The sequence below is a fragment of the Streptomyces sp. NBC_01465 genome (assembly GCF_036227325.1).
Classification (GTDB): domain Bacteria; phylum Actinomycetota; class Actinomycetes; order Streptomycetales; family Streptomycetaceae; genus Streptomyces.
This window is the reverse complement of sequence record NZ_CP109467.1, coordinates 3067702-3122363: the sequence shown is the minus strand read 5'-3', so window position 1 is coordinate 3122363 and position 54662 is coordinate 3067702. Positions and strand designations below refer to the sequence as shown.

The window sequence follows — 54662 nt, the reverse complement described above, 5'->3', positions numbered from 1 at the left end:
ACACCCGGGGCGACCGGATCCCCCTCGCCCACGACCCGGCGCCGGGCGACGCCGAGTGGGGGCGGGGGCTCGTCATCGTCGGGGTGTACGCGGACCGGTGGGGCGTTGAGCCCGGGCCCGTGCCGGGGAAGACCGTGTGGGCGGAGATCGATCCGGCACCGGGTCGTTGAGTGCCACGTTCCGGGCGGGCCCGACGCCAAAGACAAAGAACCTGGGAAAGAACCAACCCCACCCAACCCCGCCGTCCCGTCACCCACACGAGTGAATTGGTCCAAATGGGCTGGCGATCAAGGAAGTTGGTGGGGAAAGGTCAGCCGCGATCAGCAGCAACATCCCCCTGTACGCATGAGACGACCCCCGCCGGGACTGCAATCCCGAACGAGGGTCTGATCACCGAGGAAGAAGCACCTTCCTGATGACTGAGCAGCAGCTTAACGCGCCCTCGCGCGCCCGGTCCGGCCCTTCCCGATCCGGGATCGGACACGTCGACCGACCCCAGACCGAGCAGTTCACGGTGGTCGGAAACCATCTCGCCCAGCACCCGGACCTGTCGCTCACCGCGATCGGTCTCGCCACCCACATCCAGTCGCTGCCCGAGGGCGCACCGGTCGGGATCAAGGTCCTGGCCGCGAAGTTCCCCGAAGGGGAGATCCGGATCGCCTCCGCGCTACGGGAGCTGGAGGCGTACGGGTATCTGGCCCGGGTCAGAGAGCGGACGCCCTCCGGGCGGATCGTGACCCGCACGACCTCGTACAACGTGCCGCAGACCGCTGCCGCCCCGGAGCCGGAGCAGGCCCCGCCGAGTCCCGAACGGCACGTATCCGCCCAGGAGTTGCTGGCCTCCTTGCGCGCCCTCGACCCCCGCCTGCTGCTCTCCGTACGCGACACGCAACGCCTCGCCCCGGCCGTCACCGCCTGGCTGGAGCGGGGGATCGCCCCCGATGCTGTACGACGCACGCTGACCGCCGACCTGCCCGCTGAACCTCTGCGCCACCCGGCGGGGTTCCTCGCCCACCGCCTGGCCGAACTCCTGCCGCCCCCGATCCCCGCCGCACCGGAGCGACTGCGCCCCGACCCGTTCCAGACCTGTGACGGCTGCGAACGCGCCTACCGAGCCCCACTGCCGGGACGGTGCCGTGACTGCGGCCCGCTCATCGCGGTGGCGTAGGCGACAAGAGAGGAGATGAGTTTGAGATCCATCCCCGTCCGTCGCGGACACCTGCGTGAGGCCGCGGGCAAGATTGCGCAGGCCACTGGCGCGCGGGTCGAGATCATCGGGGGCAAACTCGTGGTGTCTCCGGGCCCGAGTGGGAAGCACACCGGGCTTGTCATCGACCTTCGCGATGCGATGCGCCCCGGCCTGGCAGCCGAGCACGAAGCCTTCGAGAACGTCTCTGTCCCGATGGTGGATGACCCCGATGACTACTCGACGCCGGACTTGACCATCGGCCCGCGATCCTTCAAAGAAGCGGACGGTTGGCTGCTGGACGCGGACGCGGTGGAGCTTGCGGTCGAGGTCATCTCGCCGAACGAGCGGCTGAAGGGCATCAACGAGAAGACGGAGTGGTACGCGGCGGCGGGGGTTGCCCGGTTGCTGCAGGTCGACCCGCGCACGGGGACCTGGTCGCTGTTCACGCGCCCAGCGCCTGACGGGTACCGGGGTGTGGTCCACGGCAAGTACGGGGAGACCGTTCCCCTTGAGAGCGAGCTGGGCGGGGACTTGGAGACGGGGGCGCTTCCCGTCTACGGTGCCCGGCCAGGCGCCTAGCGAGGGGAGCAGGTCATGGCGGAGCCGCTCAAGACCATGGTCGACGGGGTGGAGGTCGAAGTGCCCAACACCATCCCTGGCATCCGGGCAGCCCTGCCCGAGGAGCGCCGCGAGGAGTTCGTTCGGGCAATCAACTCGGCCGGCGTGCATGAGATCCACGCTGTGATGCGGCACTGGATGTTCGAGGTTGTGCCCGATCCTGCGGCCGATGCGTTCCTGGATCGGCTGGCCCACGAGGAACTGGAGAAGGTCGCCGTGGTGCGCGGAATTCTGCGCGAACGGTTGGGCGGCACGCTCACCGACGCGGACTTCGACAGCGGTCCTGACGTGTTGTCCAACGTGCAGAGGCTTGCTGCGGAGAAGATGCGCGGACCCGGGGGAGATCAACCCATTAGGCCGTAACACGAGCGCCTCCAGCGTCCTCAGCCCGGGAATTCCTGCCAAAGGGAGCACGGACGGGGCCGCGGTCCTTCACGTTGTGCGCTCGCGCACCCCGGGCCGCAATGACCGTACACGCGACCGCAGTTGGGTGAACCACGGCCTCGCCGCCAGCGCCAGCAGTACGACCCCCGCGGCGGTACCCGCCCCCGCCATGGCCGGCAGCGGCAGGCGGGAGGATGTTGACGGGTCCGTGGCCAGGCCCCATACGGGCCAGGCCGTCGCGGCGACCCGGCCCTCGATGGCGTCGGCGGGCAGGGTGCCCGAGCGGGTGGAGAGGTAGGCCCGGGAGTCGACCGCGATACTGCGGGCGTCCGCGAGGAGGAAGACCCGGCCGGTCGGGACCGTGATGTCGAAGGCGCCGTACGCGGAGTGATCCCCGTGGGCGTACGGCTCGTCGAGGCGCGTGCCGTTCACCGTGACCGAGCCGTCGCGCGTGCCCTGCACCCGCTCTCCGCCGAGGCCGATCACCCGCACCGTGTACCGGTACCCGTCCGGCGCCCCAGGCCAGTCGCCGCGTACGACCACGACGTCGCCGTGCCGCAGATCCGCGCCGTGCGCACCGGCGGTGTCCACCAGGACCTGGTCGTCGCCTTCGAAGGTGGGGCCCATCGCCTCCGTGCCGACGAGGTGGGTGTCGTAGCGGAGAGCGAAGAACAGGCCGGTGCCCAGCGTGAGCAGCAGTCCGGCGAGCGCCATCAGAGTGCGGCGGGAGAGATTGCGGCGGGAGGGATTACGCACGGTGGAGATCCTCGGGTCGGGGGCGGAGACCGGTGACGAACGCGCCGACCACTGCCGCGCTCAGCACGGCGATCAGCACGGCGGGCCCAGCGGCGGTGAGCGTGCCGCCGTACCAGCCGGCGGAGGCGCCCTGCAGGAGCAGTACGGCGTTGCCCGCGAGCGCCCCGGTGAGCAGGGCCAGGGCGAGCACCAGGCTGAGCGGGGCGAGGAGTTGGAGCCACTGCACGGCGCGCAGGGTGCGGACCGGCACGCCGAGCACAACGAGCGCGGTGACGTCCCTGCGCCGCTCGGACGCGCGGCCGATCGCGCTGATCAGAAACGCGGAGGCGCCGAGCAGGAAGGCGATCCACACCCCGCTGTCGATGGTGCCCCGGTGTACGCGGTAGTCCTCAAGACCGTCCAGGTCCAGGTCGCCCGCCCGCGCGGTCGCCGCGGGTGCCACCTTGGCGAGGGCGGAGGCGAACTCGTCGGCTGCGGCAAGGCTTCCGTCGATCCGGAACTGGATACGGGTGTCCTCGGTGATGCCGAGGGCCGGTACGGGGCCGGTGGACAGCAGTGCGGGACCCGACACGAAGGCTGCGGCGCGCCCGAGGTCGAGGGTGGGGCCCGAGGCCTTGAGCGTGGTCAGCGCGGAGGACTTGTCCTCTGCCTCTGCCCCGGTCCCGGTGCGGAATTTCAGCTCCAGGCCCTGCGGCAGCGTCAGTTCACCCTGTTGTGCGATCCGGTAGACGTGGCCGTCCGCGCACTCGGGCAGCGGGCGGCCGGTCTGTTCGCGGACGGTGGCGCAGTCCGCGGTGACCACGGTCGCGCCGAAGGCCCGTACCCAGTCCTGCGCAGTCTGCGGCTCGGTGGCCGGGGCCTCCTGCGGGTGCACGCTGGACTGCCAGGCCCAGCGGTGGTCCGCGGGCAGTTTCCAGAGCCCGGCCCGGTCGGCGGGCGCGGCCTCCCGCGCTTCGACGCCCACGGTCATGGGCCCCGTGCGCAGGCTGGACGCCACCTCGTTCTGGTGCAGTACGCCCGCTCCGACGCAGGCCACCAGAACCAGCAGGACCAGCCCCGACAAATGCCAGGTCAGCCCCGCGGACTCGTGCTCGACCCGGCGGGCCGCCAGCCGTACGGCCAGCGGACCGCGCCCGCCGCCGATCCAGCGGGCGGCTGCGCCGAGCAGGGGACGTACGGCGAACAGCACACCCACGGAGGCGAGGAGGATCCCGGCGATCAGCAGCACCCCTTGGGTGCCACTGGCCGGACCGCGTGGCGGGCCGTCCGCCAGGGCGTCGGACACGACGGGGAACCCGATCAGTCCGATGCCCAGCGCGAACGGCAGCGCGTGCCACCAGCCGGCTCTCCGGTCGGCGCCGTCGAACCGGGCCTCGACGGGGCGGGCCAGCGCCTTCGCGGTGTTCTTGGCGCCGATCGCCCCGGACGCCACGGTGACCAGGACGAACGCCGCCACCGCGAGCGGCACGGTCAGCCGTGACGAGGCGGCGTACCAGCTGAAGCCGATCACGCCGGAGGGCCCCACCCAGCGGTTGACCACGCCGTACAGGGCGAGCCCCGACAGCGTGCCCAGCGCTCCGGCCACCGCCGACTCCCCGGCGGCGAGCCGCAGCACCCGGCGCGGGTCCATGCCGACGAGGCGCAGCGCGGCATAGCGCCTGCGGCGGGTGGCGGCCGACAGCCGGGCGCACACATTGAGATAGATGACGCCGGGCGCCACCACGATGAGAGCCAGCTCGTACGGTACGAGCGAGAACCGGTCCCGCACGGCCACGTCCGCGCTCAGCCCGCCCCAGCCCCTGGCCTCGGCGCGGTCGCCGAGTCGGTCGGAGGTGACGCCGATGTACGCGTACAGGTCATCGGGGCCGAGCAGTCCCGCGGGCCGCACCTGTCCGATACGACGGCCGGGCACGAGCGCCGCGAACGCCCGGTCTGCGGCGGCCCGTTCGGCGGCGGGCGAGAGGATCGCCTCGCCGGGCTTCGGGAGTCGGGAGAGGCCGGGCGGCAGCGGGGAATCGGGGGCCGCGTCGGCGATCAGGACACGGGTGAAGCGCTGCCCACCCCAGGAGCTCTGCACCAGGCTGTACGAGAATTTCCGCCCGTCGGCGTCGGTGTTGGTGTTGGCGTTGGTGTTGGCGTCGGCCCGCCCGGCGGTCGAAAGGGGCATGCGGGCCGAGGAAGTGGCGGCGCGTTCGTCGAGAGTGCCCGGCATGGACGCGATGAAGGCGAGCACGAGAACGCCCACGCAGATCCCGGCGATCATGAGGAGTTGGCGCAGCAGCCCTGCGGCCCCGCCGCCGCGCAACACCCGCCACAGCAGTCGCAACCCACTCATGAGGCGTCCGCGGTAAGGGAGTTGACCACCACTGCACCGTCGAGGAGCTCGACCGTGCGGCCCGCGCGAGCGGCGAGGTCACGGTCGTGCGTGACCAGCACGATGGAGCTGCCGGACTCCTTGGCGAGGTCGAGGAGCAGGTCGGTGACGGTCGCGCCGTTGGCGGTGTCGAGCGCGCCGGTCGGTTCGTCGGCGAAGACCACGGCGGGCCGGTGGGCGACGGCCCGCGCCACGGCCGCACGCTGCGCCTGCCCGCCGGAGACCTTCGCCGGACGCTTGCCCGACTGCGCGCCGAGCCCGAGCCGCTCCAGCAGCTCGTCCGTACGCCTGCGCCGCTCCTTGCCCGCCACCCCGGTGAGTTCGAGCGGCAGTTCGATGTTCTCGCGCAGGGTGAGTTCGGGGACCAGCTCGGCCGACTGGAAGACGAACCCGAAGGACGTCCGGCGCAGCGCGGAACGCTCCTGCTCGCCGAGCCCGACGATGTCCGCGCCCCGGAAGGAGACCTTGCCCGCGTCCGGACGGAGCAGCCCGGCGAGGCAGTACAGCAGGGTGGTCTTGCCCGAGCCGCTGGGCCCGACCAGGGCCACGGTCTCACCCTCCGACACCGTCAGGTGTACGCCGTTCAGGACCTGGGTGTCCTTGAAGGCGTGGCAGAGCTTCTCCGCGACGAGCATGCGTGTCCATTTCGATGGGGTACGGTCGGCCGGGCCGGGGCGGGCCGTCTGATTCACGGCCCGCCCCGGCTTCACCGGTTGTGTCGTTGCCGCCGGGGTCAGCGACTCATGTACTCACTGGTGCACTTGTCGACGCCCCAGCTGTTGTAGCGGCAGGTCTGGACGTAGCCGTCGTTGACATACAGCGCGGCGGGGTCGTAGACGACCTTGTCGCCGTACACGTGGGTGCCGTTGCCACCGCTGGCGCGCCACAGGGTGGTGTAGCCGTAGCCCGACACCTTGCCCTCGAGCTTGGCGGAGTTGCCGTCGGCCTCGTCGTCGTAGAGGTTGCCGTACACCTCCATGCCGCCGTGGTCGGTGCCCTTCGGGTTCCAGTACACGCTGCCGCTGATGTGCGCGTAGGTGTTGCCGACCCAGATCGAGCCGTTGCCGTTACGGGCGAGCGCGGCGCTCGCACCGCCGAGGACGACCGCCGTCGTGAGCGCACCGACGGCGATGCGTCTGCGTATGGCCTGCTTCATGAAATCCCCTCCTGAAGAACCGGATGGTGAACATCGGGTGACGTTCGTCTGCAGACTTTCGGCCGCCTCGCTTCGGCCCCGCAATGGCCAGGTGGCCACAAGTCGGCCTCCCGGCAAGGTGGAGACAGCGTGATCGAGCCATGGTTCAATCTGCGTGATCGCAAGGAAGACCGCCGGACCCGACCAGTCCACAGCGGTTCACGAGGGGATTCCTTCATGCGTGTGGGTCTGGCTTGCCCTGATCAATCTGAACGCCGCCAGCTGTACAGGCTGTTGCGGCGCAGGGGATTTACGGTGTTCGCGGCGGAGAGCGCGGAGCGGGCGACGAGTACGGGCGTGGATGTGCTGGTGCTGAGCGGGACGGGGCAGGCCCCGCTGGCGCACCGGCCACCGGCATCGGTGCCGACGGTCCTGGTGACGTCCTGGGGCGAGCACAGCAGCCAGGCGCAGGTGCCGTCGCCGGCTTCCCGTCTCAGCGTCGTACCGAGGGAGTTGGTGGACGGGTGTCTCGCGGACGCCGTACGCCTGGTGGCCCTCGGCTACTGCGTGATCCCGCCGAGCGAGACCGCGGAGGCTGCCGCCACCGGTATGCGCGACGGCTTCGAGCACACAGGGAAGGAGGCGAAGAGCGCGGAGACAGCACTCGCGCAGCGTCTCGAAGCCGTACACGAGGGCATTCGCCGGGGCCTGAACAACCGCGAGATCGCCGGCGAACTGAACGTCAGCGTCTCCACGGTGAAGGCGCGGGCCGCTGCTCTCTACGCCCAGCTCGGCGTCGCCAACCGCGTGCAGGCGGCGGCCTGGCAGGTGCCGCCCGCTCCTGCGGCGGACGCGGACAGCGTCGGGCGACGTTGACATCGTCCTGCGCCGAGCCGAGAAATGCTGATCATGGCTTCGCACCTACTCGGCTGCTGTGGAGCGCTGGATATCGAGTGAACCCGGGGCTCGCGCCGCTCCGGGCGTACAACGCGGCGATGCCGAGCCCGTGCTGTACGAGGCTCGGCATCGCGGGGGTGCGGCGCTACTTCCTCTTGTGGCCCGTCACCTTGGCGATCCACGTGATGAAGTCCGCCGCGTCGTCGTTCGCGCCGTGGGCGCCGTCCCAGTACATGAGGGAGCTGACGTCGTCGCCCAGGTCGGCGGCCGCCGCCGCGAGGTTCGCGACGATCACCGGGGAGCTGTCCGTGTCGTTCGTGCCGACCCGGATCCACCAGTGCTTCGAGCGGCCCGGGTTCTTCTGGGCCAGGTGGTGCATCGGATTCATCAGACGGAGCTTCTCGGGGATGTCCGATGCGAGGCGCTTGCTGGTCAGGCCCGTGGTGTCGTTGTCCAGGGCGTACTGCGTGAAGTGCCGGGCAGAGGTGGTGCCCAGGCCGTACTCGTTGTTCTCGCCCGCCGACAGGTCGAAGGCGTCGAACGCCGGGGTCGTCTTCTTGCGGGCGCCCACGTGCGTGACGTAGTCGGACCAGGTGAACGTTGCCTTGGACCCGGACCACGTGATGAAGGTGTTCGCCGCCAGGTACGTGGTGCGGTCGGCGTCCGACAGGGCCGCCAGGTACTTCGTGGCCGCCGGCTGCATGTACGTCTTGACCAGGTACTCGTCGTAGTTGCGAGCCGTCAGCCTGCCGAAGTGGTGCAGGCCCGGCAGCTTCAGCGACGCCTGGTGCTCCGCGAACTGCGACTGCAGCGCCTTCGCCACCGTCTGGTCGACCACCGCGCCCGTCGGCTGCGTCTTGCTGTCGCCCCAGCAGAACTCGTAGGCCGCGTCGGCGTGTTCGAGGTCCGTGATCGGGCACCAGGCACCCACCGCGAAGATCGCGTCGCCGGCGTGGGCCGCGCCCGCCTCCTTGAGGTACGACTCGTAGATCTTGCTGTCGCCGGACGCGCCCAGCAGGGACGACAGGGCGCCGCCCGCGCTCACACCCGTGGAGACGATCCGGTCCGTGTTGCCGGGGATGCGGCCCTTGTTGGCGCGGACGTAGCGGACCGCCGCCTTCAGGTCGACTATCGCCGCCGGTGCCGTGCCGTAGTACACACCGGAGGAATCCGTGAGGCTGCGGCCCCGCGCTCCCGGTTCCACTACTACGTAACCCGCCGCCAGGCCCAGCTTCGGCATGCTGATCTGCTTCGCGCCTCCGCCTCCGCCTCCACCTCCGCCCGGACCCGTACCGCCGCCGGGTGCGCCGCCACCGCCCATCTCCATCGTCGACTGGCCCACGCCCGTTGCGGTCGCCACCGACGACGGGAAGTAGCCGCCGATCCCGTTGGCGAAGACGATCGGGGCGTCCGTCGCATCCACCGTCTTGCCGTCGATCTTCACCGGGACGCTGACCACCAGGGACTGGTGCGTGTCGTCCGACGGGTTCGTGACGTACGTGATCGGGCCGTAGAAGTGGTACTCCACCTCCTTGTCGCCCGCGTCCGTCGTGATCGTCTCCGTCACCGTCTTGTACGCCGTCCTGTCGAAGACCAGGGTCCCCGATGCGCCCTCTGCCGACGCCTGCCAGCCGACGCCCGTGCCAATCGCCGCCACCCCGGCGGTCGCTCCGATACCCATGACTACGGTCCTGCGCTTCATTGCTGAATTCCTTGCTGTGAGGGGGAGTTGGAGGTCTTGGTCAGCCCGATGTCGTGGACACGGGCTGTGCGAGGGCCGGGCTCAGAGCCGGCTCCTGTTGCTTGATCAAGGTGGTCAGCGCCACGAACACCGTCGCGAGCACACCCGCGATCGCGAACGACGCGAAGCCCCACCCGTTGCTGCCGCCCGCGACCAACTGGCCGCCCAACCACGGTCCGAACACCGCCCCGAAGCGGCCGATGCCCGAGACCCAGCCCACCGCCGTCGCCCGGTTGCCGTCCGTGGAGCGGGCCGCGACCGCCGCGTAGACCATCGCCTGCGCGCTGAAGAGGAACAGGCCCGTCAGGAAGACGTCCACGTACGTCAGCGCCAGCGGCATCCGCACCGCGAGCAGTGCGATGCCCGCCGCCGTCAGTGCGAACCAGACCGTGGCGACCTTCGGCGCGCCGAAACGGTCCGAGAAGCGGCCCGCGACCAGCATCCCGACGATGCCTCCGAGGTTGATGACGACCACGAAGGAGAGCGAGGAGCCGAGGTCGTAGCCCGCGCCGCGCATCATCGTCGGCAGCCACTGGCTGACTCCGTACACCAGCAGCAGACCGAAGAACGACGTCAGCCAGAACAGGCCCGTCGTACGCCACAGGCCGCCTCGGAAGAGCGCGATCACCGCGTCCCAACGCCCGCCGGAACCAAGGGCGTTCGCCTTGGGGGCCGGGAGCTCGACCTCGTACCGCGCCGCCAGCGCCCGCGCCTCCTCCGTGCGGCCCTTCGCCAGCAGGAAGCTCATCGACTCCGGCAGGAACTTGGCGATCAGCGGTACGCCGATGAAGAGCGGTGCCACGCAGATCCAGTACGCGATCCGCCAGCCGCCCGCCTGTGTCGTCCAGATCCCTACGAAGCCCGACACGATGCCTCCCGCCTGGTGCGCGGTCATCAGCGTGCCGACGATCAGCGCGGTCCGGCCGCGCGGGGCGTACTCCGAGACCATCGTGATCGTGGTGGGGAGGAGGCCGCCGAGGCCGAGGCCGGCGATGAAGCGGGCCCAGCTGAAGACGCCGAGGCTGCCTGCCACCGCGCACAGGGCGGAGGCGAGCGAGAAGACCGCGGTGCTGGCCAGGATGACCTTCTTGCGGCCGATCCAGTCGGTGACGGTGCCCGCGGACAGGGCGCCTATCAGCATCCCGAAGGTGGCGTAACTGCCCAGGTCACCGGCCTTCGCCGGGGTGAGGCCGAGCGCCTTCTCGGCCAGCATGTTGGGGAGCACGGAGCCGTACACGAACATGTCGAGGCCGTCGAAGAGGACGACCATCCAGCACAGGCCGACGACCAGCGCGGCCATTCTGGCGCCGCGCGTGAGCGGTGTGCGCGGGGCGGGGGAGGGAGACATCGTTGTGTCCTCTCGTCCGGGGGACGGGTCCCTTGGCGGGATCGGGGGAGGGGGGTCCGCTTGACGGTAGGGAGCGGTCGAGTAATCGTCAACGGTTTTGTTAACAATCTCAGAAACGAGTTGTCCCCCTGGCGTGGAGGACCCCCCCGCCCGCCGTCAGTCTTCGAGCGGAGGCGTGCCGTGCGTGTGGAACGACTCGATCGTCTTCAGGCCCCAGGCCTGGCCTTTCTTCCGCTCGTTCTCGGTCCATGTGACCAGCGGCCAGTCGGGGGCCAGGACGAGGCGGGTGAGCGGGTTGCAGAGCTCGACGCGGTTGCCGCCGGGCTCGTAGACGTAGAGGAAGAACGTCTGCTGGATCGCGTGCTTGTGCGGGCCCGTCTCGATGAACACCCCTGTGTCCAGGGCGAGATCGGCCGCGCGCAGGATGTCCTCGCGGGTGTCGGTCGCGAAGGCGATGTGGTGCAGGCGGCCCTGCGTGCCCGACCAGTCCTCGGTGTAGACGACGTCGTACGACTTGTTGCTGAAGGTCAGCCACTGGGCGGCGATGCGGCCGTCGTCGAGGCGGATCTGCTCGGTGGGGCGGGCGCCGAGTTGGTCGCGTATGAAGTCGCCGTTGGGTTCGACCGAGCGGGCAAGGAAGTTGACGTGGTCGAGGCGGCGGACCGCGACCCCGTGGCCCGGCTTGGCCTGCGGCTGGTTCTTCAGGCCCGGCCTGAGCTCGGGCGGGGCCTGGTACCACTCGCTCTCCCAGTACAGGGCGATCTCGTGCCCGTCCGGGTCGGTCGTGACGTACAGCTTGCCGATGCCCGGTTCGCCCTCGGTCCAGCGGCCGGGGCGGCCGCTCGCCTCGATCTCCTTGACCCGGCGGTGCAGCGCCTCCTCGCTGGAGGTGCGCAGGGCCGTGCGGCGGATGCCCGAGGTGGTGTGGGGGGTGAGGGTGATGCTGTGGTGCTCGTAGTCGTCCCAGGTCCGGAGGTGGATCGAGTCCCCGGTGTGGCCGTTCTCGGTCAGGCCCAGGTACTCGATGAAGAACTGGACGCTGGCTTCGAGGTCGGGGGTGAGCAGTTCGGCGTGGCCGAGGTGGGCTATGTCGCCGAGCGGCGGGGGCATGTGCGGCTCCTTCAGGGTTGGGCGGCAGGGCGTGCGAAGACCGTGCCGTCGAAGATCTTTCGTGCGGTACGGACCACGGCGGTGCGGCGCGCCGCCGGCGGGGGTCCTGGCGCGATCTCGGTCTCGATGTCCAGGTGTCCGGTGGGGTGCTCGATACGTATCAGGCCGCCCTGTGAGCCCGATGAGGACAGCTGTGCGATGCCCTCGGCGACCGAGCCGGGGATGCGCAGTCCGGCGGCGACGCTCGCCGCGCCCAGGACGCCGATGGAGGTGTGGCAGCGCACCGGGATGAAGGTGCGGGTGGTGACCGCACCGCCGTCTCTCGGCGGGGCGAGCAGAGTGAGCTTGGGCACGGTTGTCGTACCGACGTCACCCAGGCCCATCAACTTGCCTGCTGCCAGGCGGAGTTCGTAGAGGCGGGCCGCGAGGTCCTGGTTCTGTTCCAGGGCTGCGGGGTCCTCGTAGCCGGTGACCTTCAGGTCGGACGCGGCGATCAGTACGGTCGGCATCCCGTTGTCCACGCACGTCACCGGCGTACTGGCGATCACGTCACGGGCCCTGCCCGTCGGCAGCAGCGGGCCCGCACCCTGCGGGAACTCGATCACCACCGCCGCCGCGCTCCCCGGCACCCCGGAGATCGTGGCGGAGCCCTCGTACGCGACACGCCCTCCCGGCGTCGGGAAGGTCGCGGTGGCGAGGTCGCCGGTGTTGAGCATGCGGATACGGACCGAGGTCTGCGCGCCGCCGGGGGAGACCAGGCCGCGCTCCACGGCGAAGGGGCCGACCCCGGCGAGGAGGTTCCCGCAGTTCTGGCGGTCCGTCACCTCCGGTCTGTCGACGCCCACTTGGAGGAAGAGATAGTCGACGTCCGCCCCGTCGTGCGGCGACGCTGACACCACCGCCACCTTGCTGGTGAGGGGATGTGCCCCGCCGAGCCCGTCGATCTGGCGCGGGTCGGGGCTGCCCATGACGCGGAGCAGCAGGTCGTCGCGTACGGCGGGATCGGCGGGGAGGTCGCCGGCCAGGAAGTAGGCGCCCTTGGAGGTGCCGCCGCGCATCAGCATGCAGCGGACCTCATGCATGGTGCTGCCCGTTGGCGGAGTACTCCTCGTACGTCTGGTAGGTCACGCCGAGCCGTACGAGCGTCTCGCGCAGCCCGTAGCGGTCGAGCCCCAACTGGCCCTCCTGGAAGGCGTATCGGGCCGCAGCCTCCTTCGCCTCGCGCGCCTCGCAGGCCACGACCGCCTCCGCGGTGTGTTCGCGCGGGACGACCACGACCCCGTCGTCGTCGGCGACGATCGCGTCGCCGGGGCGGATGATCTGCCCGCCGATCACCACCGGCACGTTCACCGAACCGGCGGTCGCCTTGACGCTCCCCTGCGGGGAGACCGCCGCCGACCAGCCGGGGAAGCCCAGTTGGCGGAGCTCGGAAGTGTCGCGGATACCGGCGTCGATGACCACACCGCGCACCCCACGGTGCTCCAGCGCGGTGGCGAAGAGCTCGCCGAACAGGCCGTCCGTACAAGGGGATGTGGTGGTGACGACCAGGATGTCGCCCTCGCCGCACTGCTCGACGGCCGCATGGATCATGAGGTTGTCGCCGGGCCAGCACAGCACGGTCACCGCCGTGCCCGCGATCCGTACGTCCTGCTGCACCGGGCGAAGGCCGAGCCCGAAGCTGCCGGTGCGGCCGAGCGCCTCGGAGACCGTGGCGGTGCCGTACGCGGACAGCTGCGCGACGTCCTTCGCGGACGCCTTCGGGGGGTTGGTGACGATGACGCCGCTCATGCCAGTTCCCTCGCGATCTCCGGGTAGGGGCGCATGAAGGCCTCGGCCATGGTCTTGTGGGCCAGGCCCAGATTGGGTCCCGCGTTGCGCTTGAGCTGGACTCCCCTGCGGACCGCGAGATCCGTGTAGTACTCCCACAGGTGCTGCTGGGCGCCCAGGCACTCCATGGCCTTGCGCTTGGTGTCCCACACCTCGGTGATGTCGAGGAGGACCTCGGGCTTGAAGCCGCTCATCTCCGGCTGGTGCGGCTCGAAGTAGAAGACGGGCGGGGCGCCGATGATCTCGCCCTCGCCCGGGTAGCCGATGGCCTGGGCCAGGATGCGGGCCTCCAGGGCCATGCGGTTCGCGGCCGGGTGGTCGCCGTTGTACGGGTCGTCGGTCGGGTGCGTCAGTACGACGTCGGGCTGGGTGTCGCGGTAGATCTCGACGAGCCGGTCGGTCAACTCGGCGGTGGCGACCAGCGGATAGTCTCCGGCGTCGAAGAAGAGGACCTCCGCGCCCAGGGCGGCGGCGGCGCGCTCGGCCTCGTCCTTCCGTATCGCCTTGATCTCCGCCAGCTGCTTGCCCTCGCGCCACGCCTTCGCGGACTCGCCGCGCTCGCCGAACGTCAGGCACGCGATCGTGACCTTCTCACCACGGGAGGCGGCCAGCGCGATGGCTCCGCCGGCCCGCCACACGAAGTCCCCGGCGTGTGCGGTGACGACCAGCGTGGATCGTGGAGTGGTGGGCGACTTGCCGTCTGTCATGGGCTGAATCTCCTTGCTGGACAGGAAAGTTGGCCCACCGCCGGACTGCCGGAGCGCTACTCGCGCAACGCGTCGATCACACCCGAGAGGTGGGCACGGACGGCCGCCTCGGCCGCCTGCGGGTCCCTGGACGTGATCGTGTCGATCATGGCCAGGTGTTCACCCAGGGACTGCTGGGGGCGCCCCGGTCGCAGCGCGAGCTGGAAACGGTGGCGCACCAGCTGCCCGTTGAGCCGCTCCAGGAGCTCGGCGGCCACGGGCTGGCCGGAGAACTCCCGGATCAGGGAGTGGAGTTGGTGGTTGAGGTCGGAGTACGTCACCGGTTCGCCGTCGGCGACCGCCTTCTTCATCGCCCGTCCCACGTCCGCCAGTTGGGCGAGCTGCGCGTCGCTGGCCGCGACGGCCGCCTTGGCGGCGCAGAGCCCTTCGAGGGCCACACGGCACTCGGTGATGGCCACCGCTTCCTCGACGGACACCACGCGCACGCGCGATCCCCGGTTACGGATCCGCTCGACCAGACCTTCGGCCGCCAGATCGATGAGCGCCGCCCTGACACTGGCCCGTGTCACACCGAACTGCTCGGCGAGCTCGTTCTCCACCAGCCGCTGGGCCGGTGCCATGTCGCCTTGCAGGATCGCCTGTCTGAGCTGCGCCAATGCCTGCTGCTTGGCCTGCTCTCCGGTGCCTGAACGTGTCTGCTCCGGCATCGCTGCCCTCCCTGGGTGAGTGCCTGTCGAACCTAAATCTAGGGCAACAGGATTGTCAACAATTTTGTCCAAGGTGTACGCGCCGCAGGACGGAGACGGACGGCGACAGACGGCAGGGGCCGGGGAGCTGATCCGCTCCCCGGCCCCTGCCGTAACTCCCGGCGCTGCTACTTCACGTACGCGATGCCGTCCGTCGTCACCGTCGGCCGGCCTGACGTGCCGACCACGACGATCTTGACCGTGTGCTTGGCGGCCGTGGACCAGGTCTTGGTCCAGATCGCCTGGCGGTAGAGCGTCGTCGAGGACTTGAGGTCCACCGTCGACACCTTGACCCCGTCGACGTACACGTACGCCTGACCCGAGGTCGACGCCCGCGAGACCACCCAGGCCACCGAGCGTCCGGTGAACGTCCAGGTCAGCGCGGCGTTCTTGGTGCCGGACGAGTACGAGGCACCGCCCAGATAGCTGGTCGACTTCTTCGCCGCCCAGGTGCCGGAGCGCGTGGCCGAGGTCTCCTGGGTGATCACGGCCGTACGGGAGACCGAGGTGGTCAGGTAATTGCCCGCCGAGTCGGTCGCCTTCAGCGTGTACGTGACGGCCGTCGCGGGCTTGGCCGTGGTGCCCCACGAGGTCACCGTCGGGCCGAACGTCGCCGCGTGCGGGGCGGTGGCCGCCACCGACTTGAGGGACGCGTTGTCGGCGGCCTTCCAGGTCATCGCCACCGGGATCGAGGTGGAGGTGAGCGTGCCGCCCCGCAGCCGTACGTCCAGGGGCGTCGTGTACGTCGGCTTGGTCGTGTCACCCGTGACCGAGGCGGCCGCCGAGATCGACGTCTTGCCGTTGATGTGCGTCGCGCGGATCTGGACCGCGTGCTTGCCGGCGGCGACGGTGATCGGCGCCGAGCGCGTGGACCGGCTTACCGAGGCGACCGTCTTGCCGTCGACCAGGACCTCGAAGCCCTTGATCACGGCGGTCGGTGTCGCGGTCGTCCAGGTGACGGTCGAGGCGCCCTTCGTGTACGTCGGCGAGACCGTCAGCGTCGGCGCGGCGACCGGTCCTGCCGCGTAGGCGCGGATCGTGGGCAGCTTGTTGTAGAGGTTGATGCCGGGGCAGGCGGTGGCATAGCCGTCGCGGTGTCCGGAGATGGGGAAGAAGGTGTACGTCTTGCCCACGGTGAAGTTGGAGCTGCCGCCCGAGCCCGCGACCAGCGTGGCGGTCTTCGTGGACGGATTCGGGTTCACCCCGTACATCCCGAGTTTCCAGGCGGCGACCGCGGCGACCGAACCCAGCATCGAGGTGGAGATCGAGGTTGCGTTGCCCTTGTCGTCGGGGAAGGAGCCGAGGACGGCGATGCCCGTGGAGCGGGTGTTGAAGCCGCCGGTGTGGGCGCCGATGATCGGCAGGTCCATGCCGCCGTAGCGGCCCTCGAAGATCGTGCCGCACTTGTCGACCAGGAAGTTGTAGCCGACGTCGCGCCAGCCGTTGCTCTTCACGTGGTACGTGTACACCCAGCGCACGATCGACGCCGAGTCCTTGCAGTCGTACGTGGCCGCGGTGTCGGTGTGGTGGACGAACACCGCGTTGATCTTGTCCGAGTAGGCCGGGTCGCCAGCCTCGCGGATCTTCTCGTCGGCGCCCCAGCCCGCCCGCGTCACGATCGTCGGCTTGACCACCGTGGACTTCGGGGCGGTCGGACGGGTCGACGTCGGGGAGGGGCTCGTGGAGGCCGACTTGGAGGGCGTCGGGGACGCGCTGGTCGCGCTCGGCGTCGGGCTCACCGACGGCGGGGGAGAGACGTCCGACGGAGACGGGCTCGGCGAGTCCGAGGGCGTGGGGGATGCGGAGGTGTCGGTCGGGTCGGGGGTCGGGGAGTCCGTGGGGTCGGCGTCGACCGCGTACGCCGCGGGAGCCATCGCCACGTTCACCGAGGTCTTCTTCTGCGGGGCGTCGCCCACCAGGTCCAGCCGCAGGCCCGCCGGGATGCCGGTCGCGCCGCTCTTGGACGTAACCCTGGCCTGGACTCCGTCGGAGACACCGACGTACAGGGGCGCGCTGCCGCCACGGGCGTTCGGCTCGGCGCCCGCGTCGGGGATGTCGTCGTCGGCGGCCTCGACGCTGTGCCAGTCGGACCAGGCGCCGGTGGAGACGCGATGGGTCCGTACCTCTATGTCCGCATCCAGCTTGGCCTTCGGGCTGGTCCAGGTCACGCCGACCAGGCCGAACTGCTCGGTGGAGCGCTGCGGCAGCGTCAACTTGCCGTCCCTGCCGCTCAGCTGCAGCGCCTGCACGGCGCTGGACACCGGCTTCTGCGCGGCGGGTTTCCCGGCCGACGAACCACCGTCATCGGGAGCGAAGGCGGTGGCGGTCATGATCCCGGCCCCGCCGACGACCACGGCCCCCACCGCGATCCAGACCCTCTTGCGTGCCACCGGTCTTCGGACCGCACGTGTCCCCATGCCCCACCCCTGTGATTGAAGTAAACAAATGTTGCGAGCAGGGACTGTATACCGCGCGGGGGAATGGGCCAGGAACGTGGTGCAGCCATCCAGATGCACCCAACAGCCCCTGGAGCAGGGGGAGTTCGAGCAGCGCTCCGACCGGACCGGAGCGGACCGTGAAAACCTGACGGAATCCAGACCTCCGCATGACCAGGTTTTGGCCGTACGCGGCGTGCCACTGTGACGCACGTCGCTCCTCGCCTGCCCGGCGCTCCCGCGCCGGTCCCCGCCGGGTGTCGCGCCACGGACTGACCAGGGCGGGAGGACGGAGGAGCTTACCCACCACGAGGGCACTTCATACGCCCCAGAGCCAGTCGATCTTCGCCTATGCGGTTGAACTTTTGTTGATCGGGGGTGAGTTGGGGTGGACCCGGGCCTACTCTTCAGAAGGTGAACCAGTTGATGTCCCGCGACTCCGACGACCAGGCCACCACTCTCCTCGGCGCGCTGCCCGACGACCTGCGCACCGAACTGATCGCCTTCCGCCGCGACCTCCACATGCACCCCGAGCTCGGCAACCAGGAGTTCCGCACCACGGCCGCGATCAAGCAGCGGCTCGAGGCGGCCGGGCTCGCACCGCGCGTGCTCGACACCGGCACCGGCCTGATGTGCGACGTCGGCACGTGGGACGGCGTACGGCCCATGCTCGCCCTGCGCGCGGACATCGACGCACTCCCCATTCCGGACACCAAGGCCGACTGCGCCTACCGCTCCACGGTCCCGGACCGCGCCCACGCCTGCGGCCACGACATCCACACGGTCACGGTCCTCGGCGCGGCCCTCGTCCTGGCGGACCTCGACCGCCGGGGCCTGCTCCCGAACGCGGTACGCCTGATCTTCCAGCCGGCGGAGGAGGTCCTGCCCGGCGGCGCCCCCGACGCCATCGACTCCGGGGTCCTGGACGGGGTCGGCAAGATCATCGCGGTGCACTGCGACCCCAAGGTGGACGCGGGCCGCATCGGGCTGCGTACGGGACCGATCACGTCGGCCTGCGACCGGCTCGAGATCACCCTGGACGGCCCCGGCGGCCACACGGCCCGCCCCCACCTCACCACCGACCTCGTCACCGCGGCGGCGAAGGTCGTCACAGAGGTCCCCGCCCTGCTCTCCCGCCGCATCGACGCCCGCTCGGGCCTCGCGCTGACGTGGGGCCGCATCGAGGCGGGCCACGCGTGCAACGTGATCCCCCAGCACGCCGAACTCTCCGGGACCGTACGGTGCCTGGACCTCAAGGCGTGGCACGACGCCCCCGACCTGGTCCACGCGGCGATCGTCGAGATCGCGGACCTGCACCGGGCGAAGTCGGTCGTCGAGTACATCCGGGGCGTGCCCCCGGTCGTCAACGACCCGGCCGTCACTCAGCTCCTGCACGACGCGATGACGGCCCGGCGCGGGGCGTTCTCGGTGGAGGACACGGAACAGAGCCTGGGCGGCGAGGACTTCTCCTGGTACCTGGAGAAGGTCCCGGGCGCGATGGCGAGGCTCGGGGTGCGGACGCCCGGGGACGGTGCGCGGGGAGATCTGCACCGGGGGGACTTCGACGCGGACGAAAAGTCCATCACGGTCGGTGTCGAACTCTTCACGGCTGCGGCACTGTTGGACGGCGAATACTGAGGTCGGTACTGATTCGTCCGGCTGGTTCACCGGGACGTAACCGGCGGTCGGCACGAATCGGTAACGGCACCGTCAAACCACATTCCCAGGACCATCTACGCGCGTTACGCTGCGCCGAAATCAGCGCCCAGAGCGGCGCGTTGGATGAAGGAGCTTCCGTTGCGCCGTATATCCAGGCTGTCCGGAGTTGCTGTGGCGGTCGCCGCCATGGCCCTCGCAGCTTCCGCTTGTGGAAAGACCAGCACCGACGACTCGGGCTCGAAGCCGTCCAACGGCAGCACGGGCGCCTCGACCGGCTACAAGGGCAAGGGTATCGGCCTCGCCTACGACATCGGCGGCAAGGGCGACCAGTCATTCAACGACGCCGCCTACGCCGGGTTCGAGAAGGCCGAAAAAGACTTCAAGATCAAGGGACTTGACGTCGAGCCGTCCGCCAGCGAGTCGGACGCCGACAAGATCCAGCGGCTGACCACCCTCGTCCAGCAGGGCTACAACCCGGTCATCGGGGTGGGCTTCGTCTACGCCAACGCCGTGAAGGCGGTCGCGGCCAAGAACCCGAACACCACCTTCGGCATCATCGACGACTCCACCATCAAGCTCCCCAACGTCGCCGACCTGGTCTTCAGCGAGGAGCAGGGCTCCTACTTGGCGGGCGTCGCGGCCGCCAAGACCACCAAGACGAAGACGGTCGGCTTCATCGGCGGTGTCGAGACCCCGCTCATCAAGAAGTTCGAGGCGGGCTTCGCCCAGGGCGTCAACGACACGGACAAGTCGGTCAAGGTGCTCAAGCAGTACCTGACCCAGCCGCCGAACTTCGACGGGTTCTCCAAGCCGGACCTCGGAAAGGCCGCCGCCCAGGGGCAGTTGGACAAGAACGCGGACGTCGTCTACCACGCGGCCGGCCTCGCGGGCCAGGGCGCGATCGAGGCCACGGCCGCCCGTAAGAAGTGGGCGATCGGCGTCGACTCCGACCAGTACAACCAGAAGGCGCTCGCCGCCTCGAAGGACTACATCCTCACGTCCATGACGAAGGACGTCGGCGGTGCCGTCTACTCCCTCGTGAAGTCGGTCGTCGAGGGCAAGCCGCTCTCCGGCGAGCAGCGCTTCGACCTGAAGTCGGGCGGGGTCGGCCTGGCCGCCTCCAACCCGAAGTACGCGGCGATGAGCGATGTGGTCGCTGCCGTGGAGAAGGCCAAGGCGGCGATCATCGCCGGAACGATCACGGTCAAGACCGCGCCGTAACAAGATCATTGGGCGGGCGGGGCGCGGGGTCTTGGACCCCGCGCCCCGCCCTCTTTGCTGCCCGTAACAGGTGTATGCGACACGTACGCGCGGTGAGACACAGCCCGATAACGGGTGGACTTGGGGGGTTTTATGTTCTGTCTACGCGCGTTACGCTGCGGCGGAGCCAGCGCCTGTACGGCGCAGTACCGAAGGAGCACTTCCCTATGCGCCGGGTTTCTCGAATAGCGGTTGCAGGCGCTGCAACCACCGCCCTCGCCCTCGCCCTCTCTGCCTGTGGCGGTACGTCCACCGACTCGGCCGGCAGCAGCAGCAAGGCCGGGGACGCCAAGGGCGTCGCCCTCGCGTACGACGTCGGCGGCAAGGGCGACCAGTCCTTCAATGATGCCGCCTTCGCCGGCATGCAGAAGGCCGAGAAGGAGCTCAAGGTCAGCGGCAAGGACGTCGAGCCGTCGGCCGGCGAGTCCACCGCGGACAAGGTCCAGCGCCTCGAGTCCCTCGCGCAGGCCGGCTACAACCCGGTCATCGGTGTCGGCTTCGTCTACGCGGACGCCGTCAAGCAGGCCGCCGCGAAGTACAAGAACGTCACCTTCGGCATCATCGACGACGAGACGATCAAGGCCGACAACGTCGCCGACCTCGTCTTCAGCGAGCAGGAGGGCTCCTACCTCGCCGGTGTCGCCGCCGCGAAGACGACCAAGACGAACACCGTCGGCTTCATCGGTGGTGTCGAGACCCCGCTGATCAAGAAGTTCCAGGCGGGCTACGAGCAGGGCGTCAAGGACGCCTCCGGCGGCAAGGTCAAGGTCAAGTCGCAGTTCCTGACCCAGCCCCCGAACTTCGACGGCTTCTCCAAGCCCGACCTCGGCAAGGCCGCTGCTCAGGGCCAGCTCGACGCGGGCGCCGACGTGATCTACTCGGCTGCCGGTCTGGCCGGTCAGGGCTCCATCGAGGCCGCGGCGACCGCGGGCAAGTGGGCCATCGGCGTCGACTCCGACCAGTACAACCAGTCGGCCCTCGCCAAGTACAAGGACCACATCCTCACTTCTGTGACGAAGTCGGTATCCGATGCGGTGTTCAACCTCGCCAAGTCCGTGCAGGATGGCAAGCCCGAGACCGGCGTCGTCCGCGCCGACCTCGCTTCCAACGGCGTCGCGCTCGCCACTTCCAACCCGGCCTTCACCAAGATGACGGCCGTGCAGGCGGCGGTCGAGCAGGCGAAGAAGGACATCGCGAGCGGCAAGATCACGGTCAAGACCACTCCGTAACCACAGCGATACGGCCGTGGAACGGGGCACAGGAAGGATCGCCTTCCCGTGCCCCGTTCTCAACGGCCCGGCAAGAGCTCCGTTGAAGCAGGGGACCTACGCGCGTAGACAGCCCCTTTCCCGAGGAGAGTGCGCTATCAACGCGTCCACCAGCCCGCCGGCCCCGGCTTCCGGCACGGCACTCGCCGTGGAACTGACCGGCATCACCAAGCGGTTCCCCGGCGTCGTCGCCAACCACGACATCCACCTCAGCGTCCGCAAGGGCACCGTCCACGCGCTCGTCGGTGAGAACGGCGCCGGCAAGTCGACGCTGATGAAGATCCTCTACGGCATGCAGAAGCCGGACGAGGGCACCATCGCCATCGACGGCGAGCAGATAGCCCTCTCCACCCCGGCCGACGCGATCAACCGCGGCATCGGGATGGTCCACCAGCACTTCATGCTGGCGGACAACCTGACGGTCCTGGAGAACACCGTGCTCGGCAGCGAGAAGCTGCACGGCATCGGCGGGGCCGCCCGTAAGAAGATCAAGGAGATCTCCGAGCGGTACGGGCTCGGGGTCCGCCCCGACGTCCTCATCGAGGACCTCGGTGTCGCCGACCGTCAGCGCGTGGAGATCCTCAAGGTCCTCTACCGCGGCGCGACGACACTGATCCTCGACGAGCCGACCGCGGTGCTCGTGCCGCAGGAGGTCGACGCGCTCTTCGACAACCTGCGCGAGCTCAAGTCCGAGGGCCTGTCGGTCATCTTCATCTCGCACAAGCTGGGCGAGGTCCTGTCGGTCGCCGACGAGATCACGGTCATCCGGCGCGGTACGACGGTCGGCACGGCCGTCCCCGCCGAGACGACGCCGCGCCAGCTCGCGGAGCTGATGGTGGGCAGCGAGCTGCCGACGCCGGAGACGAGCGAGTCGACGGTCACGGACAAGCCGGTGATCCAGGTCGAGGGCCTGACTCTGGCCGAGGACGGCATCCGTGCGGTTCCGAAGGAGAGTTCGCTGAAGGGCATCGCGCCCCTCGACCACTACAAGCCTGCGGGCCCGGAGGTCGGCAAGCTTCTGCTCGACGACATCTCGTTCACCATCCACGCCGGCGAGGTCATGGGCGTTGCGGGCGTGGAGGGCAACGGCCAGACCGAGCTGATCGACGCGCTCATCGGCCTGAAGCACGCGGACGCGGGCACCATCCGCTTCCTCGGCGAGGACATCACCGGCCGCCCGACCCGCGCGCGCCGTGAGGCCGGCATCGGGTACATCCCCGAGGACCGCCACCGCCACGGCCTGCTCCTCGAAGCCCCGCTCTGGGAGAACCGGATCCTCGGTCACGTCACCGAGCGCCCCAACTCCAAGGGATTCTGGCTGGACCCCAAGTCCGCCCAGGAGGACACCCGCCGCATCGTCAAGGAGTACGACGTCCGTACTCCCGGCATCGACGTCACCGCGGCCTCCCTCTCCGGCGGCAACCAGCAGAAGCTGATCGTCGGCCGCGAGATGAGCCACAAGCCCCGCTTCCTGATCGCCGCCCACCCCACCCGCGGTGTGGACGTCGGCGCGCAGGCGCAGATCTGGGACCAGATCCGCGAGGCGCGCCGCGAAGGACTCGCGGTCCTGCTGATCTCGGCAGACCTGGACGAGCTCATCGGGCTCTCCGACACCCTCCGGGTGATCTACAACGGCCGCCTGGTCGCGGACGCCGACCCGGCCACCATCACCCCGGAAGAACTGGGCTCGGCGATGACCGGCGCCGCTTCCGGCCACCTTGAGCACGTCGAAGACGATGCCGAAGCTGCCGCAGAAGACGGTGAGGTCCGATGAAGAAGTTCTCCAAGGAGCGCGTGATCCTCGCGCTCGCCGGACCGGCCATGGCACTGGTGATCGCCGTCGCGCTCACCTCGGTCATCCTGCTGGTCTCGGGCAAGAGCCCGATCGAGCCGTACACCCTGATGTTCCAGCAGGCCGGGTACTCCGACGTGCAGGTGCTGATCATCAACCAGGCCGGGATGTACTACCTGGCCGCCCTCGCCGTCGCCATCGGCTTCCGGATGAACCTCTTCAACATCGGGGTCGACGGCCAGTACCGCCTCGCCGCGATGACCGCCGCCGTCGTCGGCGCCTCGGTCTCGCTGCCCAGCTTCCTGCAGATCCCGATGCTGATCGTCATCGCGATGCTCACCGGCGCCTTCTGGGCCGGCATCGCAGGCGTACTCAAGGTCACCCGCGGGGTGAGCGAGGTCGTCGCGACGATCATGCTCAACACCATCGCGTCCAGCCTCATCGCCTGGCTGACCCTCACCGACAACCTCGGTGTCGCGGTCGGCAACAACCAGACGACCGGCATCATGTCGAAGTCCAGCTGGTTCCCCGGCATCTCGATGGGCGCGGCCGGCAGCATCTACGGCTTCGTGATCGTCGCCGTCGTCATCGGCTTCCTGTACTGGCTGGTCCTCAACCGCACCCGCTTCGGCTTCGACCTCCGCGCCTCCGGCGCCTCCGAGTCGGCCGCCGCGGCGAGCGGTGTGAACTCCAAGCGCATGGTGCTCACCGCGATGCTGCTCTCCGGCGGAATGGCGGGCCTCGCGGGCATGCCGATCCTCCTCGGCGACACGCACACCTTCGACCTCACCTTCCCGAGCACCATCGGCTTCACCAGCATCGGCATCGCGCTGCTCGGCCGGAACAACCCGGTCGGCATCGCCTTCGCCGCCCTGCTCTGGGCCTTCCTCGACAAGGCGTCCCCGGCGCTCGACTTCAACGGGTACCCGAAGGAGATCGCGGTGATCATGCAGGCCCTGATCGTCATCGCGGTGGTCGTCAGTTACGAGGTCGTACGCAACTGGGGCACGCGCCGCCAGCAGCAGCGCGTCGGCGAGGAACTGGCCGCGGCCGCCCGCCGCAAGAAGAACTCCGACATCGCGAAGGAGGTGGCGGTCTGATGGCTACGGCAACCGTCGCCGGGACGCCGAAGGCGAAGCCCGGCAAGCCCGTCCGATCCAAGCTCACCCTCCCCGTTCTGATGCTGCTGATCGCGGGTGTGCTCGCGCTCACCTCGCTGGTGCGCATCATCACCGGCGCCGACGGCATCACCGACGTCGGCCAGATGTCCACCGCCCTGCAGCTCGCGGTGCCGATCGGCCTCGCCGGGCTCGGCGGTCTGTGGTCCGAGCGCGCGGGCGTCGTCAACATCGGCCTCGAAGGCATGATGATCCTGGGCAGCTGGTTCGGCGCCTGGGCCGGTTACCAGTGGGGCCCGTGGGTCGGGCTGCTCCTCGGCATCCTCGGCGGTGCGCTGGGCGGACTGCTGCACGCGGTCGTCACGGTCACCTTCAAGGTGAACCACATCGTCTCCGGTGTGGCGATCAACATCCTCGCCCTCGGCATGACCCGCTATCTCTCCAAGTTCGCCTTCGAGGGCAAGGAGGGCGGCTCCTCCAAGCAGTCGCCGCCGGTGGACGCGCTGGGTTCCTTCACGGTGCCGGGTCTTGCGGACTGGCTGTCCACCCTGAACCACAAGGGCTGGTTCCTGATCTCGGACATCGCAGGACTGCTCGGCGGTCTGGTGACCAACGTGTCCTGGCTGACGGTGATCGCGATCGCGCTGGTCCCGTTCTCCTGGTGGGCGCTGTGGCGTACGTCCTTCGGTCTGCGGCTGCGCTCCTGCGGTGAGCACCCGGTCGCGGCGGAGTCCCTGGGCGTCAACGTCTACAAGTACAAGTACCTGGCCGTGATCATCTCGGGCGGCTTCGCGGGCCTCGGCGGCGCGTTCCTCTCGATCGTCTCCGCCAACTTCTACCTGGAGGGACAGACGGGCGGCCGTGGCTACATCGGTCTCGCGTCGATGATCTTCGGCAACTGGATGCCGGGCGGACTGGCGCTCGGCGCCGGCCTCTTCGGCTACACCGACAGCCTCAACCTGCGAGGCGGCGGCACGAACGTGCACGCACTCCTCCTGCTCCTGGTGATCCTGCTCGCCTTCGCGGTGGCCTGGCTGATCTGGAAGCAGAGGTACGTCGGCGGGCTCGTCACGGCGGCGGTCGCGGCCCTGGTGCTGACCTGGTACCTGTTGACGGACGAGGTGCCGAGCCAGTTCGTGACGGCCACGCCGTACGTGGTGACCCTGCTGGTCCTCGCGCTCTCGGCGCAGCGGTTGCGGATGCCGAAGGCGGACGGGATTCCGTACTACAAGGGCCAGGGCAAGTGACGGACGAGGTCGACTGGGACGCGCTGCGGGCCGAGGCCCGCACGGCGATGTCCCGCGCCTACGCCCCGTACTCGGGCTACCCGGTCGGCGCGGCTGCGCTGGTCGACGACGGCCGTACGGTCTCGGGCTGCAACGTGGAGAACGCGTCGTACGGGCTCGGGCTGTGCGCCGAGTGCGGGCTCGTCTCCACGCTGCAGGCCACGGGCGGCGGGCGGCTGACGCACTTCACGTGCGTGGACGGCGCGGGCGCGGTGCTGATGCCGTGCGGGCGCTGTCGTCAGCTGCTGTACGAGTTCGGGGGCCCGGAGCTGCTCCTGGAGACCTCGTCCGGGGTCCGCACCCTGGCCGAGATGCTCCCGGACGCGTTCGGTCCGCAGCATTTGGTGTGAATTCCGACCAGGCACCCCTTGTACTGGGGGTGCCGGGTCTGTTCGTATAGATGATCTACGCGCATAGATGCGCGTGGACAGCTCCTCCGGAAGGAAGCCCGCTCCATGACCATGGACGCCATCTCCGTCATCCGCACCAAGCGCGACCGCGAGCGGCTCAGCGACGAGCAGATCGACTGGGTCATCGACGCCTACACGCGCGGCGAGGTCGCCGACGAGCAGATGTCCGCCCTGGCCATGGCGATCTTCCTCAACGGCATGGACCGCGCGGAGATCGCCCGCTGGACCGCCGCGATGATCAACTCCGGGGAGCGGATGGACTTCTCCGCGCTGCCCCGCGTCACCGCCGACAAGCACTCCACGGGCGGCGTCGGCGACAAGATCACGCTGCCGCTGGCCCCGCTCGTCGCGGCCTGCGGGGCGGCTGTTCCGCAGCTCAGCGGGCGTGGGCTTGGTCACACGGGCGGCACGCTCGACAAGCTGGAATCGATCCCCGGATGGCGTGCGGACATCTCCAACGAGGAGATGATGCGGGCCCTGACGGACGTCGGCGCGGTCATCTGTGCGCCCGGCAGCGGCCTCGCACCGGCGGACAAGAAGCTCTACGCGCTGCGCGACGTGACGTCGACGGTCGACTGCATTCCGCTCATCGCGTCCTCCATCATGTCGAAGAAGATCGCCGAGGGTACGGGCTCGCTCGTCCTCGACGTGAAGGTCGGCTCCGGTGCCTTCATGAAGGAGTTCGCGAAGGCGCGCGAGCTCGCCGAGACGATGGTGGGCCTCGGCAAGGACCACGGCCTGCACACGGTCGCGCTCCTCACCGACATGTCCACGCCGCTCGGCCTGACGGCCGGCAACGCGCTCGAAGTCCGGGAATCGGTCGAGGTGTTGGCGGGCGGCGGCCCGTCGGACGTCATCGAGCTGACCCTCGCCCTGGCCCGCGAAATGCTGGACGCGGCGGGCTTGAAGGACGCGGACCCGGCGAAGGCGCTCGCCGACGGCTCGGCGATGGACGCCTGGCGCCGGATGATCGCGGCGCAGGGCGGCGACCCGGACGCGGCGCTCCCGGTGGCCCGCGAGACGCACGTCGTCACGGCCCCGTCCACGGGCGTCCTGACGCGCCTGGACGCGCTGGGAGTTGGCGTCGCGGCATGGCGGCTGGGTGCGGGCCGGGCGCGCAAGGAGGACGCCGTACAGATGGGGGCGGGCGTCGAGATGCACGCCAAGCCGGGCGACGTGGTCCTGGCGGGCCAGAAGCTGCTGACCCTCCACACGGACACCCCGGAGCGCTTCCCGTACGCCCTGGAATCCCTGGAGGGCGCGTACGACATCGCCCCCGCGGGAACGGAGTTCACGGCGGCCCCGATCCTGCTCGACCGCATCGCCTGATCAGGATGTGAGACCGGGGGAGGGCGCGGCGATGAGTTCCGCGCCCGCCCCCGGTCTGCACCCATGTGAAGGCCACCGAACTGCCAGTCCTCGTCATCACCCGCCCGGTGACCCGGGAGGACGTCCCCTGCCTGTGCGAGGAGTTGAGGATCCTCCTGCACGGCACGGGGGCGCCCGAGGTGATCTGCGACGTGGGCGTCCTGGTCGCCCCGGACCTGGCAGCGGTCGAGGCGGTGGCCCGCCTCCGCCTGACAGCCCGCAGACTCGGCAGCACGTTGCGCCTGCGTGACGTACCACCGGGCCTGAAGGCGCTGCTGGACCTGGCCGGGCTCGGGACCTGACGGTCGTCAGAACGAGAAGAACTTCACCACTGCGTGCCCCGAGGCCGACGTCTTCGTGAAGAAGGCGGTCAGGTCTTCGTGGCACGAGCGGAAGTGCGCCTGGGCCTCGGAGCCGTCCTTGTCCCAGCCGCCCCAGCCCACTTCGGACTTCGCGTCGGGCCACAGCGCGGTGAAGGAGGTTCCTGCCAAGAACTCCGCAGCCCGGCCGACGTCCTCCGGGCCGAGGATCAGGATCGGCGGCAGGGATTCTCCGGGGTCGAAGACGGGCCGGCCTCCGAAGACGGGCAGATCCTCGAGCTCCGTTCCCGTACGCGCGCACCGGTAGATCCTGGCCATCTGGTCGTGCGACTTCTCCAGGACGGCGCTGATCCCGAGCGCGGACTCCTCCGGGAAGCGATCCAGGGCGTCCCACATGGTCTGTTCCAACCATGCGTAATCGTCCCGGAGTTCGTTCTCCGGCATGGCCCGCAGATGCATGTGGACGCCCAACGCCTCAGGCCTCCAGCTTCGGCGGCAGGTCGAAGAGCGGGAACCAGCGCTCCACGTCCAGGAACGATGTGATGCCCGCGACCCGGCCCTCCGTGATCTCGATGACCATCAGTGCCCACGGGTCGAAGCCCTCGCCCGACTGGCTCGGGTGGTAGTGCGCGAACGCCGGTGTGCCGTTCGCGACCACCGGGACCAGGCGCGAGCCGCGGCAGACCTCGCCCACGCCCAGCATCCAGCCCACGATGTCGTCGTGGCCGCGCAGCCACAGGTCGTACGGCGGCATGGACAGCGTCGCGTCCTCATGGAGCAGCGCCGTCAGCGCCTGCATGTCGTAGCCCTCGAACGCCGACACGTACCGCGCCAGCAGCTTCTGCTGCTCCTCGTCCAGGGGGTCCGCCGTGTCCGTCGCCGCGGGCTCCGCCTCCGCCAGCGTCGAACGGGCCCTCTGCAGCGCGCTGTTGACCGACGCCACCGTCGTCTCCAGGAGCTCCGCGACCTCCGCCGCCTTCCACGCCAGCACCTCGCGCAGGATCAGCACCGCCCGCTGCTTCGGCGGCAGGTGCTGCAGCGCCGCCATGAAGGCGAGGCGGATCGTCTCACGCCCCACCGCCGTCTCCGCCGGGTCCTCGACCGACGCCAGCACCCGGCCGTCCGGGACCGGCTCCAGCCACGTCATCTCCGGGCGGGAGTTGAGCGCCGCCTGTGCGACGGGCGTCGACTCCGTCAGGTCCATGGGGCGGGCGCGCTTGTTGCCCGCGTTCAGCATGTCCAGGCAGACGTTCGTCGCGATGCGGTACAGCCAGGAGCGCAGCGAGGACCGTCCCTCGAAGCGGTCGAAGCTTCGCCAGGCCCGGACCATCGTGTCCTGGACCGCGTCCTCCGCCTCGAAGGCCGAGCCGAGCATCCGGTAGCAGTAACCGGTCAACTCCCGCCGGTGGCCTTCGAGTCGTGCGTCGATGTCAGTCGGTGCTGCAAGATCGCTCATCGTGAGCGCCCCCCTGCTGGAACCCAATCCGGTCAATGACTGGGAACCTACCTGAGGGCACTGACAATCGACCCCGTCCTTGCCGTCTTGCCGGCTCAGGTCCCGGGCTTCCGCCCGTACACGTACACTTCGTCGCCCTTCTTCAGCAGCGACCAGTACTTCTTCGCCGTCGTCGGCGTCATGTTCACGCAGCCGTGCGAGCCCGGCGGGTTCCACATCGACAGGTTCACCGAGTGGAAGGCCTCGCCGCCGTCGAAGAACTGGCTGTACGGCATGGCCACGTTGTAGATGTTCGAGACGTGGTGCAGGTCGCGCCAGTAGATCTTCTTCAGGCCGGTCCGGGTCGCGTACCCCTTGCGTCCCGTACGCACCGGCACCGGCCCGTAGACCAGCTTCTTGCCGTCCTGGATCCAGCTCAGCTGCCGGGTCAGGTCGACGCAGGCGATACGGCCCTTGTTGGTGGGGCACTTGCCGGCCTTGTTGGGCGTCTTGCCCGCGGCCTTCTGCTGGTTCATCAGGTTCATCACGCCCCAGGTGACCGGTCCCGCGTACCCGATCGTGGGGGTGATGCCGTGCTTGGACTGGAAGGCGCGTGTGGCCTTGCAGTCGGCGGCGGACTGCTTGCCGTCCACCGGGCGGCCGAGGAACTTCTCGACCTGCTTCTGGTAGGGACCCGTGCTGGTCGAGCACGAGGCTGCCTGGGCGGGGGCCGCACCGCCCAGCACCACCGTCAGCGGGACCACCAGTGCGGCGGTGATCCCGGCTGCGAGGGCGCTTTTTCGTATCTCTCTAGGCTTCACACTCAGATAGACAGACGGATCGGTCAGTCAGTTGCACGGACGGGGCGGAAGTTTCCGGCGGGCCGGGGTGCGGTCCTCGCCGCGTACGTCCCGTACAGCGTGATCGAGGCGACGCCGACGACCGCGAGCAGCCCGAGTGCGACCGTGCCGCCCCAGCCCCCGGCGTGGAAGGCGATCGCGCCGAGCGTGCCGCCGGCGCTGGAGCCCAGGTAGTACGCGGACTGGTAGAGCGCGGAGGCCTGGGCGCGGCCCGTCTTGGCCGTACGGCTCACGGAGGACGAGGCGACCGCGTGGCCCGCGAAGAAGCCCGCCGTGATGAGGACAAGTCCCAGCAGTACGGCGGCGATCGCGTCCGACAGGGAGAGCAGCAGACCCGCCGCCGTGGTCGAGACCGCGAGGTAGAGCGCGCCGCGGCGGCCCGTGCGGGCGACCAGCTTGCCCGCCGCCGCGGACGAGACCGTCCCCACCAGATAGACCAGGAAGATCGAACCGACAAGGCCCTGCGGCAAGTTGAAGGGCTCGGCGACCAGTCGGTAGCCGATCACCGTGTAAACCGCGCCGAAGACCGTCATGAAGAGCGCGCCGATCGCGTACAGGCGGCGCAGGAGCGGGTCGGAGAGGTGCGTGGCGACGGTACGGCCGAGGGCCCGCGGGTTGAGCGAACCGGTCGTGAAGTTACGGGCCTTGGGGAGCAGGATCCGGAACGCGACCGCGCACACGACGGCGATCAGCCCGATGACCGCGAGCGCCGCCCGCCAGCCCCACGCCTGGGCGACCCAGCCGGCGACGATGCGCCCGCTCATGCCGCCGATGGAGTTGCCCGCGACGAAGAGCCCGATCGCGGCGACCAGCGCCTTGGGCTGGACCTCCTCCGCGAGGTATGCCATGGCCGAGGCGGGGAGCCCCGCCAGCGCCGCGCCCTGAATCGCGCGAAGGGCGATGAGCCAGCCCAGGTTCGGCGCGAAGGGGACGAGCATGCCGATGCCCACGGCCACGGAGAGCGAGGCCGTCATCATGGTCCGCCGCCCGAAGCGCTCGCTGAGCGCGCTCAGCGGAAGCACGCACACGGCCAGCGCGCCGGTCGCCGCGGACACCGTCCAGCTGGCCTGGCTCGCGGTCACTCCGAACCCGGCGGTGATGGAGGGCAGCAGCGCCTGCGTGGAGTACAGCAGCGCGAAGGTGGCGATCCCGGCGGCGAAGAGCGCGAAGCTCATACGGCGGTAGCCGGGGCGGCCGGGGGTGAGGTGGACCGGCTGGGGCAACGGCGCGGCGGAGGCACTCACCGTGGTGAGTGCCCCGGTACTGGCAGGAGGCATGCCCCGATATTGGACCCACTCGTTTCATGCGTCCAATGCACGAAGAGCCCATAATCAATCCCATGGCGCATCAGCACAGCTCACAGCCCCGCCTGTCACCAAGCAGTTACGAAGAAGACATCACGCACCTCCTCGCGCCACGCCTCGCGTACTTCGAGGCGGTGGCCCGCCACGAGCACGTGACGCGCGCCGCGCACGAGCTCGCCGTACCCCAGTCGACGCTCTCGCGCGCGATGGTCCGCCTCGAAGCGGACCTTGGAGTCGCCCTGTTCGCCCGTAAGGGCCGCACGGTCTCGCTGACCCCCGCGGGCCGCACCTTCCTCACGACGGTCGAGCGCGCGCTCGCCGAGGTCGAGCGGGCGGCTGACTCGGTACGGGCGGACGCGGACCCGGCCACGGGCAAGGTGGCGTTCGGCTTCCTGCACACGATGGGCTCGGAGACGGTCCCGGCCCTGATCCGCGCCTTCCGCGCCGACCATCCCGGGGTCCGCTTCCAACTGGTCCAGAACTACGGCGAGGCCATGCTGGAACGCCTCCGCGCCGGCACCCTCGACCTCTGCCTGACCTCCCCGCTCCCGGACGCCCCCGACCTGGTGGCCCGCCGCCTGGACGAACAGCGCCTGCGCCTGGTGGTCCCGGACGACCACCGCCTGGCGACGCGCAAACGGGTCCGCCTCTCCGAAGCCGCGGACGAAACGTTCGTCACCCTCGAACCCGGCTACGGCCTGCGCCGCATCACCGACGACCTCTGCACGGAGGCGGGCTTCAAGCCCCGTATCGCCTTCGAGGGCGAGGAGGCGGAGACGCTACGAGGCCTGGTGGCCGCAGGCCTCGGGGTGGCCCTGCTCCCGCCCCCCGCGGTGGCGCGCCCCGGCGTCGTAGAGCTCTCCGTCACAGGTCAGCGGGCGGTACGCGAGATCGGCGTGGCCTGGCTGGACGGCCACCCGGACACGCCTCCGGTCGCGGCGTTCAAGGAGTTTCTGCTGTCGCGACGGGGTCACCTTCTGCCGGACTGACCGGGGCCGCTGTCGAGCGGTGCGCGAAACGGTCGGCTGCACGCCGACCGCGGCGCTCCAGGGGGATCATGCCGTGGGCCGCGGCGAGACCGTAGGGCGGCATGTCCGCGTAGATCGACTCGTACGAGCCCTCGGGCGCGATGTACGACTCGTGCCAGAGCCCCACGTGCGCGCGCCGCTTGCCCTTGGCCTCCTTGCGGTTGAAGCTCGCCCAGGCCTTGCGGTGGAGCATGTCGGGCGCGGAGGCGTAGGCGTAGAGCTTCTCCTTGGACTCCCAGTACTGGACGACGTAGTACGTGCGCGGGGAGGCGGTCAGCAGGACGTGGCCGAGGAGTCCCCGGCTCTTGTCCTTGCCCAGCTCGCGGAGCATGCGCGGCATGCCGATGAGCACCGGGCCCCAGTGGTGCACCGCCCAGAAGTGGTTGATGCGCATCCCGATCAGCAGGACCACCGCGTCCCCCTCGACGGCTGCGGTGGTGTTGCCCGGGATCGGCTTGGTGAACATCCTGCCTCCGGAAGTCATGTTGGATAATGGAGTTATCCATGCCTGGCTACTCGGATAATGTCGGTGTCCGACGGAAGGCGCAAGGGTGCGGTTGGCAGAGTTGAGTGAGCGGAGCGGCGTCTCCACCGCGACGATCAAGTACTACCTGCGGCAAGGGATGTTGGCGCCCGGCCGCAAGATCGGCGCGACCACCGCCGACTACGACGAGAGCCACGTACGCCGGCTGCGCCTCGTGCGCGCGCTCATCGAGGTCGGCCGGCTGCCGGTGGCCACGGCCAAGGAGGTCATCGGTTACATCGACGACGACTCCCTGGACCAGACGATGCGCCTGGGCGCGGCCCTCTGGGCCCTGCCGCACGGCCCCGAACCGGACGAGACCGACCCGTCGGTGGTCGCCGCGGCCCAGGAGGTGGACAGCCTGCTCGAAACCCTCGGCTGGTCGACGGCCCGCGAGGTGGGCGCGCTCTCCCCCGACTACCGCGCACTGGTCGTCGCGGTGACCACCCTCAGCCGTCTCGGCTACCCATGGGGCGGCGAAATGGCCGTCCCCTACGCCGAGTTGATGCACCAGGCGGCCATCCGCGACCTGGACTACATGGACACCCACTCCACCGAGACGGAGAAGGTGGAGACGGCCGTCGCCGCGACGGTCCTCATCGAGCCGGTGCTGCGCTCGCTCCGCCGCCTGGCCCAGGCGGAGGAGGCGGCCCGCCGCTACGGACTGTAGCTACCTCCGCAGCGACCGCCCGAACCCCGCCGCCAGGGGCATCCGCAGCCCCAGCGGCGGCGGAGCCGCCAGGGCGTCCGCGACCGGCCTCGCGTACGTCCGCGAGAACAGCGACCCCGTCACGAAGTCCGCCACCAGCGCGTGCACTTCGTCCTTGTGCTGGCGGAGCGCATGGCCGTCCGAGTGCACCTCGAAGCGGCACGTGTCGCGGTTCGTCTTCTTGATCCTCTCCGCCAGGCGGAAGGAGAGCTCGGGGTCGGTCCGTGCGTCGTTCGTGCCGTGCACGATCAGCACCTTCCTCCCCACCAGCTGCTTCACCGGCTCCGGAGTCGCCGCCATGTCGTCCTCCGGCAGCCAAGGGGCCAGCGCCAGCACGGAGTTGACCGCAGGGTGCGCCGCCGCGTGCAGCGCCGCCCTGCCGCCCATGCCGTGGCCGGCCAGGCAGACGGGGACGTCCCCGTAGCGCCGTACGACCTCCTCCACCGCCCAGCTCGCGTCCCGCGCGAGATGCGCGTCGGTGCCGTTCCAGCCGCGGTAGCGGTAGTGGACGGCATGCACCGCCAGGCCTTCGTCCGCGCCCGCGCGGCCCAGGCGGCGGGCCAGGGGCTGGGTCGCGGAGTACGTGAGGCGGGAGGGGCGGCGCTTCGAGTGGGGTTCGCCGTCGGGGAGCAGGAGGGTGACTCCGCTGACCGCCAGGCCGGTGCCAACTGCCCGTCCCAGCCTGGCTTCCGGCGACCGAAGTGCTTGCTGTGGCATAACAGAACAGTCTCAGAAGCAGAGGTGTACTCCACCCGTCCGCACGGTCTCTGTTACGTATCGACCCGCACATCCCCTGCACGATCTACGCGCGTAGGACTAGAGTGCGGAAATGACGAACGACATCAGCGGAGACCAGATCAGGCGCGCGCCCAAGGTGCTGCTGCACGACCACCTCGACGGCGGACTGCGGCCCGGCACGATCATCGAGCTCGCCCGCGAGGTGGGGTACGAGAACCTGCCCGAGACCGAGGCCGACAAGCTCGGGACCTGGTTCCAGGAGGCCGCCGACTCCGGATCGCTGGAGCGGTACCTGGAGACCTTCGCGCACACCTGCGCCGTCATGCAGACCCGCGACGCGCTCTTCCGCGTCGCCGCCGAGTGCGCCGAGGACCTCGCCGAGGACGGTGTCGTCTACGCGGAGATCCGGTACGCCCCCGAGCAGCACCTGGAGGCGGGCCTCACCCTGGAGCAGGTCGTCGAGGCCGTCAACGAGGGCTTCCGCGAGGGCGAGCGCCGCGCCCGTGCCAACGGCCACCGCATCCGCGTCGGCGCCCTCCTCACCGCGATGCGGCACGCAGCCCGCGCCCTGGAGATCGCCGAACTCGCCAACCGCTACCGCGACCTGGGAGTCGTCGGCTTCGACATCGCGGGAGCCGAGGCCGGATTCCCGCCCACCCGTCACCTCGACGCCTTCGAGTACCTGAAGCGCGAGAACAACCACTTCACGATCCACGCCGGCGAAGCCTTCGGCCTCCCCTCCATCTGGCAGGCCCTCCAGTGGTGCGGCGCCGACCGCCTCGGCCACGGCGTCCGCATCATCGACGACATCCAGGTCGCCGACGACGGCACCGTCAAGCTGGGCCGCCTCGCCGCGTACGTACGGGACAAGCGCATCCCCCTGGAGCTCTGCCCGACGTCCAACCTCCAGACGGGGGCGGCATCCTCGTACGCCGAGCACCCCATCGGTCTGCTGCGCAAGCTCCACTTCCGCGCCACCGTGAACACCGACAACCGGCTGATGAGCGGTACGAGCATGAGCCGTGAATTCGAGCACCTGGTCGACGCTTTCGGCTACACGCTCGACGACATGCAGTGGTTCACAGTCAATGCGATGAAATCAGCTTTCATTCCTTTCGATGAACGACTGGCCATGATCAATGACGTGATCAAGCCCGGATACGCCGAACTGAAAGCCGAATGGCTGTTCCGGCAGACCGCTGTGACCAGCTAGTTCGACAGAAGCAGCCGCGGACACGACAGCGGCCGGGTGAGGTTACGAATATCAACACCCGGCCGCAGAGGGGGGTTTGCGAGGCGCCATGAGCCCTGACTACCTTGCGGAGCCGCTCAATTTCCCCCGTCGCAAGGACGTTTTTCTCATGAAGCAGTCTGCTGCCAAGACTCTCGGTGTCGCCGTTCTCGGTGCCGCCTTCGCCGCAGCCGCCGCAGGCACCGCCTCCGCCTCGGTCGTCCCCTCCCTCCCGGACGCCACCTCCGCGCTGGACACCGTCACCCACACGCTCCCCGTCGAGGACGCCGCCGCCAAGCTCCCCGCCGGCGCCCCCGAGGCCCTGGGCGCCGGGCAGAACGCCCTCGCGAGCGGTCTCGCCACCGCCCCGTCGACCGCCGACCAGACGCTGCCGCAGACCCTGCCGGCCGACGGTGCGGGCGACCCGGTCGCCGGACTCCTCGGCGGCCTGCCGACCGGCGCGCTGCCGACGGGCGCCCTGCCGACGGGCGCGCTGCCCACCGGTGCCGTCCCGGGGCTCGGCAAGTAGTTCCGTACGAACGCAGCACGCAGAAGGGCGCCCACCGGATCTCCGGGGGCGCCCTCTCGCGTGTCTGTGTACGTACGGATTACCAGGCTGCGGACGACGAGTGCGTCTTGTCCTCCGCCGGGAGCAGGATCCACAGCGCCAGGTAGAGCAGGAACTGCGGGCCGGGGAGCAGGCACGAGACCACGAAGATCACGCGCATCGTCGTTGCGGAGGTACCGAAGCGCCGTGCCAGCGCTGCGCACACTCCGCCGAGGACACGGCCGTCGCGGGGGCGGGCAAGTGCGGACATGTGGGGCTCCTTCGCGAGCTGGGGTGGGAGCCGCTCGACCGCGCTCCCGATGTCTCCATGGTGGCGCCGGGGAGGGGTGCAAAGCGTCGGACTACGGGGCGATCCCGACCCTGGGAATCGTCGGGGTAGCCCCCTGAGAGGGCTCCTCCCGCAGGAGGGCCGACACGGCCCTCTTCTCCTGCCTGCGACGCAGACCCGCCCGCACGGCCGGTACGACGGCGAGGTGAGCCAGCGCCACCCCGGCCGTGTTCAGCAGCAGCGAGTCGATGTCGACGACCTGCCCGGGGACCCCGGTCTGCAGCAGCTCCACGGCCAGCGAGATGAGCGCTCCGGCGGCGACGGTACGGGCGAAGGACAGCCACGGCGAGACGTGCAGCCGCCCGCCGGCCAGCGGCAGCAGCACCCCGAGCGGGGCCAGCAGCGCGAGCCCCTCGCCGATCCGGCGCATCGCCTCGACCGCGCCCATGCCGAGATCGGCGCGGATCCCGGCGAAGGGGGTGAAGTTCGAGGCGGTCACCCACATCACGTCCAGCGGGCGCAGCGTCAGCCATCCGACGATCAGCAGATGAGCGACGAGGAGAACAGACCCCCCGACGCGGAAGCGGATGGCGGTATCACCGCCCATACCTTGACGCACGCCCCCCAAGACGCCCGGACCGTCGCGATCGGTTCCGCCGTGGCCGACGCGGTTGTGGCCGCGGGGTCAGGGGGCGACGGTCGGCGTCGGTTCGGGCAGCGTGGGGACGGCTTCGGGCCTGGCCTTGAGCTCCTGCGTACAGGCGTACGACCGCACCTGCTCCCCGCCCGGACCGCCGAGCAGCACCGCGTCGTCCTGCTCCTCGACCAGGGCGCTGTCCGCGTACGTGCAGACCACCTGGGCCAGCGCGGCGGACGGCAGGTCCTCGGGGGCGCGGTTGAGCCGCAGCGCGGTCCGCGGGTCGTTCTTGCGCGGTCCGTTCACGGTCAGGGAGCCCCGGACGTCCGTGGTGAACCCGGCCTGGCGCTCCGCGGTCGTCGGCGGCTCCTGGAGCTCGTCGAGCAGCATCTGCGCGACCCGGACGCGGTCCGCGGTGTCGGAGCCCTGCGGGATCTGGACCGTACGGTCGGCGGAGACCAGCTGGGAGCCGCAGACCAGGTAGATCCGTACGGGAATGCCCTCCATGGCCTGGGTGGCGACGTTCTCCGCGGGCAGGTCGCACGGCACGCGCGACGGCGCCTGCCCCGCGTCGACGGGGACGGAGGTGTCGCGGATGCCGCAGCCGGTGGCGGCGGCGCAGAGTGCGGCGATGCCGGCCAGCACGGTCGCGGCCTTACGGAACCTCATGCGCCGCTGCCCTCTTCGTCTTCTTCGTCGACCGCGGGGTCGGAGTCGCGCGGCAGCCGCAGTACGAACACCGCACCGCCCTCGGGGGAGTTGGCGGCCGTGATGGTCCCGCCGTGGATGTGGGCGTTCTCCATGGCGATGGAGAGCCCGAGGCCGCTGCCCTCGGAGCGCGGCCGCGAGGCGCTGGCCTTGTAGAACCGGTCGAAGACGTGCGGCAGCACTTCCTCGGGGATGCCGGGGCCGTGGTCCTGCACCGCGATGACGAGCTCCTCGCCCTCCAGGCCGACCGAGACCCGTACCGGCGAACCGCCGTGCTTGAGCGCGTTGCCGATCAGGTTGGCCAGGATCACATCGAGGCGGCGCGGGTCGAGCCGCACCATGATGCCGCGCTCGGCGTCGAGGTCCACGGCGTCCAGCCAGGCGCGGGCGTCGATGCAGGCGGTGATCTGGTCGGCGATGTCGACGTCGTCGAGGACGAGCCGGGCGGTCCCCGCGTCGAAGCGGGTGACCTCCATCAGGTTCTCGACCAGGGTGTTGAGCCGCCGCGTCTCGCTCACGACCAGCTGCACGGCGGGCGCGATCATCGGATCGAGGCTGTCGGCCTCTTCCTCAAGCACCTCGCTCACCGCGGTGATGGCGGTCAGCGGCGTACGCAGCTCATGAGACATGTCGGCGACGAACCTTCGACTGGCCTCCTCGCGCGCACTCATGTCGTCGACCTTCTTCTCCAGCGCGGCCGCCGTCTTGTTGAACGTCCGCGAAAGATCGGCGAGTTCATCGGTCCCGGAGACCCGCAGCCGGGTGTCGAGCTTGCCTTCGCCGAGGCGCCGCGCCGCATCGCCCAGGCGCTGCACCGGCTTCAGTACGGTCGTCGCCGCGGCCTGCGCGAGCAGCGCGGACCCGATGAGCGCGAGCGCGGTGGCGATGGCGAGGGACCAGGCCAGGGAGTTGAGGTCCTGCCGCTCCTTGTCGAGGGAGGTGAGCATGTAGCCGGTCGGACCGCCCCCGATGATCTTCGTCCCGGAGACCAGATAGGGCTGCTTGCGCAACGTGATGCGCTGCCAGAAGAGGTGGTACGTGTACGGGTTGCCCGGGGTGACCTTCTGCTTCTTGTTCACCGCGTCCTGCAGCGACTTGGGGACGTCGTTGAGCGTGAACCCGGCGGGGTTCGAGTACCCGAAGGCCTCCTCGCCCCCGTCCCCGCTCTCACCAACGAGCAGCACGCTGTAGTGCGGATTGCCGCTGCTCGACATCTGCACGGCGGCGGTCTGCAGCTGGCTCGCGGTCGGGTCGAGCGGCAGGGACGCGGCCCGGTTCTGCATCTCCTGGCGGAAGTCGTTGAGCGCGGAGTCCTGGGTGCGCGTCAGGACGGCCTCGCGGTTGAGCCAGTACGCGATGCCGGAGGCGGAGACGGCGGCGGTCAGTGCGACGAGCGCGAAGACGACGACGAGCCGGAGCCTGAGGCTGGTCCACCGCAGGCCGTGGAGGAACTTCCTTCTCACTGAGGCGTGTCCAGCCTGTAGCCGACGCCGCGCACGGTACGGATCAGGGTCGGCGAGGACGGCACGTCCTCCACCTTGGCGCGCAGCCGCTGGACGCACGCGTCCACGAGCCGCGAGTCACCGAGATAGTCGTGCTCCCACACCAGCCGCAGCAACTGCTGCCGCGACAGCGCCTGTCCGGGCCGCCGGCTCAGCTCGAGGAGCAGCCGCAGCTCGGTCGGGGTGAGCATCAGGTCCTCGCCGTTCTTCGTCACGGTCATCGCGGACCGGTCGATGACGAGGGACCCGAAGGCTGCGGAGTCGGTGGACTCGCGCTCCCCGCGGCGCAGTACGGCCCGGATGCGGGCGTCGAGCACCCGCCCCTGGACCGGTTTCACGACGTAGTCGTCGGCGCCGGACTCGAGTCCGACCACCACATCGATGTCGTCGTTGCGCGCGGTCAGCAGGATGATCGGCAGCTGGTCGGTGCGCCGGATGCGCCGGCACACCTCGAATCCGTCGATGCCGGGCAGCATCACGTCCAGCACGACCAGGTCCGGCCGCTGTTCGCGCAGCAGTTTGAGGCCGTCCTCGCCAGTGGCCGCCGTGGCGACACGGTGCCCCTGGCGTGACAGCGACAGCTCAAGGGCTGTGCGGATGGCGTCGTCGTCCTCGATCAGCAACAGGAAGGGCACGTTGGTCATTCTGGCCCATGGGACAGGGGGAGTTCGACAGTTGGTGCCCTCCCATTGAGACGCGTACCGCTGTGACAGCCCTGTGACAGTCGGCGGACACGGCCATGAAGGAGCGCGGGCAAGCTTTTCACCACAGACCGAACCGCTAGGAACCACCGACGGGGGGCGCGAGATGAACGCACTGCACAGCACCACCTCCAGCGCAGTAATCACGCGGCTCCACGACGTGACCGTGCCGGTTCAGAAGTCCGGTGCCGCGGGAGTGCGGGGGTGCTCGCGCAGCACCGGGCGTCAGCACACACCGTCGTTCATGACGGTGGTTGACGGGGGAGCCGGGGGCGCGTCGGCGTACGGGGAGGACTCGGGGGAGCGGCAGCAGTCCCTGTCGGAGGCGGAATTCACCGCCTACGTGCAGGAACGCCGCGCCTCCCTGTACGCGACCGCCTACCACCTCACGGGCGACCGCTTCGAGGCGGAGGACCTGCTCCAGAGCGCGCTGTTCTCCACGTACCGCGCCTGGGACCGGATCAGCGACAAGGCGGCGGTCGGGGGCTACCTGCGCCGCACCATGACGAACCTGCACATCAGCGCGTGGCGCCGCCGCAAGCTGAACGAGTACCCGACCGAGGAGCTCCCGGAGACGGCGTACGACACGGACGCGATGCGCGGCACGGAGCTGCGCGCGGTCCTGTGGCAGGCGCTGGCACACCTTCCGGAGCTGCAGCGGACGATGCTGGTCCTGCGCTACTACGAGGGCCGTACGGATCCGGAGATCGCGGAGATCCTGGACATCAGTGTCGGCACGGTGAAGTCGAGCATCTGGCGGTCGCTCCGCCGGATGCGCGAGGACGAGGTCCTCAGCTTCGGCCGTGACGAGGAGGAGTCCTTCGGCGAGCTGGTCGCCTGAGGGATCGGGGGGATACGGGGGCCGCTGTTTCGGGGGAGACGGCGGGAGCACGGGGGAACGAAACAGGGTCGGACAGGCCGGGGGGTCTTGTCCGGCCCTGTTTCATGTCGTGGGCAAAATCAGCCCCTCCGGCGATTGAGGAGCGGGGTCCGGGGCGGAGCCCCGGGAGGAGTCGCGCCTACGCAGCCTTGGCCCCGGCGCGCCGGCACCGCCCCGCCGCGGCGGACGCCAGCCGCCCCAGCGCCTCCTCCTTGTCGCACGCGTACGCGCCCAGCGCCACATGCCGCGCCACGATCCCCCGCTCGGTCCGCATCAGCCGCCACCCCCTGCGCAGCAGGAACGGCACCGACTTGCGGCCCTCGCGCAGATCGCGCAGCAGCCTGCGCCGGAAGGTGGTCAGAGGCCCCCGGCTCAGACAGATCGCATCGGCCAGCACCCCGAGCTCCTCGCACCGCGCCACGATGTCCGCCGCGAAGATCCCCTCCGCGATGAACAGCGGGGTCCGGCCGATGTCCAGCGATTCGACGCCGGTCCGTGAGCTCGTGGAGATGTCGTACACCGGCACGTTCGTACGCCCCGTACGACACAGCTCCACGATCGCGGCGACCGCCACCTCCGCGTCCCAGGACTGCGTGTGGTCCCAGTCGATGTCGGACGACCCCTCGACCAGCGGGAGTGTCGGGTCGCCGGCCTCCTTGTAGAAGTCGTCGAGCCGCAGCACGGGCAGCCCGGACTCGGCGGCCAGGAGTGACTTCCCGGAGCCGGACGGGCCGGCCAGCAGGACGACGCGGGTGGGTATGGCAGATGAGCTCACGGCAAACATTGTGCTGCATTGAGCGGGGCACCCCTGCTCAACTACTCTGCGTGCACATCCAGTTACGCGACCAGAAGGTGATCATGGCTCGACACGCAGCACCCCAGCTCCGCCGCGGCCCCGTACTCCGCGCAGCCCTGACCCTCACCGCGGCGGGCGCCGCACTCGGCGCCGGCGCGGCGGCGGCCCAGGCGGCCACTCCGCCCGCGGAGGGCCTGACGGCGCCCGGCCAGGCACTGGTGGGCTCGCTCCAGCACGCCGCCGCGCCCGCGGGCAATCTGAAGATCGACCCCCTCGCGAACACGGGGGTCGACCCTCTCGACAACTCCGTCGGCACCCAGATCGCCGACTTCAAGCCGGTCTCCTCCGCCGCGGCTACCGGCCCGCTGGCGCGGGGCGCGTCGCTGAACGATCTGCTGCGGGGCTGACGGGGTCCGGCTCCGCGAGGGCCTGTGAACGCAGCGGGACCTCGCGGATCAGCCAGGCCAGGGCGAAGGTGACGGCGCAGAGGACGGCCGCGCCGATCATGACGCCGTGCAGAGCGCTGGTGACGGCGTATCGGTAGGCCTCGCGCGCCGGGGCGGGCAGAGCCTGGAGCAGCGCCGGGGTCAGCGCGTGACCGCCGCCCGTGAGCCCGGGGCCCGACGGGCCGAGCCGGTCGGTGAGGGCCTCGGCTGTCCGGGAGGCGAAGACGGAGCCCAGGACGGCCACGCCCAGTGAGCCGCCGATCGTGCGCAGCAGAGAGGTGGTGCCGCTGGCGGCGCCCATGTCACGGGGATCGGCGCTGTTCATGGTGATCAGCATCGTGGGCTGCATCAGGCATCCGATGCCGATGCCGAGTACGAGCGTGAGTGCGGACGCCACGGCGGTGGCGGTGTCCGTACGCAGGGACAGGAGCGCCAGCGCGCCCACCGTGGAGAGGGCGCCGCCGGCGATCGGATAGGCGCGGTAGCGGCCGCCGTTGGAGACGCGCCGGCCGATGAGCAGCTGCGCGCCGATCATGCCGAGCATCAGCGGAAGCAGCAGCAGACCGCTGGCCGTTGACGACTCGCCGCGGACGAACTGCATGTACTGCGGCAGATAGCTGGTCGCGCCGAGCATCGCCGCGCCCACCAGGAAGCTGAGGATCTGCGCGACGGTGAAGTTGCGGTCGCGGAACAGCCGGGGCGGGACGACCGGTTCGGGGGCGCGGCGCTCCGTGCGTACGAACGCGGCGAGCGCGACGACGGTCGCCGCGGCCAGGGCGAGGATCTGCGGGGAGGACCAGGCGTAGGTCGTACCGCCCCAGCTGGAGAGCAGGGTGAGGGCGAGGATGCCGGTGGTGAGCAGCGCGGCGCCCGCGACATCGATACGGGGCTTCGTCCGCGGGCTGTGCAGCCGTATGCGGAAGGAGACGATCAGCAGGGCGGCGACGCCCACGGGCACGTTGACGTAGAAGACCCAGCGCCAGTTCAGCTGGTCGGTGAGGAAGCCGCCGAGGAGCGGGCCGCCGATCATCGCGGCGGGCAGCAGTACGCCGATCATCGACTGGGAGCGGCCGGCCTGGGCGGGTGGCAGTACGGTGCCGATGATCGACAGGGCCCCGACCATGAGCCCGCCCGCGCCGAGTCCCTGGAGGGCTCGGAAGGCGATCAACTGGCCCATGTCCTGGGCGAGTCCGGAGAGCACGGAACCGGCGAGGAAGACCACGATCGAGGACATGTAGCTGCCCTTGCGGCCGTACAGATCGCCGAGCTTGCCCCAGATGGGGGTGGAGACGGCGGCGGTCAGGAGATAGGCGGTCAGCACCCAGGAAAGGTGGTCGAGGCCGCCCAGGTCGCCGACGATCGTGGGAAGCGAGGTGCCGACGATCGTGCCGTCGAGTGTTGCGAGGACGATGCCGAGCAGCAGGCCGAGGACGGCGAGACGGGAGAGGGGTGGTGGGGTGGTGGGCTGTGTCATGGTCTGGTCCCCCCGGGAACGCTGAAGGATGGTCAGGCGGCGTACGGGCGGACTGACTTGGCGTCACGCAGGGCGTGCGCCCACCAGGTGAGCTGGTCGATGAGCGCCTTCGCGGCGGTGTCGACGGCCGGGTCGGAGACCTTTCCCTCGGCGTCGAACTTCTCGCCGTAGTTGTGGAAGCTGACCGTGTTGCGGATGGTCATGGCATTCAACTCGGCCATCACGACCCGGAGTTGTTCCACCGCGCGCAGGCCGCCGGAGATGCCGCCGTACGAGACGAAGCCGATGGGCTTGGCGTGCCATTGCTGGTTGTGCCAGTCGATGAGGTTCTTCAGCGGGGCCGGGAAGCTGTGGTTGTACTCGGGTGTGACGAAGACGAACGCGTCGGCCGCCTCCAGCCGAGGTGACACGACGGCGAGCGCCTTCTCCGTGCCGGGCGCGGGCGGCTGTCCGAAGGCGGGGTAGACGGTGGGCAGCGGGGTCTCGGCGAGGTCGACGACGTCGACGGTCAGGTCCTCGTGCTCGGCGAGCCGGTCGGTGATCCACCGCGAGACGACCGGGCCGAAGCGGCCTTCGCGGGTGGAGCCGAGGACGACGGCGATCCGGAGGCTGGCGCTCATGGGGGACTCCCTTGATGTGTACGACGTATCAGTATGCGTACAACGTACACAGCAATGTGTACGCCGTCTACCGGCGATACGCTGTACACGACGAGCCGAGAAGAGGAGCCCTACTGATGGCAGGCCGACAGAAGAAGGACGGGGACGGGGACGGGGACGGGGCGGAGCCCTCGCTCTGGGAGCGCCTCGACCGCCCCGCGCCCGCGGCCCGCACCTCGCTCACGCCGCAGAAGATCGCCGAGGTGGCGGTGGCGATCGCCGACGCGGAGGGCTTCGCCGCCGTCACCATGCGCAGGCTGGCCAAGGAGCTGGACGTCGCGCCGATGGCCGCGTACCGCCATGTCTCCGGCAAGGACGACCTCTGGGCGCTGATGGTCGACCGCATCTTCGCCGAGCTGGGAGCCGCATCCAAGGCGACCGGGTGGCGGGAGGTGCTGCGCGCGGAGGCCCTGAACGTACGGGAGTTGATGCTCCGTCACCCCTGGATGGGTGAGCTCCCGGCCCCGCTCTTCGTGCTGACCCCGAACCGGATGGCGACTGCGGAGCGCCAGTTCGCGGCGCTCGACGGCCGGGGCCTGGACGTCGACACGATGATGGTCGCGCTGCGCACCGTCAACGCGTATGTGTACGGGACCACGCGCTCGGAGGTGGCTCTCCAGTCGTACATGAAGCAGCGCGGCTGGGACGGCCCGGACCAGACGCGGACCGCTCTGGCGCCGCAGATGAACTACCTGATGGAGACCGGCCGTTACCCCGCGTACCGCCGCTACATCCACGAGGCCTCACACAAGGACGACCCGTCCTGGGAGTTCGAGCTCGGCCTCGACTGCGTACTGGACGGAATCGAGGCCCGGCTCGGACTGGCCTGAGCCCTACAGATCGGCGAGCAGCCCGTCGAGCGCCCGCTTCAGGGCGTCGGAGTTCGCCGTGTCGAACCAGGTGGTCCTGATCCGTTCGTTGTTCCCCTTCGGGGTCTCGTGGTCGGCCGCGAGCTGGTGCAGGGTGCGGCTCTCGTCGCCCAGGGCGCGGCCGACACCCTGGAAGAGGCTGCGGATGTACCGGTCCGCGTCGCCCGCCGCGATGCCCTGGCCGGCGGCCCACTCCGTGAGCGTCGCGAGGTACGAGAGGTGCGCCGTCAGGGTCCCCGTCAGTGCGGAGTACGCGTTGAAGGCGGCCTCGTCGGCGACGGGCTGCGCCCCGCCGAGCTGCTCGAAGAGCGCGTCCGTCACCGGGTGGGCGGGGAACGTCACGGTCACGGACCGGCGTTCGCGTACGGAGGGCAGCGGGATGGCCCGCACCAATGCCGCATCGGTGGCGAGGAGTTGGCGCAGGTCGTCGTTGGCGACGCCCGCCATCACATTGACCACCACCTTGTCGCGCGGCACCGTCAGCCCGGCCAGCGCCTCGTGCCGGTCCTGACGGCGTACGGCAACGATGACGACCTCGGAGCGGTCGACGACCTCCTGGTTGTCGGCGCAGACCTCAACTCCCTTGTGGAGACTGGCGAGTTCGGCGGCCGTACGGGCGCCGCGAGGCGAGAGGACCACCTCGGGAGGCGCACCGTCCCCGGCGTACAGCCCCGTCACGATCGCCCGCCCGATCTCCCCGACCCCGATGATCCCGACGCGCATCACCGCGCGGCCAGAGCGGCCCGGAGGAACTTGAGGATCTCCGCCCGCGCGGTCTCGGCCTGCGGCACCAGGCCCGGGAGGGAGAGGAAGGCGTGCGGCGCGTCGGGGTATTCGGTGAGCCGCACAGAAGTCCCGGCCGCACGCAGCCGCTCGGCATAGCTGCGCCCGTGGTCGGCCACCGCATCGCGGGTCGGTACGACGACGAGCGCGGGCGCCAGTCCGCCCAACTCGTCGGCGTACAGCGGCGATACGGCCCGCGCGTCGGCCCCCGCCGGGACGGCGAGCTGCCGGAAGAAGCGCAACATGGGGTCGGCGGGCGTCGGGCTGTACCCGTACTCGGCCATCGACGCATAGTCGAACATCGTGTCCGTCACGTCGACGGCGGGATTGACCAACACCTGTGCAACGAGCGGAAATTGACTGTCACGGGCCCGGATCGCGGTCAGCGCACTGATCAGCCCGCCGCAGCTCTCGCCGAAGACGGCGATCCGCGCCGGGTCGACGCCCCACTCCCCGGCATCCCGCACCACGTGCTGAAGCACGTCCCACCCGTCGTCGGCGGCGTCCGCGAGCGAAGAATCCGGTGCGAGCAGCCGATGCTCCACCGACACGACAACGGCGGGCAGTTGGGCGGCGAGATGACTCACGACCCAGTCGCACTGCACGGCCGTCCCCACGAATCCACCCCCGTGGACGTGCACGACGAGCGGCAGCGGCGCCTGCTCGTCCCCGGCGGGCCGATAGACCCGAACCGGAAGATCACGCCCGGCCAGCGCCACGGTCTGCCACGCGATCGTGGCATCGGGATCGGGCTCGCCGAGGAACGCCTGCGCGGCGGTGGAGGCCCGGAAGGCGTTCTCCGCGTCGCGGTAGACGGCCAGTTCCTCGTCCGTGACGGTCTTCCAGTCGGGCTCGGCCGGCCGTGCGGCCAGGATGTTCTCGCTCATGACGTCTCCTTCGTCCAGCAGTTCAGTGGTCCAGAGAGTTTCGCGACCTGAGGTATCGATACCTAAGGTAGCGAAAGCGAGTACCGTACGGCTATGACTTCGAGCACATCGCCCAGACCGCCCGGCCGCCCCCGTACCGGCGTCAACGCGACGGTCTTCGCCGCGACGCTCAACACGGTCCGGAAGCTGGGCTACGCGCGCGCCACCGTCGAGCGCATCGCCATCGCGGCGGGCGTCGCGAAGTCGACGATCTACCGCCGCTGGCCGTCCAAGGGCGAGCTGATCGTGGACTGCCTCCTGGACGCGTTCGGCCCGGCGCCGATCGAGGGTGACGACCGGTCGGAGCTCATGGCGTCGGCCATCCGCTGGATGGCGGCGAAGGTCGCCGAGCCCGGGGTGGGCGACGCGTTCGCGGGGGTCTTCAGCGACGCCGTCAGCGACCCCGACCTGCGCAAGGTCCTGGCCGCGCGGCTGCAGGACCCGTACCGGATCGCGTTCCAGGAGGCGCTGGGCGAGTCGGAGGAACGCGTCCTGTTCTTCATCGACGTCGTGGTCGGCGTACTGCTCCACCGCATGGGCATGACGGGCGAACCGATGGCCGACGCGGACGTCGACGCCCTGGTCGCGATGGTCCTGGCGCACTTCGAGAAGTGATCGCTTTGTCGTTCGATACGGGCATTCAGGTGATTTCGGTATGGGTGCGAATTTTGTCTCCTTAACATCTCCTTCCGTGACAGACGGGAACACGGCCGATGTGGTCGTCCTAGGAGCCGGGCCGGCAGGCCTCGTGCTGGCGAACATCCTGGTGGACCGGGGGATCGACTGCGTCGTCCTGGAGCGGGCCGAGCGCGCGCACGTCCAGACGCGGGCGCGTGCCGGCTTCCTCGCCGCCAACACCGTGCGGATCCTGGACCGGCACGGTCTGGCCGAGGGGCTGCACCGGCGCGGGCAGCTCCACAACACCTGCGAATTCCGCACCGAGGACGGCCGGTTCCGGCTGGACTACAGCGGGCTCGGGCAGGGGGAGCGGCACACCGTCTACCCCCAACAGGACCTGGTTACCGACCTGTTGACGCGCTTCCTGGAACGCGGCGGACAGATCCGCTTCGGGGTCGAGGCCGTCGCCGTACGCGACGCCGACACCGACCGGCCCGAGGTGGACGTACGCGACGCCGACGGCCGGCCGGGGCTGTGGCGGGCGCGGTACGTCGCCGGGTGCGACGGCCGGCATGGTGCGGCCCGCCGCTCCCTGCCGGCCGGGACCGTACGCCACCACCGCGACCACGGAGTCACCTGGCTCGGCCTGCTCGCCGAGGCGCCGCCCAGCCTGGACGCGGTCGGATATGCCGTCCACGAGCGCGGGTTCGCCGGGCACATGGCGCGCACCAGCGAGGTCACCCGCTACTACCTGCAGTGCGAGCGCGGCACCCCCGCCGACTCCTGGTCCGAGGAGCGGATCTGGGACGAGCTGGACCTGCGGATGCGGTCGAAGGAGTACGGCCCGCTGCAGCGCGGTCGCATCGCCCAGCGCTCCGTCGTCGACCTCGAGTCCGACGTGCTCGAACCACTGCGCCACGGCGCGCTGTTCCTCGCGGGCGACGCCGCCGCCCTGATCAGCCCGTCCGCCGCGAAGGGCGCCAACCTCGCGGTCCTCGAAGCGGAGATCCTGGCCGGCGCCCTGATCGCCGCCCTCACGGCCGGGGACCCCGACGGCCTCGACGCGTACTCGGAGCGGTGCCTGACGCACATCTGGCGTGCGCAGGAGTTCTCCCACTGGATGATCGGGCTGCTGCACGGCCCGACCGGCGCGGACGGCGAGTCCCTGTTCCACAACGCGCTGCGCCGCTCCCGCCTCACCTCGCTGCGCACCTCGCGCAGCCAGCAGGACTGGTTCGCCGAGCACTACGTCGGCATCTAGCCCGTTTCTGTCCCCCCTCCCATGGCCCCACTCCCATGTCCCCGCCCCAACCTCCGCACCCCGGAATGAGAACCCCCACGTAATGATCACGGCAATTTCGGGCGATACATCCCGCCTGCGCGCGACAGCCGACTTCGTCAAGGCACAGGACACCGCCACACTGCTCCCGCTCCTGCTCCCCGGCCTCGACGGCCCTGAGCTGCGGAGCCTGGCGGAGCGCTGCACCTTCTCGCACGCGGCGCTGCTCGTCTTCCCGCCCGACGAGGCCGCGTTGAACGCCACGCTCACCGACTGCGGCCTCGTCGCGGACGCACCGCCGCAGGCGAGCGTCGTCGTACGCGAACGTCTGGCCGTACGGCACCAGCGCCCGACGGCGGACCTGGCCGTCAGCATCCTGCGCCCGGCGGTGGAATGCCTGGACGGGACGCGGCGCATGGTCGAGGTGTTTGTGCTGCCGGTGGAGCCGGGCTCCGACCTGGACGCGGTCGCCGCGCACGAAAGGGAGCAACAGCACGAGGCGCACGTCGCGTTCGAGGTCGAGGCACCGGACCCGCTGGTGCTGCGCGGGCTGTGCGCGGCCTTCGGGCGGTACGGGGCGACGCCTGACGGCGGCGGCTACAACCCGCACGAGAACGGCACGGTCTTCTACTTCACGGCACCCGCCGAGGCGAAGGCCGGCTACCGGCGCGTGGAGCTGTACGTCCCGGGCGACCACCGTGACCTCCTCGCCGCGCACTTGGACGAGCACCGCAAGAGCCAGCCCGCCGAAACCTTGCTGCGCCAGCTGACGGGCGCGTGGACGACGCAGGCGCTGGCGGCGTTCGCGCGGCTGGGGGTGGCCGATGCGATGTCCATGGAGCGGGGCGTAGAGGTGTCCCAACTGGCCGCCGAGGTAGGCGCGTTCGCCCCGAACCTGACCACGCTCCTGCGCTACCTCACGATGCTCGGTGCGGTGAGCGAGGAGGGCGACCGCTTCCGCCTCACGGGCACGGGACGCCTCCTGCGTACGGATACCGAGGGTTCGATGCGGCCGCTGGCGCTGATGTACGGGGGCCCGTTCTACGAGTCCTTCGCGGGCCTCGACCACACCGTACGAACGGGGGAGGTCGCCTTCGAGCAGCGCTTCGGCGAGAACCACTTCGACCACTTCGCGCGCGACCCGGAACTGGCGGAACTCTTCGACCTGTCGATGGCGGCCGGCGCCCGGATGTTCGACCCACTGCCCACGCACCCGGTCCTGACGGAAGCGACCGAAGGCGCAACGGTGGTGGACATCGCGGGAGGCAACGGCGAGCTACTGGGCCGAATCCTTTCCGCACACCCCCGCCTGCAAGGCGCCCTGCTGGAACGCCCGCAGACGGTGGAGACGGCCCGCCACCTCCTCGCCGAGGCGGGCCACTCGGAGAGGTGCACGTTCCACCCGGGCGATTTCGCGGACGTACCGGCGGGCGGTGACGTCTACGTCCTGTCCCGGGTCCTGCACGACTGGGACGACGACCGCTGCCTGGAGATCCTGCGCCACTGCGCCCGGGCGATGCCCGACACGGCGGACCTGCTCGTGGTCGAACGCGTCCTCCCGGCCGACGGCTCACCCTCCCTGGCGACGGCGTGGGACCTGCACATGATGTGCAACGTAGGAGGCCGCGAACGCCGAGCGGACCACTACGCCCGCCTGTTCGCGGACGCGGGCCTCACTCTGGTGGGCGTCACACCGCTGCCGTTGGACGGCAACGTGCTGCACGTCCGCAGGGGAGCGGGGGCGCTCGCTCCGTAGACCGCTAGGCGACCATGGTGCTGCCACCTGGGCCCCGCTTCGGTGCCCAGGTGAGGTTCGGATCCGGGCCGCCCGCGCTTCTGCACCGAGCTATGCCGTCGTCACGAGGTCGATTGCCCTGACATACCGCGCCGGCTCACCGGGCTGAGCCCGCCCCGACAGCCTCGCGTTCTCGCTGTGCGCGACGAGCCGGAAGATCAGTGCACGAATCAGCGTCTGCTGCCAATCGGGATGATCGCTGCCACCCGTCACCAGATCGGACGGAAGATCGAACCACAGCAGACCATCCGCGACCACGATGGCGTCCGCGAAAACCGGAGGCCGCCAATACGGCGAAAAGTCGATCACGGCAGGCACTTCGTCCGCAGCGAAGAGCACATTGCCGGTGAGATCGCCGTGAATGAGCTGAGCCGCGTCCTGATCCACCGGGCGCCTCAGCGCCAGCAGAGCCGAGAACGGCGCCGACAGGTCTTCGACCACATCGACGTCCTGCTCGCCCCATGCAACCTGGTCACCCACAGCCCACGGATGGGTGCGCCGATCAAGGAAGTCGGGCCGGGAGACCTGTCGCAGGGCGGCATGAAAGGCACGGCCTGCGTTGAGGACCCCGGCCCAATGCCTCCGCGGTCCGGACTCACCGTTCAGGAACTCGCTCGCAGTCCAACCGTCCACGACGCTCCGTCCGTCGGCGGCCCGGAGCGGCAGCGGGACCCGGAAGCCACTGTCGGGCGCCAGCTTCTCGAACAGGGAAGCAGCCCACTCGACCTCGTCCTCAGGCCCCTCGGCCGGCTTGAACACAAACCTACCGACGAGAACGCTGCGCCCTTGCCCGCCCACCAGCGGGACAGGAGTCCCCTTCACACCGAAGGCATCGAGGACGGCAGAGGGCGGGAGGGTGTTGCTCAGCAGCTGAGTCACGCCGGGCATCCTGCCGACATCCCTTTGCCCGACGCACCCTCTTTTCTCGCAGCCCAAGCCTTCGCGCCGACGGGCGGCTCGGATCGGGGCTACTGCTCGCGGACGGGCAGTCCGTCCGCGCCGCGCACCTCGACGCGCAGGTCGAACTCGTCGCGCAACGTGGCCGCTTGAGCGGGGGTGGCCAGCAGGTAGTAGTCGTCGGCGCAGCCGCCCTCGCCGGGGACGCAGTGGAAAACCCGCGGGTCGCCGCCGCCCGGGACAAGGTCCGAGATGCCCTGCTCGACGGCGCCCTGGTCGAGGTAGTCGTCGGACTCCTGCTCTATCCGCCAGGACTTGGCCACGCCGTTGACCTTGAAGCGGAGATCCCGCGACGAGCCGATCTCGCCGACCAGGTCCACGTCCGTGACGGCCACCGCGCCGCCGATCATTCGTTCCGCGTCCTCGAAGATGCCCTCGTAGGCGTCCTGGGCGAAGTCGACGTCCTCACCGTGGGCCTGCAGAGCCACGTCGCACTCCTCGAGCACCCCGGTCAGCTCCTCGGTGCGCCGCTTCGGGTGGGGCTCGCCCCAGTCGGCGGTGTCCGCGACCGACTCGTCCGCCTTCTGGCGGGTGATCATGCCGAGCTCGTGCAGCCGGACGGCCAGGCGCTGGTAGGTGTTCATCCCCGTGTTTTCAACCATGCGGGGGACCCTAGGCCACGCAACTGACAGGCCGCGCTTTCTCTACGGGTAGCGCGGCAGACCGTCCGTGGAGATCGTCCACTCGCCGATGGTCACGTCTTCGCCGTACACGAAGTCCTTGCGGGTGGCGTAGCGCGGGCCCTGCGGGGTCGGGTGGATCTCGGAGAGGACCGCGCCGGAGCCGGTGCGGGGGTCGAAGATCGCGTACAGGGGGATCCCGAGGAGCGGGTAGTCGCGCATCTTGGTCACCCAGTCGTTGTCGGGGTTCGACCGTGACACGACCTCGATCGCGGCGATGAGCGTTCGCGGGTCGAAGGAGCCCTGCCCTTCCATGTCCGTCAGGGCGATCACCATGACGTCGGGGTGGCGCATGATGCCCTCGGGCTCGTCCTCCACATCGGGCGTCCCGGTGTGCGCCAGGACCTCCTCCGGCATGACTTTCTCCAGGCGGCGGCTGACCTGGGCCGTGGTCAGCTCGTGGGGGCGCCCCGGGGCCATCATGTCGTGCACGATCCCTTCCTTGGTGATCTCCAACTTGCCGGGAACGCTGTCTCGCATCTGATCGACGATGTCGCGCATGGCCCGGTAGTGGAGGGTTCCCTGCTGCGCGTCGTCCGGGGCGACAGTCATGGCGCGTGCTCCTCGTCTTGGCCCAGGCTGAAGGGTCGTCGCACTCATGCTAAGCGGCCTCCATCAGGTCGGGTCGGCAGTCGCGGCAGGCACCGGGCTTCGGGGATCGGAACGCGCGGTCGCAGTGGTCACAGGTCTGGAAGGGGGCCGGGGCCGAAGGCGCAGCTCCGCACGCGGGCAGGGGTGGGAGTTCCGTGGTGAGGCGGTGGGCCAGGAAGGCGGCCGGGCGGCGGAGGGGCTCGGCGGGGAGGTTGAACGTCATCGCGCGCTGCACGGCCTCCGGGGTCGCCCCGCGTTCCAGCCAGGTGGCGACTGCGGGGGCGAGGTGTTCGGTGTCGTACGTGGAGAGCAGTAGGCGGGGGTCCTGGAGCTGCAGGCCGGCGAGCAGGGCGGTGGCCGACCGGAGGAGGTCGGGGGCGGGGTACGCGGGTCGCGGTACGGGCGGGAGCGCGGCGGGGGCGCTGCGGCGCGGGGCGGTGGGGTCCGCCTCCCGTACGGGTTCCGGGTCGGGCTCCGCTGGGGCAGGCTCCTCGGGGGCCGGCGTCGCGGGGGCGCTCGGCGTGTGGCCGGAAGCGGCCTCTCGGGCACGGCGGGCGCGGGTGGCGGCGGGGTTGTTGTACGAGTACGTGAGCGTGACCCACTTGCCACCGGTCTGCTGCCGTACGCGCTCCAGATAGCCGTGCGCCTCCAGCTCACGCAGGGCGGAGGCGACGCGGGCCCGGCCCTCGGGGAACTTCGCTGCCAGCGTGCGGATGTCGACGGGGGAGCCGTCGGGCAGGGACAGGATGTGGGTGGCGAGTCCGATCGCGGTCAGGGACATCTCGCCGTGCTGGCTGAGATGGTCGCCGATGATGGTGAACCCGGGGTCCTGGAATTCGGTCAACTTCGCGACACCTCGCGGGGAGTGGCGAACCACGTACTGGGCGGACGGGGGCGCATTAAGCTGCGTATCAGCCATTGGGAAGGTCTCTTCTTCCGTGGGTGGTCAGGCCCTCGTTCGGGATTCGCAGTCCCGGCGGGGGCCGTCTCATGTTCTGGACGGGTCGTCGAGGGCGACTTTGCACTTTGCGTCAAGGCGGATGCCAGCCTTCCGGTGAAGGATCACTCGTGTGGGTGACGCGTGGGGTCCCGATGTTCGAACGGCGGGGCTTGGCTGGGTAGTTGGTTCTGGATTGTTGGTTATGGGTTTTTACCGCCGCCGACGTCGGAGCCTGTGTTGCGGGCCTCCGGGGCTGAGCTGGGCAGATCGATCTCGGCCCAGACGGTCTTGCGGGGTGAGGGGCCCAGGTTCACGCCCCAGCGGTCGGCCAGGGCCTCGACGAGGAGGAGCCCGCGCCCCGACTCGGCTTCGCCTGCGGGTGGTTGGGGTGTGGGAAGGCGGTCGCCTCGTGAATCCGTCACCTCGATGAGAAGCGTTCTGTGCGCGGTGCGGGTGAGGGCCAGGCGGAAGTCCCGGCCCGGTACGCGGCCGTGGGTGGCGGCGTTCGCCGCGAGTTCTGCCACGACGTGGGCGGCGGGCTCGGTGGGGAGTCCCCAGGCGCGGATCTGCTCGGTGGCGAGCAGGCGGGCGAGGCGTGCGCCGCGACGGGTTGCGGACAGGCGGATGGTGAACTCCAGTACAGCGGCAAGGGGTTCGGCGGTTTCGTGAGCCATGTCACTTAGCGTGGCGGGGGCCGCGATCCGTGAACAGCGATGTCGTGGTTGCGTACGGTGACTGTCCGGTGCTTGTCCGGTGCTGTCCGGGTTGTCCGCCGTTACGGCGCGGGAAATGGCGCGTTGAGAGTGATCGGCACGTCGGAGGTGGGCGCGGGATGAACAACGCGGGCGGCGAGAGTACGGGTACGGACGAGCCCGGCTGGGAGGTGGACCCGGACGATGAGCAGAGCGTCGCGGTGGTCGCGGCCGTGGGGCGGCAGTTGAAGCTCTGGCGCGAGGCGTCGGGGATGCGGGCTGCGGAGTTCGGGGCGGCGATCGGGTACGGGGAGGAT

General features: G+C 70.0%; 57 protein-coding genes and 1 pseudogene (2 of these 58 only partly in view). 25 read left to right on the top strand and 33 right to left on the bottom strand.

Going from position 1 to position 54662, the window contains the following annotated elements; translation table 11 throughout:
* The 4 genes and pseudogenes from OG707_RS14520 to OG707_RS14505 form a co-directional block, all read left to right on the top strand.
* Positions 1-170, top strand: the 3' portion of a protein-coding gene (locus tag OG707_RS14520) for an ATP-binding protein (RefSeq protein WP_329118190.1). Its footprint begins 259 nt before the window's first position; the window shows 170 of its 429 coding nt (coding positions 260-429); its start codon lies beyond the left edge, outside the window; its stop codon occupies positions 168-170.
* 245 nt (positions 171-415) lie between these two features.
* Complete coding sequence (locus OG707_RS14515; protein WP_329118188.1) at positions 416-1168, top strand: helix-turn-helix domain-containing protein; 753 nt, start codon at positions 416-418, stop codon at positions 1166-1168.
* A gap of 21 nt (positions 1169-1189) precedes the next feature.
* A complete protein-coding gene (locus OG707_RS14510; RefSeq protein WP_329118186.1) occupies positions 1190-1768 on the top strand; it encodes a Uma2 family endonuclease in 579 nt (192 codons plus the stop codon).
* A gap of 15 nt (positions 1769-1783) precedes the next feature.
* Positions 1784-2026 (top strand): annotated as a pseudogene (locus OG707_RS14505) (hypothetical protein); the annotation flags it as partial.
* Between the two features lie 213 nt (positions 2027-2239).
* Here the strand turns inward: OG707_RS14505 and lepB are convergent.
* From lepB to OG707_RS14485, 4 genes are all read right to left on the bottom strand, one after another.
* A complete protein-coding gene (gene lepB / locus OG707_RS14500) occupies positions 2240-2947 on the bottom strand; it encodes a signal peptidase I (RefSeq protein WP_329118184.1) in 708 nt (235 codons plus the stop codon).
* Positions 2940-5282 (bottom strand): FtsX-like permease family protein, encoded by a 2343-nt coding sequence (locus OG707_RS14495; RefSeq protein ID WP_329118182.1) that lies wholly within the window; start codon positions 5280-5282, stop codon positions 2940-2942. The genes lepB and OG707_RS14495 overlap by 8 nt, the downstream gene beginning before the upstream one ends.
* Positions 5279-5956: an ABC transporter ATP-binding protein gene (locus OG707_RS14490; protein ID WP_329118180.1), complete on the bottom strand. Its 678-nt coding sequence runs from the start codon at positions 5954-5956 to the stop codon at positions 5279-5281. The genes OG707_RS14495 and OG707_RS14490 overlap by 4 nt, the downstream gene beginning before the upstream one ends.
* 98 nt (positions 5957-6054) lie before the next feature.
* On the bottom strand, positions 6055-6477 hold the full coding sequence (locus OG707_RS14485; RefSeq protein ID WP_329118178.1) for a hypothetical protein: 423 nt from the start codon (positions 6475-6477) through the stop codon (positions 6055-6057).
* A gap of 294 nt (positions 6478-6771) precedes the next feature.
* Here OG707_RS14485 and OG707_RS14480 point away from each other — a divergent pair, with 294 nt between their 5' ends.
* Positions 6772-7332: a response regulator transcription factor gene (locus OG707_RS14480; RefSeq protein WP_329118176.1), complete on the top strand. Its 561-nt coding sequence runs from the start codon at positions 6772-6774 to the stop codon at positions 7330-7332.
* A 166-nt stretch (positions 7333-7498) separates the two neighbouring features.
* Here the strand turns inward: OG707_RS14480 and OG707_RS14475 are convergent, their stop codons facing one another.
* The 8 genes from OG707_RS14475 to OG707_RS14440 form a co-directional block, all read right to left on the bottom strand.
* Positions 7499-9034 (bottom strand): subtype B tannase, encoded by a 1536-nt coding sequence (locus OG707_RS14475; protein ID WP_329118174.1) that lies wholly within the window; start codon positions 9032-9034, stop codon positions 7499-7501.
* Between the two features lie 61 nt (positions 9035-9095).
* Positions 9096-10442: an MFS transporter gene (locus OG707_RS14470; protein WP_329118172.1), complete on the bottom strand. Its 1347-nt coding sequence runs from the start codon at positions 10440-10442 to the stop codon at positions 9096-9098.
* Positions 10443-10598: 156 nt separating this feature from the next.
* Positions 10599-11552 (bottom strand): catechol 2,3-dioxygenase, encoded by a 954-nt coding sequence (locus tag OG707_RS14465; protein WP_329118170.1) that lies wholly within the window; start codon positions 11550-11552, stop codon positions 10599-10601.
* Positions 11553-11563: 11 nt separating this feature from the next.
* Positions 11564-12634, bottom strand: a complete 1071-nt coding sequence (locus OG707_RS14460) for a 4-oxalomesaconate tautomerase (protein ID WP_329118168.1) — start codon at positions 12632-12634, stop codon at positions 11564-11566.
* On the bottom strand, positions 12627-13340 hold the full coding sequence (locus OG707_RS14455) for a 4-carboxy-4-hydroxy-2-oxoadipate aldolase/oxaloacetate decarboxylase (RefSeq protein ID WP_329118166.1): 714 nt from the start codon (positions 13338-13340) through the stop codon (positions 12627-12629). Before OG707_RS14455 ends, OG707_RS14460 begins: the two co-directional genes overlap by 8 nt.
* A complete protein-coding gene (locus OG707_RS14450; RefSeq protein ID WP_329118164.1) occupies positions 13337-14086 on the bottom strand; it encodes a PIG-L deacetylase family protein in 750 nt (249 codons plus the stop codon). The genes OG707_RS14455 and OG707_RS14450 overlap by 4 nt, the downstream gene beginning before the upstream one ends.
* 56 nt (positions 14087-14142) lie before the next feature.
* Positions 14143-14793, bottom strand: a complete 651-nt coding sequence (locus OG707_RS14445; RefSeq protein ID WP_329118162.1) for a GntR family transcriptional regulator — start codon at positions 14791-14793, stop codon at positions 14143-14145.
* Positions 14794-14960: 167 nt separating this feature from the next.
* Entirely contained in the window at positions 14961-17249 is a 2289-nt protein-coding gene (locus OG707_RS14440; protein ID WP_329118160.1) for a peptidoglycan recognition protein, read from the bottom strand.
* A gap of 444 nt (positions 17250-17693) precedes the next feature.
* Between OG707_RS14440 and OG707_RS14435 the strand changes: the two genes are divergently transcribed.
* From OG707_RS14435 to OG707_RS14395, 9 genes are all read left to right on the top strand, one after another.
* Complete coding sequence (locus OG707_RS14435) at positions 17694-18905, top strand: amidohydrolase (RefSeq protein WP_329127797.1); 1212 nt, start codon at positions 17694-17696, stop codon at positions 18903-18905.
* 159 nt (positions 18906-19064) lie between these two features.
* Positions 19065-20147, top strand: coding sequence for a BMP family lipoprotein (locus tag OG707_RS14430; RefSeq protein ID WP_329118158.1), 1083 nt, complete (start codon positions 19065-19067; stop codon positions 20145-20147).
* A gap of 206 nt (positions 20148-20353) precedes the next feature.
* Positions 20354-21415, top strand: coding sequence for a BMP family lipoprotein (locus OG707_RS14425; RefSeq protein ID WP_329118156.1), 1062 nt, complete (start codon positions 20354-20356; stop codon positions 21413-21415).
* A 136-nt stretch (positions 21416-21551) separates the two neighbouring features.
* On the top strand, positions 21552-23228 hold the full coding sequence (locus tag OG707_RS14420; RefSeq protein WP_329127795.1) for an ABC transporter ATP-binding protein: 1677 nt from the start codon (positions 21552-21554) through the stop codon (positions 23226-23228).
* Positions 23225-24346 (top strand): ABC transporter permease, encoded by a 1122-nt coding sequence (locus OG707_RS14415; protein ID WP_329118154.1) that lies wholly within the window; start codon positions 23225-23227, stop codon positions 24344-24346. The genes OG707_RS14420 and OG707_RS14415 overlap by 4 nt, the downstream gene beginning before the upstream one ends.
* Positions 24346-25611: an ABC transporter permease gene (locus OG707_RS14410; RefSeq protein WP_329118152.1), complete on the top strand. Its 1266-nt coding sequence runs from the start codon at positions 24346-24348 to the stop codon at positions 25609-25611. The genes OG707_RS14415 and OG707_RS14410 overlap by 1 nt, the downstream gene beginning before the upstream one ends.
* The gene (locus tag OG707_RS14405; RefSeq protein ID WP_329118150.1) at positions 25608-26000 is read left to right on the top strand and encodes a cytidine deaminase; all 393 of its coding nucleotides are present in this window, start codon (positions 25608-25610) and stop codon (positions 25998-26000) included. Before OG707_RS14410 ends, OG707_RS14405 begins: the two co-directional genes overlap by 4 nt.
* Before the next feature lie 111 nt (positions 26001-26111).
* Complete coding sequence (locus tag OG707_RS14400; protein ID WP_329127793.1) at positions 26112-27389, top strand: thymidine phosphorylase; 1278 nt, start codon at positions 26112-26114, stop codon at positions 27387-27389.
* Between the two features lie 65 nt (positions 27390-27454).
* A complete protein-coding gene (locus OG707_RS14395) occupies positions 27455-27730 on the top strand; it encodes an STAS domain-containing protein (protein ID WP_329118149.1) in 276 nt (91 codons plus the stop codon).
* A gap of 6 nt (positions 27731-27736) precedes the next feature.
* Here OG707_RS14395 and OG707_RS14390 read toward each other — a convergent pair whose 3' ends face one another.
* The 4 genes from OG707_RS14390 to OG707_RS14375 all read right to left on the bottom strand — a co-directional run bounded on the left by OG707_RS14390 (position 27737) and on the right by OG707_RS14375 (position 31320).
* On the bottom strand, positions 27737-28192 hold the full coding sequence (locus OG707_RS14390; RefSeq protein ID WP_329127792.1) for a DUF1877 family protein: 456 nt from the start codon (positions 28190-28192) through the stop codon (positions 27737-27739).
* Positions 28193-28223: 31 nt separating this feature from the next.
* Entirely contained in the window at positions 28224-29204 is a 981-nt protein-coding gene (locus OG707_RS14385) for a sigma-70 family RNA polymerase sigma factor (protein WP_329118147.1), read from the bottom strand.
* Positions 29205-29299: 95 nt separating this feature from the next.
* The gene (locus tag OG707_RS14380; protein ID WP_329118145.1) at positions 29300-30004 is read right to left on the bottom strand and encodes a L,D-transpeptidase family protein; all 705 of its coding nucleotides are present in this window, start codon (positions 30002-30004) and stop codon (positions 29300-29302) included.
* A 23-nt stretch (positions 30005-30027) separates the two neighbouring features.
* A complete protein-coding gene (locus tag OG707_RS14375; protein WP_329118143.1) occupies positions 30028-31320 on the bottom strand; it encodes an MFS transporter in 1293 nt (430 codons plus the stop codon).
* A gap of 62 nt (positions 31321-31382) precedes the next feature.
* On the opposite strand from OG707_RS14375, the gene OG707_RS14370 reads away from it, so the two are divergent.
* Positions 31383-32336, top strand: coding sequence for a LysR family transcriptional regulator (locus OG707_RS14370; protein WP_329118141.1), 954 nt, complete (start codon positions 31383-31385; stop codon positions 32334-32336).
* On the opposite strand, the gene OG707_RS14365 is transcribed toward OG707_RS14370, so the two are convergent.
* Entirely contained in the window at positions 32290-32841 is a 552-nt protein-coding gene (locus OG707_RS14365) for a DUF4188 domain-containing protein (protein ID WP_329127790.1), read from the bottom strand. The genes OG707_RS14370 and OG707_RS14365 overlap by 47 nt on opposite strands.
* Before the next feature lie 85 nt (positions 32842-32926).
* Here OG707_RS14365 and OG707_RS14360 point away from each other — a divergent pair, with 85 nt between their 5' ends.
* Positions 32927-33568 carry a MerR family transcriptional regulator gene (locus OG707_RS14360; protein ID WP_329118138.1) on the top strand — a complete coding sequence of 214 codons (642 nt, stop codon included), beginning with the start codon at positions 32927-32929 and terminating at the stop codon, positions 33566-33568.
* On the opposite strand, the gene OG707_RS14355 is transcribed toward OG707_RS14360, so the two are convergent.
* Positions 33569-34324: a serine aminopeptidase domain-containing protein gene (locus tag OG707_RS14355; RefSeq protein ID WP_329118136.1), complete on the bottom strand. Its 756-nt coding sequence runs from the start codon at positions 34322-34324 to the stop codon at positions 33569-33571.
* A 112-nt stretch (positions 34325-34436) separates the two neighbouring features.
* Between OG707_RS14355 and OG707_RS14350 the strand changes: the two genes are divergently transcribed.
* Complete coding sequence (locus OG707_RS14350; protein ID WP_329118134.1) at positions 34437-35558, top strand: adenosine deaminase; 1122 nt, start codon at positions 34437-34439, stop codon at positions 35556-35558.
* 148 nt (positions 35559-35706) lie between these two features.
* Positions 35707-36105 carry an ATP-binding protein gene (locus OG707_RS14345; protein ID WP_329118132.1) on the top strand — a complete coding sequence of 133 codons (399 nt, stop codon included), beginning with the start codon at positions 35707-35709 and terminating at the stop codon, positions 36103-36105.
* 79 nt (positions 36106-36184) lie between these two features.
* Here the strand turns inward: OG707_RS14345 and OG707_RS14340 are convergent, their stop codons facing one another.
* The 5 genes from OG707_RS14340 to afsQ1 form a co-directional block, all read right to left on the bottom strand.
* Entirely contained in the window at positions 36185-36394 is a 210-nt protein-coding gene (locus tag OG707_RS14340) for a PspC domain-containing protein (protein ID WP_329118129.1), read from the bottom strand.
* A 91-nt stretch (positions 36395-36485) separates the two neighbouring features.
* The gene (locus OG707_RS14335) at positions 36486-37019 is read right to left on the bottom strand and encodes a VanZ family protein (protein ID WP_329118128.1); all 534 of its coding nucleotides are present in this window, start codon (positions 37017-37019) and stop codon (positions 36486-36488) included.
* Between the two features lie 78 nt (positions 37020-37097).
* Positions 37098-37718 (bottom strand): hypothetical protein, encoded by a 621-nt coding sequence (locus OG707_RS14330; RefSeq protein ID WP_329118126.1) that lies wholly within the window; start codon positions 37716-37718, stop codon positions 37098-37100.
* A complete protein-coding gene (locus tag OG707_RS14325) occupies positions 37715-39220 on the bottom strand; it encodes a HAMP domain-containing sensor histidine kinase (RefSeq protein WP_329118124.1) in 1506 nt (501 codons plus the stop codon). Before OG707_RS14325 ends, OG707_RS14330 begins: the two co-directional genes overlap by 4 nt.
* Positions 39217-39894: a two-component system response regulator AfsQ1 gene (gene afsQ1, locus OG707_RS14320; protein ID WP_329127789.1), complete on the bottom strand. Its 678-nt coding sequence runs from the start codon at positions 39892-39894 to the stop codon at positions 39217-39219. Before afsQ1 ends, OG707_RS14325 begins: the two co-directional genes overlap by 4 nt.
* A gap of 172 nt (positions 39895-40066) precedes the next feature.
* On the opposite strand from afsQ1, the gene OG707_RS14315 reads away from it, so the two are divergent.
* A complete protein-coding gene (locus OG707_RS14315; RefSeq protein ID WP_329118122.1) occupies positions 40067-40801 on the top strand; it encodes a SigE family RNA polymerase sigma factor in 735 nt (244 codons plus the stop codon).
* A gap of 178 nt (positions 40802-40979) precedes the next feature.
* Here the strand turns inward: OG707_RS14315 and OG707_RS14310 are convergent, their stop codons facing one another.
* Positions 40980-41624 carry a uridine kinase family protein gene (locus tag OG707_RS14310; protein ID WP_329118120.1) on the bottom strand — a complete coding sequence of 215 codons (645 nt, stop codon included), beginning with the start codon at positions 41622-41624 and terminating at the stop codon, positions 40980-40982.
* Positions 41625-41698: 74 nt separating this feature from the next.
* Here OG707_RS14310 and OG707_RS14305 point away from each other — a divergent pair, with 74 nt between their 5' ends.
* Positions 41699-42043: a hypothetical protein gene (locus OG707_RS14305; RefSeq protein WP_329118118.1), complete on the top strand. Its 345-nt coding sequence runs from the start codon at positions 41699-41701 to the stop codon at positions 42041-42043.
* Here OG707_RS14305 and OG707_RS14300 read toward each other — a convergent pair.
* Positions 41991-43556 carry an MDR family MFS transporter gene (locus OG707_RS14300; RefSeq protein ID WP_329118116.1) on the bottom strand — a complete coding sequence of 522 codons (1566 nt, stop codon included), beginning with the start codon at positions 43554-43556 and terminating at the stop codon, positions 41991-41993. The genes OG707_RS14305 and OG707_RS14300 overlap by 53 nt on opposite strands.
* A gap of 32 nt (positions 43557-43588) precedes the next feature.
* Positions 43589-44176, bottom strand: a complete 588-nt coding sequence (locus tag OG707_RS14295) for an NADPH-dependent FMN reductase (protein ID WP_329118115.1) — start codon at positions 44174-44176, stop codon at positions 43589-43591.
* Between the two features lie 116 nt (positions 44177-44292).
* Here OG707_RS14295 and OG707_RS14290 point away from each other — a divergent pair, with 116 nt between their 5' ends.
* Entirely contained in the window at positions 44293-45045 is a 753-nt protein-coding gene (locus tag OG707_RS14290) for a TetR/AcrR family transcriptional regulator (RefSeq protein WP_329118113.1), read from the top strand.
* A gap of 3 nt (positions 45046-45048) precedes the next feature.
* Here OG707_RS14290 and OG707_RS14285 read toward each other — a convergent pair whose 3' ends face one another.
* Both OG707_RS14285 and OG707_RS14280 read right to left on the bottom strand, forming a co-directional pair.
* Positions 45049-45807 carry an NAD(P)-binding domain-containing protein gene (locus OG707_RS14285; RefSeq protein ID WP_329118111.1) on the bottom strand — a complete coding sequence of 253 codons (759 nt, stop codon included), beginning with the start codon at positions 45805-45807 and terminating at the stop codon, positions 45049-45051.
* Positions 45807-46754, bottom strand: coding sequence for an alpha/beta hydrolase (locus OG707_RS14280; RefSeq protein WP_329118110.1), 948 nt, complete (start codon positions 46752-46754; stop codon positions 45807-45809). Before OG707_RS14280 ends, OG707_RS14285 begins: the two co-directional genes overlap by 1 nt.
* Before the next feature lie 93 nt (positions 46755-46847).
* Between OG707_RS14280 and OG707_RS14275 the strand changes: the two genes are divergently transcribed.
* The 3 genes from OG707_RS14275 to OG707_RS14265 all read left to right on the top strand — a co-directional run bounded on the left by OG707_RS14275 (position 46848) and on the right by OG707_RS14265 (position 50446).
* Positions 46848-47408 (top strand): TetR/AcrR family transcriptional regulator, encoded by a 561-nt coding sequence (locus OG707_RS14275; protein ID WP_329118108.1) that lies wholly within the window; start codon positions 46848-46850, stop codon positions 47406-47408.
* Between the two features lie 100 nt (positions 47409-47508).
* Positions 47509-48672 carry a 4-hydroxybenzoate 3-monooxygenase gene (locus OG707_RS14270; protein ID WP_329127788.1) on the top strand — a complete coding sequence of 388 codons (1164 nt, stop codon included), beginning with the start codon at positions 47509-47511 and terminating at the stop codon, positions 48670-48672.
* Positions 48673-48754: 82 nt separating this feature from the next.
* Positions 48755-50446, top strand: coding sequence for a methyltransferase (locus OG707_RS14265; RefSeq protein WP_329118106.1), 1692 nt, complete (start codon positions 48755-48757; stop codon positions 50444-50446).
* A gap of 90 nt (positions 50447-50536) precedes the next feature.
* Here the strand turns inward: OG707_RS14265 and OG707_RS14260 are convergent, their stop codons facing one another.
* The 5 genes from OG707_RS14260 to OG707_RS14240 all read right to left on the bottom strand — a co-directional run bounded on the left by OG707_RS14260 (position 50537) and on the right by OG707_RS14240 (position 54327).
* Positions 50537-51364, bottom strand: coding sequence for an aminoglycoside phosphotransferase (locus OG707_RS14260; RefSeq protein WP_329118104.1), 828 nt, complete (start codon positions 51362-51364; stop codon positions 50537-50539).
* Between the two features lie 89 nt (positions 51365-51453).
* Positions 51454-52044 (bottom strand): hypothetical protein, encoded by a 591-nt coding sequence (locus tag OG707_RS14255; RefSeq protein ID WP_329118102.1) that lies wholly within the window; start codon positions 52042-52044, stop codon positions 51454-51456.
* Positions 52045-52086: 42 nt separating this feature from the next.
* A complete protein-coding gene (locus OG707_RS14250; RefSeq protein ID WP_329118100.1) occupies positions 52087-52674 on the bottom strand; it encodes a Uma2 family endonuclease in 588 nt (195 codons plus the stop codon).
* A gap of 49 nt (positions 52675-52723) precedes the next feature.
* Positions 52724-53632: a helix-turn-helix domain-containing protein gene (locus OG707_RS14245; RefSeq protein WP_443071331.1), complete on the bottom strand. Its 909-nt coding sequence runs from the start codon at positions 53630-53632 to the stop codon at positions 52724-52726.
* Positions 53633-53853: 221 nt separating this feature from the next.
* Positions 53854-54327, bottom strand: coding sequence for an ATP-binding protein (locus tag OG707_RS14240; RefSeq protein ID WP_329118096.1), 474 nt, complete (start codon positions 54325-54327; stop codon positions 53854-53856).
* A gap of 158 nt (positions 54328-54485) precedes the next feature.
* Here OG707_RS14240 and OG707_RS14235 point away from each other — a divergent pair, with 158 nt between their 5' ends.
* Positions 54486-54662, top strand: the 5' portion of a protein-coding gene (locus tag OG707_RS14235) for a helix-turn-helix domain-containing protein (protein ID WP_329127786.1). The gene runs 690 nt beyond the window's last position; the window shows 177 of its 867 coding nt (coding positions 1-177); the start codon lies at positions 54486-54488; the stop codon falls past the right edge of the window.

What these genes read in the sequence shown, in the direction of transcription:
- OG707_RS14255 (WP_329118102.1), bottom strand. Translation starts at nt 52,044, where the DNA reads ATGGTTGAAAACACGGGGATGAACACCTACCAGCGCCTGGCCGTCCGG.
- OG707_RS14300 (WP_329118116.1), bottom strand. Translation starts at nt 43,556, where the DNA reads ATGACACAGCCCACCACCCCACCACCCCTCTCCCGTCTCGCCGTCCTC.
- OG707_RS14275 (WP_329118108.1), top strand. Translation starts at nt 46,848, where the DNA reads ATGACTTCGAGCACATCGCCCAGACCGCCCGGCCGCCCCCGTACCGGC.
- OG707_RS14375 (WP_329118143.1), bottom strand. Translation starts at nt 31,320, where the DNA reads ATGCCTCCTGCCAGTACCGGGGCACTCACCACGGTGAGTGCCTCCGCC.
- OG707_RS14440 (WP_329118160.1), bottom strand. Translation starts at nt 17,249, where the DNA reads ATGGGGACACGTGCGGTCCGAAGACCGGTGGCACGCAAGAGGGTCTGG.
- OG707_RS14425 (WP_329118156.1), top strand. Translation starts at nt 20,354, where the DNA reads ATGCGCCGGGTTTCTCGAATAGCGGTTGCAGGCGCTGCAACCACCGCC.
- OG707_RS14310 (WP_329118120.1), bottom strand. Translation starts at nt 41,624, where the DNA reads ATGTTTGCCGTGAGCTCATCTGCCATACCCACCCGCGTCGTCCTGCTG.
- OG707_RS14415 (WP_329118154.1), top strand. Translation starts at nt 23,225, where the DNA reads ATGAAGAAGTTCTCCAAGGAGCGCGTGATCCTCGCGCTCGCCGGACCG.
- OG707_RS14390 (WP_329127792.1), bottom strand. Translation starts at nt 28,192, where the DNA reads ATGCCGGAGAACGAACTCCGGGACGATTACGCATGGTTGGAACAGACC.
- OG707_RS14250 (WP_329118100.1), bottom strand. Translation starts at nt 52,674, where the DNA reads ATGACTGTCGCCCCGGACGACGCGCAGCAGGGAACCCTCCACTACCGG.
- OG707_RS14295 (WP_329118115.1), bottom strand. Translation starts at nt 44,176, where the DNA reads ATGAGCGCCAGCCTCCGGATCGCCGTCGTCCTCGGCTCCACCCGCGAA.
- OG707_RS14285 (WP_329118111.1), bottom strand. Translation starts at nt 45,807, where the DNA reads ATGCGCGTCGGGATCATCGGGGTCGGGGAGATCGGGCGGGCGATCGTG.
- OG707_RS14350 (WP_329118134.1), top strand. Translation starts at nt 34,437, where the DNA reads ATGACGAACGACATCAGCGGAGACCAGATCAGGCGCGCGCCCAAGGTG.
- OG707_RS14455 (WP_329118166.1), bottom strand. Translation starts at nt 13,340, where the DNA reads ATGAGCGGCGTCATCGTCACCAACCCCCCGAAGGCGTCCGCGAAGGAC.
- OG707_RS14485 (WP_329118178.1), bottom strand. Translation starts at nt 6,477, where the DNA reads ATGAAGCAGGCCATACGCAGACGCATCGCCGTCGGTGCGCTCACGACG.
- OG707_RS14265 (WP_329118106.1), top strand. Translation starts at nt 48,755, where the DNA reads ATGATCACGGCAATTTCGGGCGATACATCCCGCCTGCGCGCGACAGCC.
- OG707_RS14315 (WP_329118122.1), top strand. Translation starts at nt 40,067, where the DNA reads ATGAACGCACTGCACAGCACCACCTCCAGCGCAGTAATCACGCGGCTC.
- OG707_RS14240 (WP_329118096.1), bottom strand. Translation starts at nt 54,327, where the DNA reads ATGGCTCACGAAACCGCCGAACCCCTTGCCGCTGTACTGGAGTTCACC.
- OG707_RS14365 (WP_329127790.1), bottom strand. Translation starts at nt 32,841, where the DNA reads ATGTTCACCAAGCCGATCCCGGGCAACACCACCGCAGCCGTCGAGGGG.
- OG707_RS14290 (WP_329118113.1), top strand. Translation starts at nt 44,293, where the DNA reads ATGGCAGGCCGACAGAAGAAGGACGGGGACGGGGACGGGGACGGGGCG.
- OG707_RS14330 (WP_329118126.1), bottom strand. Translation starts at nt 37,718, where the DNA reads ATGAGGTTCCGTAAGGCCGCGACCGTGCTGGCCGGCATCGCCGCACTC.
- OG707_RS14435 (WP_329127797.1), top strand. Translation starts at nt 17,694, where the DNA reads ATGTCCCGCGACTCCGACGACCAGGCCACCACTCTCCTCGGCGCGCTG.
- OG707_RS14280 (WP_329118110.1), bottom strand. Translation starts at nt 46,754, where the DNA reads ATGAGCGAGAACATCCTGGCCGCACGGCCGGCCGAGCCCGACTGGAAG.
- OG707_RS14245 (WP_443071331.1), bottom strand. Translation starts at nt 53,632, where the DNA reads ATGGCTGATACGCAGCTTAATGCGCCCCCGTCCGCCCAGTACGTGGTT.
- OG707_RS14340 (WP_329118129.1), bottom strand. Translation starts at nt 36,394, where the DNA reads ATGTCCGCACTTGCCCGCCCCCGCGACGGCCGTGTCCTCGGCGGAGTG.
- OG707_RS14305 (WP_329118118.1), top strand. Translation starts at nt 41,699, where the DNA reads ATGGCTCGACACGCAGCACCCCAGCTCCGCCGCGGCCCCGTACTCCGC.
- OG707_RS14475 (WP_329118174.1), bottom strand. Translation starts at nt 9,034, where the DNA reads ATGGGTATCGGAGCGACCGCCGGGGTGGCGGCGATTGGCACGGGCGTC.
- OG707_RS14490 (WP_329118180.1), bottom strand. Translation starts at nt 5,956, where the DNA reads ATGCTCGTCGCGGAGAAGCTCTGCCACGCCTTCAAGGACACCCAGGTC.
- OG707_RS14400 (WP_329127793.1), top strand. Translation starts at nt 26,112, where the DNA reads ATGGACGCCATCTCCGTCATCCGCACCAAGCGCGACCGCGAGCGGCTC.
- OG707_RS14445 (WP_329118162.1), bottom strand. Translation starts at nt 14,793, where the DNA reads ATGCCGGAGCAGACACGTTCAGGCACCGGAGAGCAGGCCAAGCAGCAG.
- OG707_RS14465 (WP_329118170.1), bottom strand. Translation starts at nt 11,552, where the DNA reads ATGCCCCCGCCGCTCGGCGACATAGCCCACCTCGGCCACGCCGAACTG.
- OG707_RS14385 (WP_329118147.1), bottom strand. Translation starts at nt 29,204, where the DNA reads ATGAGCGATCTTGCAGCACCGACTGACATCGACGCACGACTCGAAGGC.
- OG707_RS14410 (WP_329118152.1), top strand. Translation starts at nt 24,346, where the DNA reads ATGGCTACGGCAACCGTCGCCGGGACGCCGAAGGCGAAGCCCGGCAAG.
- OG707_RS14470 (WP_329118172.1), bottom strand. Translation starts at nt 10,442, where the DNA reads ATGTCTCCCTCCCCCGCCCCGCGCACACCGCTCACGCGCGGCGCCAGA.
- OG707_RS14345 (WP_329118132.1), top strand. Translation starts at nt 35,707, where the DNA reads ATGAAGCAGTCTGCTGCCAAGACTCTCGGTGTCGCCGTTCTCGGTGCC.
- OG707_RS14335 (WP_329118128.1), bottom strand. Translation starts at nt 37,019, where the DNA reads ATGGGCGGTGATACCGCCATCCGCTTCCGCGTCGGGGGGTCTGTTCTC.
- OG707_RS14460 (WP_329118168.1), bottom strand. Translation starts at nt 12,634, where the DNA reads ATGCATGAGGTCCGCTGCATGCTGATGCGCGGCGGCACCTCCAAGGGC.
- OG707_RS14495 (WP_329118182.1), bottom strand. Translation starts at nt 5,282, where the DNA reads ATGAGTGGGTTGCGACTGCTGTGGCGGGTGTTGCGCGGCGGCGGGGCC.
- OG707_RS14450 (WP_329118164.1), bottom strand. Translation starts at nt 14,086, where the DNA reads ATGACAGACGGCAAGTCGCCCACCACTCCACGATCCACGCTGGTCGTC.
- OG707_RS14370 (WP_329118141.1), top strand. Translation starts at nt 31,383, where the DNA reads ATGGCGCATCAGCACAGCTCACAGCCCCGCCTGTCACCAAGCAGTTAC.
- OG707_RS14355 (WP_329118136.1), bottom strand. Translation starts at nt 34,324, where the DNA reads ATGCCACAGCAAGCACTTCGGTCGCCGGAAGCCAGGCTGGGACGGGCA.
- OG707_RS14515 (WP_329118188.1), top strand. Translation starts at nt 416, where the DNA reads ATGACTGAGCAGCAGCTTAACGCGCCCTCGCGCGCCCGGTCCGGCCCT.